At 72.7% G+C, this 55289-nt stretch carries 55 protein-coding genes, 4 tRNA genes and 2 pseudogenes (1 of these 61 running past the window's edge); 18 read left to right on the plus strand and 43 right to left on the minus strand.

Annotated elements, in window-relative coordinates; translation table 11 throughout:
- Positions 1–100 precede the first annotated feature (100 nt).
- From nusG to AB0B97_RS17265, 13 genes are all read right to left on the minus strand, one after another.
- Positions 101–823, minus strand: coding sequence for a transcription termination/antitermination protein NusG (nusG, locus tag AB0B97_RS17205; RefSeq protein ID WP_234583445.1), 723 nt, complete (start codon positions 821–823; stop codon positions 101–103).
- 39 nt (positions 824–862) lie between these two features.
- Positions 863–1255, minus strand: coding sequence for a preprotein translocase subunit SecE (secE, locus tag AB0B97_RS17210; RefSeq protein WP_234583446.1), 393 nt, complete (start codon positions 1253–1255; stop codon positions 863–865).
- A gap of 213 nt (positions 1256–1468) precedes the next feature.
- Positions 1469–1541, minus strand: a tRNA-Trp gene (locus AB0B97_RS17215).
- A gap of 129 nt (positions 1542–1670) precedes the next feature.
- The gene (locus AB0B97_RS17220) at positions 1671–2063 is read right to left on the minus strand and encodes a MaoC family dehydratase (RefSeq protein ID WP_357494506.1); all 393 of its coding nucleotides are present in this window, start codon (positions 2061–2063) and stop codon (positions 1671–1673) included.
- Position 2064: 1 nt separating this feature from the next.
- Positions 2065–2511, minus strand: coding sequence for a MaoC family dehydratase N-terminal domain-containing protein (locus tag AB0B97_RS17225; RefSeq protein ID WP_007465337.1), 447 nt, complete (start codon positions 2509–2511; stop codon positions 2065–2067).
- A gap of 125 nt (positions 2512–2636) precedes the next feature.
- Positions 2637–2804 (minus strand): 50S ribosomal protein L33, encoded by a 168-nt coding sequence (rpmG, locus tag AB0B97_RS17230; protein WP_007073056.1) that lies wholly within the window; start codon positions 2802–2804, stop codon positions 2637–2639.
- Between the two features lie 132 nt (positions 2805–2936).
- Positions 2937–3009: transfer RNA gene (locus tag AB0B97_RS17235), tRNA-Met, on the minus strand.
- A gap of 24 nt (positions 3010–3033) precedes the next feature.
- A tRNA-Thr gene (locus AB0B97_RS17240) sits at positions 3034–3106 on the minus strand.
- 92 nt (positions 3107–3198) lie between these two features.
- On the minus strand, positions 3199–5727 hold the full coding sequence (locus AB0B97_RS17245; RefSeq protein WP_357494508.1) for a bifunctional diguanylate cyclase/phosphodiesterase: 2529 nt from the start codon (positions 5725–5727) through the stop codon (positions 3199–3201).
- A 51-nt stretch (positions 5728–5778) separates the two neighbouring features.
- Positions 5779–5922: a hypothetical protein gene (locus AB0B97_RS17250; protein ID WP_357494510.1), complete on the minus strand. Its 144-nt coding sequence runs from the start codon at positions 5920–5922 to the stop codon at positions 5779–5781.
- Between the two features lie 432 nt (positions 5923–6354).
- The gene (locus AB0B97_RS17255; protein ID WP_357494512.1) at positions 6355–6795 is read right to left on the minus strand and encodes a hypothetical protein; all 441 of its coding nucleotides are present in this window, start codon (positions 6793–6795) and stop codon (positions 6355–6357) included.
- Positions 6792–6947: an excisionase gene (locus AB0B97_RS17260; protein WP_357494514.1), complete on the minus strand. Its 156-nt coding sequence runs from the start codon at positions 6945–6947 to the stop codon at positions 6792–6794. The genes AB0B97_RS17255 and AB0B97_RS17260 overlap by 4 nt, the downstream gene beginning before the upstream one ends.
- Positions 6948–7223 (minus strand): hypothetical protein, encoded by a 276-nt coding sequence (locus AB0B97_RS17265; RefSeq protein ID WP_357494516.1) that lies wholly within the window; start codon positions 7221–7223, stop codon positions 6948–6950.
- Positions 7224–7375: 152 nt separating this feature from the next.
- Here AB0B97_RS17265 and AB0B97_RS17270 point away from each other — a divergent pair, with 152 nt between their 5' ends.
- Positions 7376–7666: a hypothetical protein gene (locus AB0B97_RS17270; RefSeq protein WP_357494518.1), complete on the plus strand. Its 291-nt coding sequence runs from the start codon at positions 7376–7378 to the stop codon at positions 7664–7666.
- A gap of 256 nt (positions 7667–7922) precedes the next feature.
- Here AB0B97_RS17270 and AB0B97_RS17275 read toward each other — a convergent pair.
- Positions 7923–8006, minus strand: a tRNA-Tyr gene (locus AB0B97_RS17275).
- Between the two features lie 147 nt (positions 8007–8153).
- On the opposite strand from AB0B97_RS17275, the gene AB0B97_RS17280 reads away from it, so the two are divergent.
- Positions 8154–8648, plus strand: coding sequence for a YajQ family cyclic di-GMP-binding protein (locus AB0B97_RS17280; RefSeq protein ID WP_234583450.1), 495 nt, complete (start codon positions 8154–8156; stop codon positions 8646–8648).
- A gap of 54 nt (positions 8649–8702) precedes the next feature.
- Here AB0B97_RS17280 and AB0B97_RS17285 read toward each other — a convergent pair whose 3' ends face one another.
- The 3 genes from AB0B97_RS17285 to AB0B97_RS17295 all read right to left on the minus strand — a co-directional run bounded on the left by AB0B97_RS17285 (position 8703) and on the right by AB0B97_RS17295 (position 11019).
- A complete protein-coding gene (locus AB0B97_RS17285) occupies positions 8703–9083 on the minus strand; it encodes a hypothetical protein (RefSeq protein ID WP_357494520.1) in 381 nt (126 codons plus the stop codon).
- A 65-nt stretch (positions 9084–9148) separates the two neighbouring features.
- Complete coding sequence (locus AB0B97_RS17290) at positions 9149–9676, minus strand: dihydrofolate reductase family protein (protein WP_357494522.1); 528 nt, start codon at positions 9674–9676, stop codon at positions 9149–9151.
- An 83-nt stretch (positions 9677–9759) separates the two neighbouring features.
- On the minus strand, positions 9760–11019 hold the full coding sequence (locus AB0B97_RS17295) for an MFS transporter (protein ID WP_357494524.1): 1260 nt from the start codon (positions 11017–11019) through the stop codon (positions 9760–9762).
- A 192-nt stretch (positions 11020–11211) separates the two neighbouring features.
- Between AB0B97_RS17295 and AB0B97_RS17300 the strand changes: the two genes are divergently transcribed.
- Together AB0B97_RS17300 and AB0B97_RS17305 are read left to right on the plus strand one after the other, a co-directional pair.
- A complete protein-coding gene (locus AB0B97_RS17300; protein ID WP_357494526.1) occupies positions 11212–12054 on the plus strand; it encodes a DUF6065 family protein in 843 nt (280 codons plus the stop codon).
- A complete protein-coding gene (locus tag AB0B97_RS17305) occupies positions 12054–13247 on the plus strand; it encodes a hypothetical protein (protein ID WP_357494528.1) in 1194 nt (397 codons plus the stop codon). The genes AB0B97_RS17300 and AB0B97_RS17305 overlap by 1 nt, the downstream gene beginning before the upstream one ends.
- A gap of 61 nt (positions 13248–13308) precedes the next feature.
- On the opposite strand, the gene htpX is transcribed toward AB0B97_RS17305, so the two are convergent.
- The 7 genes from htpX to AB0B97_RS17340 form a co-directional block, all read right to left on the minus strand.
- Positions 13309–14184 carry a zinc metalloprotease HtpX gene (htpX, locus tag AB0B97_RS17310; protein WP_234583469.1) on the minus strand — a complete coding sequence of 292 codons (876 nt, stop codon included), beginning with the start codon at positions 14182–14184 and terminating at the stop codon, positions 13309–13311.
- Positions 14185–14295: 111 nt separating this feature from the next.
- A complete protein-coding gene (locus AB0B97_RS17315; protein WP_357494530.1) occupies positions 14296–15774 on the minus strand; it encodes a proton-conducting transporter membrane subunit in 1479 nt (492 codons plus the stop codon).
- Positions 15775–15814: 40 nt separating this feature from the next.
- Positions 15815–17323: an NADH-quinone oxidoreductase subunit M gene (locus tag AB0B97_RS17320; RefSeq protein WP_357494532.1), complete on the minus strand. Its 1509-nt coding sequence runs from the start codon at positions 17321–17323 to the stop codon at positions 15815–15817.
- Positions 17324–17378: 55 nt separating this feature from the next.
- The gene (locus AB0B97_RS17325) at positions 17379–19313 is read right to left on the minus strand and encodes an NADH-quinone oxidoreductase subunit L (RefSeq protein WP_357494534.1); all 1935 of its coding nucleotides are present in this window, start codon (positions 19311–19313) and stop codon (positions 17379–17381) included.
- Entirely contained in the window at positions 19310–19663 is a 354-nt protein-coding gene (nuoK, locus tag AB0B97_RS17330) for an NADH-quinone oxidoreductase subunit NuoK (RefSeq protein WP_234583473.1), read from the minus strand. The genes AB0B97_RS17325 and nuoK overlap by 4 nt, the downstream gene beginning before the upstream one ends.
- Complete coding sequence (locus AB0B97_RS17335) at positions 19660–20211, minus strand: NADH-quinone oxidoreductase subunit J (protein WP_357494536.1); 552 nt, start codon at positions 20209–20211, stop codon at positions 19660–19662. Before AB0B97_RS17335 ends, nuoK begins: the two co-directional genes overlap by 4 nt.
- A gap of 58 nt (positions 20212–20269) precedes the next feature.
- Positions 20270–20881 carry an NADH-quinone oxidoreductase subunit I gene (locus tag AB0B97_RS17340; RefSeq protein WP_357494538.1) on the minus strand — a complete coding sequence of 204 codons (612 nt, stop codon included), beginning with the start codon at positions 20879–20881 and terminating at the stop codon, positions 20270–20272.
- Between the two features lie 94 nt (positions 20882–20975).
- Between AB0B97_RS17340 and AB0B97_RS17345 the strand changes: the two genes are divergently transcribed.
- Complete coding sequence (locus AB0B97_RS17345; RefSeq protein WP_357494540.1) at positions 20976–21551, plus strand: Uma2 family endonuclease; 576 nt, start codon at positions 20976–20978, stop codon at positions 21549–21551.
- Here AB0B97_RS17345 and AB0B97_RS17350 read toward each other — a convergent pair.
- On the minus strand, positions 21532–21960 hold the full coding sequence (locus AB0B97_RS17350) for an ester cyclase (RefSeq protein WP_357494542.1): 429 nt from the start codon (positions 21958–21960) through the stop codon (positions 21532–21534). The genes AB0B97_RS17345 and AB0B97_RS17350 overlap by 20 nt on opposite strands.
- Before the next feature lie 116 nt (positions 21961–22076).
- On the opposite strand from AB0B97_RS17350, the gene AB0B97_RS17355 reads away from it, so the two are divergent.
- A complete protein-coding gene (locus AB0B97_RS17355) occupies positions 22077–23096 on the plus strand; it encodes a glutathione S-transferase C-terminal domain-containing protein (protein ID WP_234583476.1) in 1020 nt (339 codons plus the stop codon).
- Positions 23097–23304: 208 nt separating this feature from the next.
- Here AB0B97_RS17355 and AB0B97_RS17360 read toward each other — a convergent pair whose 3' ends face one another.
- On the minus strand, positions 23305–24267 hold the full coding sequence (locus AB0B97_RS17360) for a complex I subunit 1 family protein (RefSeq protein ID WP_357494545.1): 963 nt from the start codon (positions 24265–24267) through the stop codon (positions 23305–23307).
- A 389-nt stretch (positions 24268–24656) separates the two neighbouring features.
- Positions 24657–25223: pseudogene (locus AB0B97_RS17365) on the minus strand (NADH-quinone oxidoreductase subunit C); the annotation flags it as partial.
- A gap of 116 nt (positions 25224–25339) precedes the next feature.
- On the opposite strand from AB0B97_RS17365, the gene AB0B97_RS17370 reads away from it, so the two are divergent.
- Entirely contained in the window at positions 25340–26386 is a 1047-nt protein-coding gene (locus AB0B97_RS17370; RefSeq protein WP_357494546.1) for a glucose 1-dehydrogenase, read from the plus strand.
- Positions 26387–26391: 5 nt separating this feature from the next.
- On the opposite strand, the gene AB0B97_RS17375 is transcribed toward AB0B97_RS17370, so the two are convergent.
- Positions 26392–27708 (minus strand): DUF2252 domain-containing protein, encoded by a 1317-nt coding sequence (locus AB0B97_RS17375; RefSeq protein WP_357494548.1) that lies wholly within the window; start codon positions 27706–27708, stop codon positions 26392–26394.
- A 35-nt stretch (positions 27709–27743) separates the two neighbouring features.
- The gene (locus tag AB0B97_RS17380) at positions 27744–28325 is read right to left on the minus strand and encodes an NADH-quinone oxidoreductase subunit B family protein (RefSeq protein WP_357494550.1); all 582 of its coding nucleotides are present in this window, start codon (positions 28323–28325) and stop codon (positions 27744–27746) included.
- A gap of 177 nt (positions 28326–28502) precedes the next feature.
- Here AB0B97_RS17380 and AB0B97_RS17385 point away from each other — a divergent pair, with 177 nt between their 5' ends.
- From AB0B97_RS17385 to AB0B97_RS17400, 4 genes are all read left to right on the plus strand, one after another.
- Positions 28503–29039, plus strand: a complete 537-nt coding sequence (locus AB0B97_RS17385) for a SigE family RNA polymerase sigma factor (RefSeq protein ID WP_357494552.1) — start codon at positions 28503–28505, stop codon at positions 29037–29039.
- Complete coding sequence (locus AB0B97_RS17390) at positions 29032–30237, plus strand: hypothetical protein (protein WP_357494555.1); 1206 nt, start codon at positions 29032–29034, stop codon at positions 30235–30237. The genes AB0B97_RS17385 and AB0B97_RS17390 overlap by 8 nt, the downstream gene beginning before the upstream one ends.
- Before the next feature lie 179 nt (positions 30238–30416).
- A complete protein-coding gene (locus tag AB0B97_RS17395; RefSeq protein WP_234590253.1) occupies positions 30417–30980 on the plus strand; it encodes a SigE family RNA polymerase sigma factor in 564 nt (187 codons plus the stop codon).
- Positions 30973–32181, plus strand: coding sequence for a hypothetical protein (locus AB0B97_RS17400; RefSeq protein ID WP_357494557.1), 1209 nt, complete (start codon positions 30973–30975; stop codon positions 32179–32181). The genes AB0B97_RS17395 and AB0B97_RS17400 overlap by 8 nt, the downstream gene beginning before the upstream one ends.
- 45 nt (positions 32182–32226) lie before the next feature.
- On the opposite strand, the gene AB0B97_RS17405 is transcribed toward AB0B97_RS17400, so the two are convergent.
- From AB0B97_RS17405 to AB0B97_RS17415, 3 genes are read right to left on the minus strand one after another with little or no spacing between them, the layout of a single operon-like run.
- Positions 32227–33741, minus strand: coding sequence for an aminotransferase class V-fold PLP-dependent enzyme (locus AB0B97_RS17405; RefSeq protein ID WP_357494559.1), 1515 nt, complete (start codon positions 33739–33741; stop codon positions 32227–32229).
- A 21-nt stretch (positions 33742–33762) separates the two neighbouring features.
- Entirely contained in the window at positions 33763–35208 is a 1446-nt protein-coding gene (locus tag AB0B97_RS17410; RefSeq protein WP_357494561.1) for an MFS transporter, read from the minus strand.
- A gap of 32 nt (positions 35209–35240) precedes the next feature.
- Positions 35241–35555 (minus strand): MGMT family protein, encoded by a 315-nt coding sequence (locus AB0B97_RS17415; RefSeq protein WP_357494563.1) that lies wholly within the window; start codon positions 35553–35555, stop codon positions 35241–35243.
- Positions 35556–35568: 13 nt separating this feature from the next.
- Here AB0B97_RS17415 and proB point away from each other — a divergent pair, with 13 nt between their 5' ends.
- Positions 35569–36726, plus strand: a complete 1158-nt coding sequence (proB, locus tag AB0B97_RS17420; protein ID WP_357494565.1) for a glutamate 5-kinase — start codon at positions 35569–35571, stop codon at positions 36724–36726.
- Positions 36727–36833: 107 nt separating this feature from the next.
- Complete coding sequence (locus AB0B97_RS17425; protein ID WP_357494567.1) at positions 36834–38075, plus strand: glutamate-5-semialdehyde dehydrogenase; 1242 nt, start codon at positions 36834–36836, stop codon at positions 38073–38075.
- Positions 38076–38098: 23 nt separating this feature from the next.
- On the opposite strand, the gene AB0B97_RS17430 is transcribed toward AB0B97_RS17425, so the two are convergent.
- The 6 genes and pseudogenes from AB0B97_RS17430 to AB0B97_RS17455 form a co-directional block, all read right to left on the minus strand.
- Positions 38099–39004 (minus strand): prenyltransferase/squalene oxidase repeat-containing protein, encoded by a 906-nt coding sequence (locus tag AB0B97_RS17430; RefSeq protein WP_357494958.1) that lies wholly within the window; start codon positions 39002–39004, stop codon positions 38099–38101.
- Positions 39005–39139: 135 nt separating this feature from the next.
- Positions 39140–40388: pseudogene (gene moeZ, locus AB0B97_RS17435) on the minus strand (adenylyltransferase/sulfurtransferase MoeZ).
- 53 nt (positions 40389–40441) lie between these two features.
- Positions 40442–41182, minus strand: a complete 741-nt coding sequence (locus AB0B97_RS17440; RefSeq protein WP_357494569.1) for a DUF3152 domain-containing protein — start codon at positions 41180–41182, stop codon at positions 40442–40444.
- A gap of 172 nt (positions 41183–41354) precedes the next feature.
- The gene (locus AB0B97_RS17445; protein WP_357494571.1) at positions 41355–42206 is read right to left on the minus strand and encodes a DUF3152 domain-containing protein; all 852 of its coding nucleotides are present in this window, start codon (positions 42204–42206) and stop codon (positions 41355–41357) included.
- Between the two features lie 5 nt (positions 42207–42211).
- Positions 42212–43186 (minus strand): alpha/beta hydrolase, encoded by a 975-nt coding sequence (locus tag AB0B97_RS17450; RefSeq protein ID WP_357494573.1) that lies wholly within the window; start codon positions 43184–43186, stop codon positions 42212–42214.
- A gap of 23 nt (positions 43187–43209) precedes the next feature.
- Positions 43210–45492 carry a hypothetical protein gene (locus AB0B97_RS17455; RefSeq protein WP_357494960.1) on the minus strand — a complete coding sequence of 761 codons (2283 nt, stop codon included), beginning with the start codon at positions 45490–45492 and terminating at the stop codon, positions 43210–43212.
- 1527 nt (positions 45493–47019) lie between these two features.
- On the opposite strand from AB0B97_RS17455, the gene AB0B97_RS17460 reads away from it, so the two are divergent.
- Positions 47020–47658, plus strand: coding sequence for a TetR/AcrR family transcriptional regulator (locus tag AB0B97_RS17460; RefSeq protein ID WP_039909051.1), 639 nt, complete (start codon positions 47020–47022; stop codon positions 47656–47658).
- A gap of 62 nt (positions 47659–47720) precedes the next feature.
- A complete protein-coding gene (locus AB0B97_RS17465) occupies positions 47721–47948 on the plus strand; it encodes a DUF3107 domain-containing protein (protein ID WP_030329796.1) in 228 nt (75 codons plus the stop codon).
- Between the two features lie 76 nt (positions 47949–48024).
- Here the strand turns inward: AB0B97_RS17465 and AB0B97_RS17470 are convergent, their stop codons facing one another.
- A complete protein-coding gene (locus AB0B97_RS17470; protein WP_357494575.1) occupies positions 48025–48675 on the minus strand; it encodes a ferritin-like fold-containing protein in 651 nt (216 codons plus the stop codon).
- A gap of 317 nt (positions 48676–48992) precedes the next feature.
- Between AB0B97_RS17470 and AB0B97_RS17475 the strand changes: the two genes are divergently transcribed.
- Both AB0B97_RS17475 and AB0B97_RS17480 read left to right on the plus strand, forming a co-directional pair.
- Positions 48993–50681: a DEAD/DEAH box helicase gene (locus AB0B97_RS17475; RefSeq protein ID WP_357494577.1), complete on the plus strand. Its 1689-nt coding sequence runs from the start codon at positions 48993–48995 to the stop codon at positions 50679–50681.
- A gap of 90 nt (positions 50682–50771) precedes the next feature.
- Entirely contained in the window at positions 50772–51926 is a 1155-nt protein-coding gene (locus AB0B97_RS17480; protein WP_357494579.1) for an SAM-dependent methyltransferase, read from the plus strand.
- 137 nt (positions 51927–52063) lie between these two features.
- Here AB0B97_RS17480 and AB0B97_RS17485 read toward each other — a convergent pair whose 3' ends face one another.
- Complete coding sequence (locus tag AB0B97_RS17485) at positions 52064–52504, minus strand: hypothetical protein (protein ID WP_234591561.1); 441 nt, start codon at positions 52502–52504, stop codon at positions 52064–52066.
- Between the two features lie 240 nt (positions 52505–52744).
- On the opposite strand from AB0B97_RS17485, the gene AB0B97_RS17490 reads away from it, so the two are divergent.
- Positions 52745–53161, plus strand: coding sequence for a helix-turn-helix domain-containing protein (locus AB0B97_RS17490; protein WP_357494581.1), 417 nt, complete (start codon positions 52745–52747; stop codon positions 53159–53161).
- A gap of 141 nt (positions 53162–53302) precedes the next feature.
- Here the strand turns inward: AB0B97_RS17490 and AB0B97_RS17495 are convergent, their stop codons facing one another.
- The 3 genes from AB0B97_RS17495 to AB0B97_RS17505 all read right to left on the minus strand — a co-directional run.
- A complete protein-coding gene (locus tag AB0B97_RS17495) occupies positions 53303–54235 on the minus strand; it encodes a hypothetical protein (protein WP_357494583.1) in 933 nt (310 codons plus the stop codon).
- On the minus strand, positions 54228–54458 hold the full coding sequence (locus AB0B97_RS17500; RefSeq protein WP_234591564.1) for a heavy metal-associated domain-containing protein: 231 nt from the start codon (positions 54456–54458) through the stop codon (positions 54228–54230). The genes AB0B97_RS17495 and AB0B97_RS17500 overlap by 8 nt, the downstream gene beginning before the upstream one ends.
- A 133-nt stretch (positions 54459–54591) precedes the next feature.
- Positions 54592–55289, minus strand: partial view of a DEAD/DEAH box helicase gene (locus AB0B97_RS17505; protein ID WP_357494585.1) — the 3' end only. It continues 1432 nt past the right edge of the window; the window shows 698 of its 2130 coding nt (coding positions 1433–2130); its start codon lies off the right edge, out of view; it ends in the stop codon at positions 54592–54594.

Genomic DNA, 55289 nt, shown 5'->3' on the forward strand with positions numbered 1-55289 from the left:
TTATTGAGTCCCCCCGCCCCCCCCCCGCGCGGCGGGGGTGGGCGGGGGGGGGGCGTCCCCCCGCGGGGGGGGGGGGCCCGGCCCCCCCCCCCACGACCGGTCAGATCTTGGCGACCTGGTTGAAGTTGAGCTCCACCGGGGTCTCCCGACCGAAGATCGACACCAGCACCTTGAGCTTCTGCTGGTCGGCGTTGATCTCGCTGATCGTGGCCGGCAGCGACGCGAACGCGCCGTCGGTGACGGTGACCGAGTCGCCGACCTCGAAGTCGAGGACCTTGATCTCCGGCTTGGCCTTCTTCTGCTCGGTCTCGACCGCCGGCGCCAGCCACTTCAGCACCTCGTCGAGCGAGAGCGGCGCCGGCCGGTCGGCCCGGTCGGTCGCGCCCACGAAGCCGGTCACACCCGGGGTGTTGCGGACACACGAGTAGGACTCGGCGGTCAGCTCCATCCGGACGAGGATGTAGCCCGGGAAGACCTTGGCCTGAATCTGCGAACGCTTACCGTTCTTGACCTCGACCTCTTCCCGGGTCGGCACCTCGACCTGGTAGATGAAGTCCTCCATGTCGAGGCTCGTGATCCGGGTCTCGAGGTTGGTCTTCACCTTGTTCTCGTAACCGGCGTACGAGTGCACCACGTACCAGTCACCCGGGGCGTAGCGCAGCTTCTGCCGCAGCTCGGCGACCGGGTCGTACTCCTCGTCCGGCGCAGGCTCGGTGGTGGGGAACTCCGGCTCGCTGGCGGCCTCAACCGACTCGTCACCAGCCGCCGTCGCGACCGTGGACTGCTCGTCCACCGGTCCGGCGGTCTCGTCGTACTCAGGCACGCTCGCTCACTTCCGTCACTATCGGCTGGAGACAGCCGGTCAGTCCGAGTTGCCGAAGACGAACAACACGACCTTGGCGAAGCCGTAGTCCAGCACGCCCACGATCGTCAGCATCACCGCGACGAACGTGACCACCACGGCGGTGTACGTCAGCAACTCCTTGCGGGTCGGCCAGATGACCTTACGCAGTTCGGCAACGACCTCGCGGAAAAACCGGGCGATGCGGCCGAACACGCCCACCCGACCGGTTTCCGACCTCGTGGTCGGCCGGCTGTCCGCCGATTCCGCCCGGGCGCGGGACCGCGTCGCGGTGCCTCCCCGGGAAACCGGCTCGTCCGCGCCGGAGGCGTCGTCGTCGGCTACGTCGTCGACGATCTCGTCGTCGAGACGATCGTCGCCGGCGTCCTCGCCGCGCCGCTTGTTGTCGGCCACTTCGCCCTCCGTCGCGGAATCTCGGGTCGCACGCCGGGCGGCGTACGCGGCGCTGGTCACGCCGGCCGGGCCAAACCGTCCCGCGACGGGCCGCGGCCGGTGGATCAACCGGGGGCCCCGAATGCCTCGGAACCACCCCGCCGATGCCACCACCACGGGCCGGACGCCGCCTTGTCGGCGGCGCGACCCACGGGAACGGTCAGGCCTGAGGCGCAGGGGTGACAGGACTTGAACCTGCAGCCTGCGGTTTTGGAGACCGCTGCTCTGCCAATTGAGCTACACCCCTGTGCGGCAACACTCGCCCCACGCGGTCACAGACGACCGTGCAGGGGTCACTTGCCCCACGGCGGACCAGTGTACGGGTAGGCACCCGACTTTCCCAACCGGTCTCCCCGCCACGCGTGGCGGACCCGGTTCAGCGTGCAATCCGGATGGTCGCCCGGGCCTGCGAGAGCACCTTGTCCCCCAGACAGGTCGCGGTCACATCGAGCCGGGTGAGGCCGTCCTCGGTCACCTCACGGACCCGCGCGGTCACCTCGATCTCGGTCCCCTGGTCGTCGTCGGGGACCGCCACCGGCCGGGTGAACCGAACCCCGTACTCGACCACCGCGTCGGGCGCCCCGGCCCACTCGGCGACCGCCCGGCCGACCAGGGCCATCGTGAACATGCCGTGCGCGATCACCCCGGGCAGCCCCACCTTCGTGGCGACCCGGTCGCTCCAGTGGATGGGGTTGAAGTCACCCGAGGCGCCGGCGTAGCGGACCAGGTCCGCCCGGGTCACCCGGAACGTCTTGGCTGGCAGTTCCATCTCAGCCCTCCCCGCGGATGACGTACCGGGCCCAGACGGCGACCACCGGTTCCCCGGCGACAGTGCTCACGTCGGTGCGGGTGGTCAGGAAGCCGTGCCCGCCCCGGTTGCTGACGTCCTCGATGGTGTTGGTGCAGACCAGCTCGTCGCCCGCGACCACCGGCCGGGTGTACGCGAACCGCTGGTCGCCGTGCACCAGCCGGCTGTAGTCCACACCCAGGGCCGGGTCCTCGATGATCTGACGGCTCGCCGCCATGGTGACGATCACCGGGAAGGTCGGCGGGGCGACCACGTCCGGGTGGCCCAGCGCCTGCGCCGCCACCGGGTCGTGGTGGGCCGCGTCGGTGGCGCCGATGGCCGTGGCGAACTCACGGATCTTTTCTCGGCCCACCTGGTAGGGGGCGGTCGGCGGATACGTCCGGCCGACGAAGGAAGGGTCCAGAGACATGCCGCGAACCTACACGGAAAGCACAATCGCCGATCTGGTCGGCAGGCGGCGGCTGAGCCGCGCCGTACCGGTCAGATCGGCGATTGGAAAGGCCTCGTCAACGGCCGGCGTGTGCCGGCCGGAGATCAGCGGGTCTCGCGGTGAACCGTGTGCCGGCCGTCGCGCGGGCAGAACTTCTTCAGCTCGATGCGGTCGGGGTCGTTCCGGCGGTTCTTGCGCGTGATGTAGTTGCGCTCCTTGCACTCCACACACGCCAAAGTGATCTTCGGCCGGACATCGGTAGCCTTCGCCACGGCGGAGTGCCTTCCTCGCTAACGGAAACAACTACGACGCGTCAGCCTAGACGCTGACTGCGCGGACATGCAAAGTGGGCGCCAGCGGCGCCCATCTCAACGACCACCGGGAACGAGCCCGGAAGACGAGAGTAGCGGTGGCCGGACTTGAACCGGCGACACAGCGATTATGAGCCGCTTGCTCTGCCATCTGAGCTACACCGCCGCGGTGGGTCCAGCTGAACCCTCGAGCCCCCTTACGGAATCGAACCGTAGACCTTCTCCTTACCATGGAGACGCTCTGCCGACTGAGCTAAGGGGGCCTGCGCGATCTCCCCGTGGGGCGCGCAGAAGTAGAATACACGGCACCGGTCGGCAGGTGAAATCGGATCCCCAGCGCCCGTGAATGCCCAGCTCAGGGCACCACGCGCAGGCGTGGAAGCTCCCCGCCGGAGATCGTCTCCGGGTCCGCCTGAGCACCGAACCAGGCGGCCAGTCGCTCGTACGGCAGCGGTCGACTGAACAGGAAGCCCTGGCCGATCTCGCACCCGATGTCCTGAAGGAGCTCCAGGGTCAGCTCGCTCTCCACACCCTCGGCGACCACCGCCAGGCCGAACTGCTGGGAGAGCGTCACCACCGCGTTCACGATCGCCAGGTCCCCGGGGTCGGTCGCCATGCCCTGCACGAAGGACCGGTCCACCTTCACCTCGTGCACCGGCAGCCGGCGCAGGTGGGCGAGCGAGGAGTCACCGGTGCCGAAGTCGTCCACCGACAGCCGGACGCCGAGATCGCGAAGCCTGCGCAGCGTCGGGATCGGCCGGTCCGTGCCGTCCAGGACCCCCGACTCGGTGATCTCCAGGGTGAGGCGCTGCGCCGGCACCCCGTACTCGGTCAGCAGCTCGTGCACCCGGTCCGGGAAGTGCTGGTCGGTGAGCGTGCGGGCGGCGAGGTTCACCGCGATGGGCAGCGGCTGGTTGGCCTCGGCCCAGTCCCGGCTGCGCCGCAGACCCTCGCGGAGCACCACCTCGGTGAGCCGACTCAACTGGCCGGTGTGCGCGGCAACCGCCACGAAGTCCTCGGGAGCTACGGTGCCGTGCGTCGGGTGCTCCCACCGGGCCAGGCACTCGACGCCGACCAGACGTCGGTCCCGCAGGGTCACCTTGGGCTGGAAGTAGACCTCCAGCTCGTTCTGGTCCAACGCCTGACGCAGGTCACCGGCGAGACCCAGCCGGCGCAACGACCGGGATTCCAGGCCCGGGTTGAACAACTGCACGCTGCCCGGCATCGACTTGGCGGCGTTCGCCGCCAGATCGACACGGAGCAGCAGGGTCGCGGCATCGCTGCCATGATCCGGGTGTACGGCGACCCCGACGGCCGTGTTCACGTCGAGGGTGAGCGCGTCGAAGACCATCTCGTCGCGGATCTGGTCGCGCAGTTGACCGGCCAGCTCCAGTGCCGCGTCGGCGTTCTCCAGACGCAGGGTCACCAGGAACTCGTCCCCACCGACGCGACCCACCAGGGCCGACGACGGGGCACTGGCCCGCAACCGGTTGGCGACCTCGACGAGGACCTTGTCCCCCGCCGCGTGGCCGAGGGACTCGTTGACCTGGCGCAGCCCGTCCACGTCGAAGAGCAGCAGTGCCACCACCTCGCCGGGCAGGCGGATCTTGAACGACTCGTCCAGCGCCCCGATGATCCGCCGCCGGTTGGGCAGACGCGTCAGGGTGTCGTGGTACGCGTCGTGCCGCAGCCGGTCGACCAGGCGGGAATTCTCCAGGGCGACCGCGGCCTGCGCACCCACCGTCTCGAAGAGGGGTATGTCGTTACGGACGAAGTAGTTGCTGTCGCCGAGACGATTGGCGACCTCCAGCGTGCCGATCACCGCCTGACCCGAACGGAGCGGGATCACGATCGCATCCTTGACCCGCTCCGCCGACAGGTCGGCACGAAGCTCGGCGTCGGTCGTCACGCCACGGCCGACAGCGACGGTACGGCCCTTGTCCCGGGCCCGTTGCCGCAGAGCCGCCGGGGTCCTGGCGACATCGAGCAGACCCGGCTGGTCGTTACGGGCCGTCAAGAGCACCTCTGGGTGGCGCCCCTGCTCGGGAAGCCAGAGCGTGGCGTACTCGGCCTGCATCAGCGCTCGTACGCGGCCGAGGAGCGCGTCCACCAGAGTGCCGTCCTGGCCGCTCCCGGCCACCGCCCGGCTCAACTCGTACATATCGGTGAGAGTGCGGTGCTGCCGGAAGAACTGCGCGTACGAGCGGTAGACGAGGGCCAACGCGGCGACCAGCGCGGCCAACAGCAGAAGGGACCACCACGTCGTCTCGATCAGGATCAGGACGACGATTCCGCTGGCGATGTTGATGGCCGCCGCCAGCAGGGCCGGCGGATACGTGCGGAATGCCTCGCGGCCGGCCTGCCACCCCTGCAACAGGCTGTGCACGCCGGCCACCGAGATGATGCTCACCAGGTTGACCATGCTGGCGGCCGCGAAGAGCGACAGCCAGGCACCCGGGCCCACTCCCTGCACCGGCGGAAGCGCCTGGAGGACGAGGACGGCCAGCGAGGATCCCGCGGCGGCCCGGGCCACGTTGAACCAGAACTTGGTGGCGCCGAAGCGGTGCCGGAGGTGAGTGATGACGGCAGCGAGGGTGTAGATGGTGACGACCGTGAGCGGCCGCACCAGATAGAAGGCGAGAACCAGCGGGATCTCGGTGAGGGTCACGCCGACGGACTGGCGCCGAACCGTGAAGTTCAGGACCGGCAGCCCGGCGGCCACCATCGCGAGCAGGAGAGCCGACGCCAACGGCCAGTCCCCGAAGGGCTCCGGGGCGACCAGCCCAACGATCGTCGAACAGACGACGGCAAGGAACGCCATCGGCCCGGTGATCAACCAGGCGTGCTCCGTCGAGCGGAACCCAGCGCGGCCTCGACCCGCCATGCCCCACCCCCTCACGAGCCCCGCCGGATCACATCATCGGGTTTCGCTTGGTCAGCGGAAGGCGGGCATGTTCCAGATGACGTCCATGGTCTGCGCGTTCCCGTTGCCGAGAACGTCGCCGACGAAGACGCCACCAGCGATAGCGGCGAGGACAAAAAATGAGCCAAGCAGCCGGCCCAGCGTTCGACCAGACATGGTTGCTCCTGTCGGGGAAGCGTCACAGGGATGGTGGAGGTTCCACGATCGTGCCACACGCTCAGTACCCAGAAAAGCGGTGCGGGCCCGCCCCGCCCAGGCGGTGACAACATCGCACCGTTCGGGCACTCAGCCTCGATACGACGCGCCAGATCAGGACCTCTCCCTGCGCTATCGGCAGTTCGCCCAGCGCCTGATGCGACCTTCAGCACAATTCGCCCGGAGGCACACGAGGACCCCAGGCAACGGCGCAGGTCACTCGCCGTGACTGTCCATGACGGACCGCCATCATCAACCCTCGCCGGCGCGGACATCGACCACCATACCCGGTCTCGATACCTACACAAGGGCCGCACAGACGCAAGGCCGCGCGTACACGAGGACGCGACAGGAACGTCGACGAGCCGGGGGCAGCCCCTGGGTCGCCCGCCGTCAGTCAATGTCGCTGCCGCCGGGACGGCACGTCGGGGCCCGGCCCCAGGCCCACGGCCGCCCAGGCGGGACGTCAGGGCTTTCAAAGAGGTACGGCAGCACAGGAAGGGAGCAGGACGTGGCGCCAGATCGCCACAACCGTTTCGGTGACGCGGCAGCCGCCCGGGGCCACTTCATCTCGACGTACGCGCGGCTGTGCGCGTACCAGGTGGTGGGGTTCTTGGTTCTGGCCTCGGAGACCGGGCGGCCGGTGGCCGGGTCGAAGGGCTCCCCCGCGTTCGCCGCCTGGACCAGCTCGGCGCGGAACGAATGCGCCAGGGCCTTGGTAAGGAACATGTCCTCGAAGCGTTGACCGCTCACCGCCCAGCGGACCCGCCACGGCCGGGCCTTCCGGTCAGCGCGCTTAGCGATCTCCCAGATCTGGACCTCGTAGCTCTTCATGCAGCGTCCTGCTCCAGGTCGACGAGCCACCGACCGAGCGCCGACCGCCGGACCCGCAGCTGCCCGTTCGGGAGCTTGATCACCCGTGGTCCCTTGCCGATCTGCCGCCAGTAGAACCAGGTCGAGCGCGGTACGCGCAACTCGGCGAGCACTTACGACACGGTCAACAACTCCTCGTTCACTGCGTCCTCCCCGTCGTGCTGTGCACTGTGCTGAGTTGCCGGGAGATCTGGAGGCTCCCGCGCGGCCCTGTCCATCGCGGCGAGCAGTTCGGACCGCCAGCGGGCGCGTTCGCGGATCGACCGCATGAGCCGGAGGGCCATCGGTCCGACGTCCGGGTCATCGGGGCGGGCCAACTCCCAGGCGTGCCGGACTCGTTCGGCGATGTCGCCCGGGCAGGGGCGGCGGGCGACCGTCGTACCGGTCATGCGGCACCTCCGGCCGAGACGCCCAGGTCCGGACCTGGGATGCTCTGCCGGTGGTGTGGAGAGCCTGGGCCTACCAATTCACGGAGGTTCCCTGGCCGAAGATTGCGGTTCGGTTCCACGACGTCGCCGAGCGGCATTCTGACTTCCAACACATGGCCGCGATCGTGGACAGCATCCTTGCCTGCGACGGAGCCTCGCGGCTGGCTGGCCTCACCTCCATGCATGACCTGGTGGTCGCAGCCCGCCCGGTACCAGAGGACACGCCGGTCGAGGTAGTCATCGTGCGGTCGCCGTCGTCCGGACTGGTGGGCCCCGGCGCCGTGCTTATCGAGCACCAGAGCACGTCCGGACGAGACGACGTGATCGCTCGCCCCAGCGAGGAAGCGGTACCGCTGTTCTGGCGATTCATGATCGAAAAGTTCGGCGTTGCGCCGACGCGGTGAGACAGCCTGCCGTCGTCGAATGATCCCGAGGACCCGGGCCGACCGGGGCCCCTTCCCGCTCGCGACAACTGCGGCTTTCTCGTCAGCCGGCGAACACCAGAACGCATCGTCGCCGCCGCAGAAGAGCCGTCAGCGGCAAGATCGACCTGCCCACCATCTGCCCGCCCACAATCAGTCGTCAACGGCCGGACCCGGCTAGATCAACGACAACGGCCCCCGATCAGCATCTCTGCTGGTCAGGGGCCGTGTCTGCACCTGGTGGCGGGTAGAGGATTCGAACCTCTGTAGCTTTCGCGACGGATTTACAGTCCGCTCCCATTGGCCGCTCGGGCAACCCGCCAGGGCACCCCACCGCGTCGCAACGCGGCGGCGGAAGCAAGGATAGCGGCTCACCCCGGGACCGACGCAACCGGGTACGGTCAGAGGGTCGTGCCGCTGGTCGGCGGCCGACGGCACGCCCAGACCGCCCGACAGCAGGAGCAGAAGCATGCCAGCGAACCCGTCATTCGACATCGTGAGCAAGGTCGACCGCCAGGAGGTCGACAACGCCCTTCGCCAGGCGGAGAAGGAGCTCTCGACGCGGTTCGACTTCCGCGGCACGGGCGCGGAGATCTCCTGGTCGGGCGAGGAGGCGATTGGCCTCCAGGCAGAGACCGAGGAGCGCGTCCTCGCCGCGCTGGACGTCTTCAAGGAGAAGCTGGTCAAGCGGAACATCTCGCTGAAGTCGCTGGACGCCGGCGAGGCACGCCCGTCCGGCAAGGTGTTCAAGATCGACTGCAAGGTGATCCAGGGCATCGAGACGGACAAGGCCAAGGCGATCAGCAAGAAAATCCGCGACGAGGGCCCCAAGGGCGTTCAGGCGCAGATCCAGGGCGATCAACTGCGCGTCACCGGCAAGAAGCGGGACGACCTCCAGGCGGTCATCTCGCTGCTCAAGGGCGAGGACTTCGGCGTCGCTCTCCAGTTCACCAACTACCGGTAAGGCGAAGCGGCCGGGCGGGCCACGTTCCGTCGGCCTGCCCTGCACCCTCGCTGATCAGGCTGAGCCGGCGGTGAGTCCCTCGGCGACGAGAGCCTGGACACCACGGAGCACGGCCGCCTCCTGCTCGTGCCCCACGCTGGCGGCGACAGCGGCCCAGTGCGCGGCGCACTCGGCGGCCAGCGCCCAGTCTCCGCGGGACAGGTGGGCGACGATCTCCTCGTCGTCCGGCGGCCAGTCGCCGGAGCCGGCGACGTCGGGCACCCAGTGGGCGATCTGGTCCCATCCTGCTCTGCGGATCCCGCTCGCCGCTGAGACGATCTGGCGAGGATCACCGTTCTCGGCCGCGACGCTGATCTCGCTGTCGAGCGCTCCGTCCAGGTGGCGCCACTGACGCGTGGTCATGCGCAGGCTGACCACCTTCTCCGGCTGGTCCATCCAGCCATCATCGTCGAACTCGGTCCGCGGCGGGCTCCCCGCTCACCGCTGCGGCGGCAGCCACGTCAGCGGACGACGGTGTACCAGTGCGCGGTCTCGCCCGGGATCGGCGTCAACCGCACCCGCTCGCCGCCCGGGTCGTCGAACATGTGCACCCCGTCGCCGAGCAGCACCGGTGCGAAGAAGAGCAGGATCTCGTCGAGCAGGCCGGCCCGGAGGCACTGCTTGGCGACGTCCGCGCCGAGGACGTTGACGTACTTGTCGCCGGCGGCCTCCTTGGCCAGGGCGACGGCGCTGTGCAGGTCGCCGACGAACGTGATGTCTGCGGGTGGGTCGGCGGGCGGTTGGTGGGTCAGCACGACCACCGGTCCGTGGTACCGGCCGCCGAACGCGCCCTCGCTGTCGGTGCCACGGTTCGGGTCGTCGCCGCCGAAGGTGCGGTTGCCGGCCAGGATGGCGCCGACGTTGGCCAGGACGCGGTCCGCGGTCGGGTTGTCGATCGTGAGGTGCTCGGTCAGCCAGGACATGTCGCCGCCGGGGCCGGCGATGTAGCCGTCGAGCGACGCGGTCGCGGAGTAGAGCAGCTTGGCCATTGTTCCCCCTGTCGAAGGTCGGTCTGGGACACATCCGACCCTGGCAGAAGGCACCGACAACCGCCGGAACCGCAGGAGAGGGGTCAGACCGGGACGGGGTCTTCGGCGCGTACCGCCGAGGCTTCTGCCCGGGCGATGGGCCCGGCGGGCAGCGCGGCGACCGCGGCCCCGACGGCCACTGCCACCCCGGCGAAGACGAAGGCCCACGGCACGCCCCCGGCGTAGTCGACGATCAGGCCGGCCACCGCGCCGCCGGCGGCGCTCGCCCCCACGGCAACCGTGACGACCCAGGTGTACGCCTCGTTCAGCATGCCGGCCGGGGCGATCCGGCCGACCAGCGTGTTCTCCAGAGTCAGTGCCGGCGCGATGGTGGCCCCACCGACGACCAGGGCCACGCCCAGCGCGAGCGGCGTGGGCATCACCGCGAACACCACGAAGGTGCCGGCCAGCGCGGCGAGCAGCAGGGCGAACTGGCGGGTCATGTTCGGCGCCGGCCGACGGACGCCGAACCAGAAGCCGCCGATCGCGCTGCCGACCCCCCAGACCGCCAGCAGCAGCCCGGCCAGACTTTCCGGGTCGTCGGTGGTGGCGTTGCCGGCGTAAGCCGGAACGATCACACCGGCGGCGCCGAAGGCGATGCCCAGCCCGGCCACGCAGACCAGCAGGGCCGGAAAGCCGCCGACCCGCAGCGGACCGAGCCCACGGGCGTGGTGTTCGCGCGGGTGCGGACGCCACCCGCGCATCACGCGACCGAGGGCGACGGCGGTGGTGCCCACCAGGGTGACGACCGCTGCCCCGATCAGCGCGGCGGCCGCGTCGGCGACCAGCACGAAGCCGGCAACGAGCAGCGGGCCGAGCACGAACACGATCTCGAACAGGGAGGTCTCCGCGGCCAGGGCGGTGTTGCGCAGGGCGTACCGGCCGGAGGCGGGGCTGGTCAGCTCGTTCCAGGCGCCGCGGATGGCGGCGGTGAGCGGCGGGTACGTCGCACCGGCGACGCCCGCCGTCAGGTAGATGGCGGCAAGGGCGTCGTCGCCCAGGCGGCTGGCCAGCAGCAGACCGATGAGCGCCAGCGGGTGGGCCACGGCGGTGACGAGCAGCACGGGGCTCGGGCCGACCCGGTCGGCGATCCGCCCGGCCACCGGGCTGAGCGCGGCGCCGGCGACGGCGTAGATGCCGCCGGCGACGGCGGCCAGCGCGTACCGGCCGGTCATCTGCTCGACCACCAGCAGCAGCGCCAGTGGCGTCATACCGATGCCGAGTCGCCCGATGATGCCGGTGACCAGCAGGATCGGCGCACCGGGGATCCGCCAGACACCCAGGTACTGGCGCAGTGCGGCCACGGGGGTACACCTCCGCTGGGACAGGTAACGGGTAGAAGCCCTGTCGACCCTAACTCCCGAGCTCAGGCCCTGGATGGTCGATCCGCTCACACCAGCGCGGAGGTCGGGACTGACCGAGCGGTCACAAAGGGGGTAGGTTGCTGATCGAATTGGGTCCATACGCCGGCACCGCACGATGAGGCAGGAGGTCCGATGTCGGGGACTACCACCGCACCTCTGCGAGTCGAGATCTATTCCCTGTATGGCGACGCCAGACCCAGTGAAGCCGCCTCGCCCAGCCTGCGCGGCTCCCTGCCCGCCCGGGCCGTCCAACAGTGCCCGCCGGTCGCCGCCGCCTCGGGACTCGGCTGGTACGTCTACCCGCCAGCCGACTTCGCGCTGCGTTGGGACGGGCAGGACACCGAGTGGACCCTGCTGACGGAGAACGAGCCGGCCCAGTGGCGTTCGCTCGCCGGCGGTTACGACGGGAAGCTACCCGACGCGGCCGACCAGTTGCAGGCGGCGCCGGAGCAGTTCCGCGGCGACCTGGACATCTTCGACAGGTATGGCGCCAGCATCCCGTTCCTCGACGCCGACCCGCGCGCCGCCAACACAGTGGAGCTGGTCACCGGCGTGGTCGCGCGTACCTCCCCGGGCTGGTGCCTCATGGCCCGGAGCGCGCCGAACTGGCCCGCCCAGCGCGGCCTCCAGCTGTACGAGGGCGTAGTGGAGACCGACTGGTACACCTCGTTGCTGCCCACCATCCTGCGACTCACCGAGGCGGGGCAGGTGGTGCGCTTCTACCGGAACATCCCTCTCATGTGCCTGCAACCTGTGCACCGTTCGACGCTGGAGGCCTTCCGCAACGCCGAACTCGTCACGGGGGAAGGGCTGCCGGCGTGGCCGGAGGACGTCTGGTCGGACTTCGTGGCGCTGCGCCGCCGCCGCCAGGACCCGGAGATCCGCAGCAGCTACCGCCGGGAACAGTCCCGCCGGGTCCGGGAGAACGCCAACTATCAGCCGATCGGGGTAACGGAAGCGGACCAGCCAACCTGATGCCCACAACCGACGAGCAGCTCACGCCGCCCCCCGGTTACCGGGCACTGTTCCGGCATCCGGTCGCCTCGCGACTGGTCATCGCCCGGGGCATCTCGGAGCTGGGGGACTTCATAGGCTTGGCCGCACTGCTGCTGCTCGCCTACGACCAGACGAACTCCGTCCTCGGGCCAGCCGCGGTCTACGCCGCCCGCACCCTGCCCGCCCTGCTGGTCGCCACTGTCTTCAGCGGCTGGCTGGACGTTCCGGCCCGGCGTACCCTCCTGGTCTGGCTGTCAGTCGCCGGCGCGGCGCTGATCGCCGTGCCCGCGGTGGTCCCCCAGCCGGTCCCGGCAATCGTGGCGGCCGGCCTGCTCGGTGCCGTACGGGCCGCGTACGCGAGTGTCAACGTGGCCGTCGCCGCCGAGGCGGTGGACGCTCCGCTGCGGCTGCCGTTGTTCGGCCTCAGCGCCTTCGCCAACCAGTCGGGCCAGGTGGTCGGCCTGCTCGCGGGCGCAAGCCTGACCGTGGCCCTCGGATCCCGGGTGGCGCTCCTGGTCGACCTCGCCTCGTTCCTGATCGCCGCGGTAGTCCTGGCCGGACTGCCGAAGCGCCCCCACCGGGTACGCGGCAGGCGTCCACCGGCGACGGCGGGCATCCGGATCATCGCCGGCCATCCCGTGCTGCGGGGCGTCGCCCTGCTCACCCTGGCCACGGTGCTGTCCGGCGCGCTGCCGGAGACCCTCGCTCCCGACCTGGCCGCCGGGGCGTGGCGTCCCGCAGTGCTGGCGGCGTCGGCGCTGGGCGGGGCGGTCTTCGTCCTGGTGGTGGGCCGGTCCGGCTGGCTGGGTCGGCTGGCCGGCCAGGTGGCGGTCGCCGCGATGCTGGCCGGCGCGCTGCTGCTGACCGGTGTGCTGGTAGCCGTCGACGCGCCGCTGTGGGCGCTGACCGTGGGCAACGCGTTGATCGGCGCGGGCGGCGGCTGGTTGATCGGGGCGCAGGCCACGTTCGCCCGGATGGCCCCTCCGGAACGGATGGGGCAGGTCGAGGCGACGATCGTCGCGGCGAACATCGTCACCTCGGGGATCGGCATCTTCCTGCTGGGGAGCGTGGCCGCCGTGCTCTCGCCCGCCGCGTCGTACCTCACCGCGGGCGTGGTCCTGCTCGCCGTCGTGCTGCTGACCCGTCCGGACCGGCTGCCCGCACCGGAGTGACCCGGAGACGACTCCACCCGCGTCCGTGCGGGGACGCGGGTGGAGTACGGCGTGCGGCGGGTCAGCGCTGGAACTGCACGGGCCCCGAGTTGGCGGCCATCCGCTCCAGGCGGGCGACCCGGTCCTCCATCTTGGGGTGGGTGGAGAAGAGGGCGGCCACCGCGCCACCGGCGAACGGGTTGGCGATCATCAGGTGGGCGGTGCTGGTGAGCGTGCCCTGGGCGGGCAGCGGGCGTCGCCGGGCCACCGCGTCGATCTTGCGCAGGGCGCTGGCCAGGGCCAGCGGGTCCCGGCTCAGCTCGGCGCCCGACTGGTCGGCCTGGAACTCACGGCTGCGGCTGATCGCCAGCTGGATCACGGTGGCCGCGATCGGGCCGAGGATCAGGGTCAGCAGCAGGACGGCCGGGTTGGGCGAGTCCTCGTCGTCCCCACCGCCCAGCGGGATGAACCAGGCGATGTTGGCCAGGAAGGTGATGATGCCGGCCAGACCGGCGGCCACGCTGGAGATCAGGATGTCCCGGTTGTAGACGTGGGACAGCTCGTGCCCGATCACACCCCGAAGCTCCCGGTAATCCAGGATCTCGGTGATGCCCTGGGTCACGCAGACCGCCGCGTGCTGCGGGTTACGCCCGGTGGCGAACGCGTTGGGCTGGGCGGTCGGGCTGACGTACAGGCGCGGCATGGGCTGCCGGGCCTCGGTCGCCAGTTCGCGCACCATCCGGTAGAGCTCGGGGAACTGCGCCTCGCTGACCGGTTGCGCCCGCATCGAGCGCAGCGCGAGCTTGTCGGAGTAGAAGTAGGAAATGCCGTTCATGACCAGTGAGATGAGGACGGCGATGACCAGACCGCCACTGCCGCCGAACCAGTAGCCCACCGCGAGGATCAGGGCGGTGAGCAGACCGAGCAGCGCGGCGGTCTTCAGACGGTTGTGGTGCACGATCTCTCCTTCGGTGCACGGATCGCCGGGATCCGCTGACCGGTTCAACAACCCGGTACCCGTCAACCATCCGTCTCAACGCTGAGAATTGACTGAGACTGGAGTCGCAGGTCAGCGGGCGGCGAGATCCAGAACCAACTGCGGGGCGAAGCCGAGCACCACGGCGGCCACCGTGGCCACCGCCAGCACCACCGCCACCACACCCCCAAGCGGCACGGCCGGCGCCGCGCCACCCGACGTCGCCGTCGGCGCCCACAGAGCGGCCGTGACCCGCAGGTAGTACGCCAGGCCGATCACCGCGTTCAGCGCCACCACCAGCGCCAGCCAGGCCGCGCCGCCGTCCAGCAGCGACCGGACCACTGTCACCTTCGCGAACAGCCCGGCCAGGCCCGGCGGCAACCCGGCCAGACCCACCAGCGCGAGACCGAGCGCCGCGCCCCGCCACGGGTGCCGCCGGGCCGCCCCGCGCAGGTCGTCAAGCGTGCCGCCGTCCGCACCCACCGGGCGGAGCGCGGTCACCCCGGCGAACGCGGCCAACTCCAACACCACGAAGAAGACGGTGTACGCCACGGCGGCGGCGTACGCGGCGGACCGCGCCTCGCCCGTGCGGCCGGCGGCCAGCGCCAACGCGCCCAGCGGGGCCAGGATGTAACCGGCCTGCGCCACCGAGGACCAGGCGAGCAGCCGGACGGTACGCCGCTGACGCAGCGCCACGAGGTTGCCGACGGTCATCGTGAGCACGGCCAGCAGGGCGAGCACCGGGCCGGTCTGGTCGGCCGGCAGCGCCCGCTGCACCACGGCCAGCAACGCGACGAGGCCACCCAGCTTCGACGCCGTCGACAGGTACGCGGCCACCGGCAGCGGGGCGCCGTCGTAGGTGGCCGGCGCCCAGGCGTGGAACGGCACCGCCGCCACCTTGAAGGCCAGCCCGAGCAGCAGCAGCGCCCCGGCCGCGGTGGTCAGCGGCAGGTCGCGCAGCTCCGCCCGCTCGGCCAGCAGAGCACCGAGCCGATCCAGGTGCAGCGAACCGGTCACCGCGTACAGCAGCGCCGCGCCGAGCAGGGTGACAGTGGTGGCCACCACGCTCACGACGAAGAACGTCACCGCAGCCTCGGCGCTGGCCAGGCTGCCCCGGCGCAGGCCGACCAGCACGTACAGCGGCAGGGTCAGCGTCTCCAGGGCCACGATCAGGGTGATCAGATCGCCGGCCGCGCCGAGCACCACACCGCCGGTCATCGAGCAGGCGAGCAGGAAGGCGTACTCCCCCACCGGCGACCGCCCGGCCCGCAGCGCCGGCACCGACAGCCCGAGCACACCCAGGGTGAGCAGCGCCACCACGGCGGCGACCACTGCCGCCCGCCCGCCGAAGACCCAGGAGCAGTCGCCGCCGACGCAGAAGGTGCGCCGCTCGCCGCCCGCCCCGACCACCGCGGCGCCGACCGCGGTGCCGAGCGCGCCGAGCGCGGCCACCGCGACAGTGGCCCGAGGTCGCGCCACCACAAGATCAATGATCAGCACGAGTACGGCGGTGCCGGCCGCCAGGTACGCCGGCAGCAACGCCACGCTGTCCACGCTCTGCACGGCGCTCATCAGGCCCTGCCTTCGTTCGCGTCCACCCGCTGCGCCGCGCTCATCGGGAGACCACCCCGATCAGGGCGTCGACGGGCGCCTCGGCGACGCCGAGGACCAGCGCCGGAACCAGGCCGATGGCCAGCGCGAGCAGCACCAGCGGCGCCCACGCGGTCAACTCCGCGCCGGCCAGACCCGCCCCGACCCGACCCACCGCGGGGCTCGGCCGGCCGTGGGTGACCTGGCGCAACAACCGCAGGAAGTACGCCGCCGTGAGCGCGCCACCGACCGCTGCCAGCACCCCGAGGGTGATCCACAGCGGACCGCCCACCTGGAGCGCCGCGACCACCGCGAACGCCTCCCCCCAGAAGCCGGCCAGCCCGGGCAGGCCGAGCGACGCGATCGCCGCGAACGCCAGCAGGCCCGCCAGCCGGGGCGCGGTCTCCCGCAGCCCGGACAGCTCGGCGAGCGCGCCCGTGCCGGTACGGTCCTTCACGGCACCCGCGAGGAAGAACAGCAGGCCGGTGATCACACCGTGCGCGACGTTGCCGATCAGCGCCGCCTGGATGCCGGTGGCGGTCAGCGTGGCGACGCCCAGCAGGACGAAACCCATGTGCCCCACGCTGGAGTACGCGATGAGCCGCTTCACGTCGGACTGGGCGAGGCAGACCAGCGAACCGATCAGGATCGCGGCGACCGCCAGCACCCCGAGCACCGGCGCGGCCCAGCGGGCGCCCTCGGGCGCCACCCCCACCGCCACCCGGATCAGCCCGTACGTGCCCATCTTGAGCAGCACACCCGCCAGCACGACGCTGCCCACCGTCGGGGCCTGCGTGTGCGCGTCGGGCAGCCAGGAGTGCAGCGGCCAGAGTGGGCTCTTCACCGCGAACGCGAGCGCGAGCAACGTGAACGCCGCCAACTGGGTGCCCCGGGACAGCCCGCCCCCACCGGTCAACGCGACCACGTCGGCGGTGCCCGCCGCGGCGACCACGACATACACGCCGACCAGCAGCAGCACCGACCCGAAGAGGGTGTAGAGCGCGAACTTGCGGGCCGCCCGCCGCCGGTCCGCCCCACCCCAGCCGGCGATGATCGCGTACATCGGCAGCAGGACGACCTCGAAGAAGAGGAAGAACAGCACCAGGTCCAGGGCGAGGAACGTGCCGAGGATGCCCACCTCGACCACCAGCAGCAGGGCCACCAACGCCCGGCCGCTGCCGCCGTCCGGCACCCGCCACACCGTGTACGCGCAGCAGAGCAGGGTGAGCAGCGCGGTCAGCACCACCAGCGGCCAGGAGATGCCGTCGACGCCGAGGTGGAAGCGCAGATCCAGGCCGGGCACCCAGGGCAGGTCCACCTGGTGCCACGGACGCACCGCGGGCGTACCGGCCGACCAGGCGAACCATCCGCGCCCACCGAACACCAGCGGCACGGCGGCCAGCAGAGTCAGCGCCGCAGCGATCGTCCCGATGATCCGTGCGGCCCGGTCCCGGGGCGTCGCCGCCACGGCGACCGCGCCCACCGCCGGCACCACCAGCACGGCGACAAGCAGAACCTGCCCAAACGTCATCGGATCGCCTCTGTTCGCGGCTGCGGGGCTCGCAAACCCGGCTCACTCCTCGCGCTCACCGGATCGCCTCCAGCATGGCGGCGGCCAGGCCGATCAGAAGAGCGCCGGCCAGGACGCCGGCGGCGGCTCGGGGCAAAGCCGCCCGGTGCAGCGTGGCGAGCCCGGCGCCCAGGCCGGAGGCAGCCCGGCCGCTGCCCTCGACGGCGCCGTCGACCACCACCTCGTCGCCGCTGCGCGCGAGGCGGGCCAGCGCCCGGACGGGGCGTACGACAAGGGTGTGCTGGACGTCGTCGAGCCGGAACGCGCGGGCGAAGACCGGCCGCAGCGGACCCAGCGCGGTCGCGGGATCGGCGGCCCGGTCGCGCTGCCAGCGCACCCACACCAACCCCGCGCCGACCGCCAGCAGAGCCAGCGGCAGCAGCAGCGCCGGCCCGACGTGGACGAGGCCGTCCTCCGCACCGGCGACCGGCACGGTGGCGAACCGCAGCCGATCGGCGAACGCGCCCACGAACCCGGCCAGGCCGAGCAGCGCGGCCGGCACGGCCAACAGCAGCACCGGCCACCGCAGCACCGCCGGCGGATCGTGCGGCGTGACCAGCGGCAGCCGGGGCTCGCCGAAGAAGGCCCGCAGCAGCAGCCGGCCCGCGTACCAGGCGGTGATCGCCACACCGAGCAACCCGGCCAGCCAGACCAGCCAACCCACCCACGACGGCGCCGGCCCGGTGCCCTCCAGCGCGGCCGACTCGGCGACCGTCAACACGCCGTCCTTGCTCCAGAAGCCGGCCAGCGGCGGCACACCGGCGAGGGCCCCGAGGCCGATCACGGTGCACCAGAACGTCACAGGCATGCTGCGCCGCAGACCACCCATCTCCGACATCAGCGTGGTGCCCACGGCGTGGATCACCGCGCCGGCGGCGAGGAACAGCAACGCCTTGAACGCGGCGTGGGTGAGCAGGTGGAACAGCGCCGCCGACGGTGAGCCGACGGCCAGCGCGCCGGTCATGTAGCCGAGCTGGGACACGGTCGACCAGGCCAGCACCCGCTTGATGTCGTCCTGGGCGGTGGCGGCGAGCGCCCCGAGCAGCAGGGTGATCGCGCCGAGCACCCCGAGCACCGTCAACGTGACCGGAGCCGCCGTGAACAGCGGGTAGAGGCGGGTCACCGCGTACACCCCGGCGGCCACCATCGTCGCGGCGTGGATCAGCGCGGAGATCGGCGTCGGGCCGGCCATCGCGTCCGGCAGCCAGGTGTGCAGCGGGAACTGCGCGCTCTTGCCGGCCACCCCGGCCAGCAGCAACAGGCCGGCGGCGGTCAGGGTCGCGCCGGAGTGGTCGTGCGCGAGCACGTCGGCGATCCGGAAGCTGCCCGTCGACACGCCGAGCAGCGCGATGCCGAGCAGGAAGCCGACGTCACCCACCCGGGTCACCAGGAACGCCTTCATCGCGGCGGCCGGTGCGCCCGCGAGCCGGCGGTCGTGGGCGATGAGCAGGTACGAGCAGAGGCCCATCACCTCCCAGCCGACCAGCAGCATGATCAGGTCGCCGGAGACCACCACGAGCAGCATCGCGCCGGTGAAGAGGCTGATCTGGGCGGCGTACGGCGGGTAGCGGTGGTCGACGTCGACGTCGTCGTGGGGGCCGCGCCGCAGATAGCCGATCGAGTAGACCTGCACGGCCAGGGCTACCGCGGCGACCGCGACGGCGACCAGCGCGGCCGCGCCGTCCAGGCGTACGCCGAGGGTCACCCGCAGCCCGCCGATGTCGACCCAGGTCGTCGACGTCTGTGTCGGACCGTCGACCGTCACCAGCAGGGCGACGGCCAACGCCAGCGCGCCGGCGGCGCCGGCCACCCCGATCGTCACGGCCGCCGTGCGGGCCCGGTCACCGCCGGCCGCACCGCCCGGGTGACGCGGGGCCGGCGGCAGCAGCAGACCGAGCAGGCCGGCAACCAGCGGTACGGCGGGCAGCGCCGCCCCGAGCAGCCCGGTCACCGAGCCGCCTCCGCGCTCTGGCCGACGGGCCGCGCGGGCACCGGCGGCTCGGTCAACGCCACGTCATCCACCGCCACCGTGGCCCGCAGGCGGTAGAGCTGCAGGACTATCGCCAGCCCCACCCCGATCTCCGCGGCGGCGAGCACGATGACGAACAGCGCGAAGACCTGACCGGAGTGCGGCAGCACCGCGCGGACCGTGGTGTCCGCCGTGACCAGGATGAGGTTCACCGCGTTGAGCATCAACTCGACAGCCATCAGCACCAGCACGGCGTTGCGTCGGCGCAGCACGCCGTACACGCCGAGGCCGAACAGCAGCGCCGCGGTGACGTACGGGATGACGGGCCTCACCGACGCCCCCCGGAGGTCAGGCTCCCCGCGGACGCCTCGGCGTCGTCGCCGCGCCGGCCGATGTCCGGACGGGACAGCACCACCGCGCCCACCAGGGCGGACAGCAAGAGTACGGAGAGCACCTCGAACGGCAGCACCCAGGAGGTGAAGATCTGCTCGCCCAGCCGCTCGGCCGTGCCCGCGTCGGGCATCGTGACGGTGCTCCAGCGGTAGGCGTCGACCAGCAGGACGCTCAACCCCAGGCCGGCACCGCCACCGATCAGCGCGGCGGGCCAGCCGGGCCGGTCCAGATCGTCGGAGGCTCCGATCGGGGCCCGCGTCAACATCACCGCGAACAACAGCAGCACCACCACCGCGCCCACATAGATCAGCACCTGCACCCAGGCGACCAGCTCGGCGCCGAGCACCAGATAGTCGCCGGCCAACGCGCCCAGGCAGACCACCAGGTAGAGCCCTGCCCGGACCAGCTGCTTCGTGGTCACCACCAGCACGCCGGCGCCCACCGCGACCGCGCCCAGGGCGAGCAGCAGCAGATCCGCGCCGGTCACCGGGCCGCCCTTTCGCCGGGTCGGGCCGTCACCACGTGTCCCGTCACGATCTGTCCCCTCACGACGCGGGACCCGGGTCGGCGTCGGGGCGTACCGCGGGTGGGATCGAACGCGCGGCCTTGCGCGCCGCCGCGGTCTCCTCCTTGGCCGGCTCGCCGTTCGGGTCGTGCGCCGGCGGCGGTGGAACCGTGGCCATCCACTGACCAAGGTGGTCCTTGTCGTGCAGCAGGTCCTTGATGTCGTACTCGGCGTACTCGAACTCGGGAGACCAGTAGAGCGCGTCGAACGGGCAGACCTCGATGCAGATGCCGCAGTACATGCAGAGCGAGAAGTCGATGTCGAACTTGTCGAGCACGTTTCGCTGGCGGGGGCGGGCCGCGCCGGGCACCGCCACCTCCTCCTTGTGGGAGTCGATGTAGATGCACCAGTCCGGGCACTCGCGGGCGCACAGCATGCAGACCGTGCAGTTCTCCTCCGACAGCGCGATCACTCCGCGCGAGCGCGGCGGCAGCTCGGGGGCGACGTCCGGGTACTGCTGCGTGGTCGAGCGGCTGGTCATCGTCTTGAGGGTGACCGCCAGCCCCTTGACCAGGCCCGCGCCGGGCAGGCCGCGCTCGATGGCGCCGCCCGTCGGATCGCCGTGCTCGCTGGAGTCGGTCATGTGGACCATCCTGCCCTGTGGCCCCGGCGCGCGCGACCACCACCCACAGGTCCACGGCGCTACGGTGGTCGCGGGGAGAACGACGCACCTGGAAGGACCCGCCATGACCGCCGCGCTGCAGAGCGACTACCCGCCCGAGAGCGGATGGACGACTGACGATCTGGATGCGCTGCCCGAGGACGGCCGCCGCCGGGAACTGCTCGATGGAGTGCTGCTGATGTCCCCCTCCCCCACCCGTACCCACCAGAGCACCGCTGGCCGGCTGATGGCCGCGCTCGACGAGGACTGCCCCGACGGCTACGACGTCACCCAGGCGGTCGAGGTGCGGATCAACCGCACCCGATCGTTCATCCCCGACGTGCTGATCACCACGGCCGCCGCGGCGGCGCGCGAGCCGTCGAGGTACGAGCCGCACGAGGTGGTCGTCGCCATCGAGATCGTCACGCCGAGCACCCGTTCCATCGACCGGGTGTTGAAGCCGGCGCTGTACGCCCAGGCCGGCATCCCGTTCTACTGGCGGATCGAGACGGAGGGCGGCGTGTTGGAGGTCGTCACCTACCGGATCGACGCGGTGAACGAGGTCTACACCGAGACGGGGCGGTGGACGAAGTTCGTCGACACCGGCGAGCCCTTCCCGATCAACCTGCCGATCAGCCGGATCACGCCCCGGGTCCGTTGACGACTGTCGGCGGGAGCATCTCGACCCCGAGCTGCTGGAGCAGCTGGAACAGCTCGTTGCAGCTCCACACCTCCACGATCCGGCCCTCCGTGTCGAAGCGCAGGAACGTGGCGCCGGAGTAGCTGACCACCTGACCGGTCGGCGGCACCGGCCCGAACTGCCCGGCGTGGGTGCCGGCCGCCCGCCAGTGCACGGCCACCCGCTCGCCGGCTGCGACCACGTCGACGATCTTGTAGCGCAGGTCCGGGAAGGCCGCCCGCCGCTCGCGGTGCCAGGCCAGCGTCGCCTCCGGACCGGTCCCACCCAGGCCGGGGCACTCCTCGGCGATCAACTCGTGGGCCGACTCCTCCCGGCGGGCGTTCCACACGTCGGCGATGAAGCGCCGGGCCGCCGCCTCCACATCCGTCATGCCGGCAGGGTATCCGGACGGGCCGGCCCCGAGCCGGGCCAGGTTGAGTCGCACCGCACGGCCGGACCGAAGATCCGCGAGGATGAGACGGAGGCGGCAAGAGACCGGAGGATGACGTGGGCGAGGAAACAGGCGGGAAGTACGTCGAGCCGGGTGGCGAGTTCACCCGGGACCAGCGGTACATCGCCACCCGGATCACCGCGGACGGGCGGGACGGCTACCCGGTCGAGCCGGGCCGGTACCGGCTGGCGGTCAGCCGAGCCTGCCCGTGGGCCAACCGCCTGATCATCGTGCGACGGCTGCTCGGCCTGGAGGACGCCATCTCGATGGCGGTGGCCGGCCCGACCCACGACGCCCGGAGCTGGACCTTCGACCTCGACCCGGGTGGGCGGGACCCGGTGCTCGGCATCGAGCGCCTCCAGGAGGCGTTCTTCAAACGCTTCCCCGACTACGACCGCGGCATCACCGTGCCGGCGATGATCGACGTGCCGACCGGGCAGGTGGTGACCAACGACTACGCGCAGATGAGCCTGGACCTGTCCACCCAGTGGACCGCGTACCACCGCGACGGCGCCCCCCAGCTCTATCCCGAGCACCTGCGGGAGCAGATCGACGAGGTCAACGACGTGGTGTTCCGCGACGTCAACAACGGCGTCTACCGGTGCGGCTTCGCGGGCAGCCAGGAGGCGTACGACAAGGCGTACCACCGGCTGTTCGACCGGCTGGACTGGTTGACCGAGCGGCTGACCGACCAGCGGTACCTGGTCGGTGACACCATCACCGAGGCCGACGTGCGGCTGTTCACCACGCTGGTCCGCTTCGACCCGGTCTATCACGGTCACTTCAAGTGCAACCGGCAGAAGCTGAGCGAGATGCCGGTGCTGTGGGCGTACGCCCGGGACCTGTTCCAGACCCCCGGGTTCGGCGACACCATCGACTTCGACCACATCAAGCGGCACTACTACGAGGTGCACCGGGACATCAACCCGACCGGAATCGTGCCGCTCGGCCCCGACCTGTCCAACTGGGTCACCCCGCACGGCCGTGAAGCGCTCGGCGGCCGCCCCTTCGGCGACGGCACCCCACCCCCACCCCCGGCCGAGCCGGTCGACCCGGCGCACACCCCGCTGCGCTGACCCCCTCCCGCGCCGGCCGCAGTCCCGCGCGGGCGGCCGGCCTCGTCGATCATGGACTTGTGGTGCCCGATTGGGGAATAGACAGGCGTTTTGTCACCCACCACAACTCCATGATCGACGCGGCGGGGCGGGCAGCCGGGCGCGGCGGGCGGCGGGGCGCGGCGGCAGGCGGCCGGACGCGGCGGGGCGCGGGCGGGGCGCGGCGGGGTTAGAGGGCTACGCGGACTGCTGCGGTGAGGACCAGTTGGGCCAGGGAGGCGGGGACCAGGACCAGCCAGCAGAGGCGTTGGAGCTGGTCCTCGCGCAGCCGGGGGTACGACACCCGCAGCCAGATGATCACGAAGGCGACGGCGAAGATCTTGAGCAGGGTCCACAGCCAGCCCAGGTGCTCGTCGGCGAACGGGCCCTGCCAGCCACCGAGGAACAGCACAGTGGTCAGCGCGGCGATCACCACGATGCCGACGTACTCGGCGAGCAGGAAGAACGCGAACCGCAGCCCCGTGTACTCGGTCATGTAGCCGAAGACCAGCTCCGAGTCGGCCACCGGCATGTCGAACGGCGGCCGACGGATCTCGGCCAGCCCGGCCACGAAGAAGATGATCATCGCGGGTGCCTGCCAGAGCAACCACCACGGCTGCCACGCCTCCACGATGCCGGACAGGCTGAGCGTGCCGGCCGCCATCGCCACCGAGGCGGCGGCCAGCACCAGCGGCAGCTCGTAGCCGAGCAGCTGGGCGGCCCCGCGCAGCCCGCCGAGCAGGCTGTACTTGTTGGCCGACGCCCACGCCGACATGAGCACCGCCACCACCCCGACGCCGACCACGGCCAGCACGAAGAACAGGCCGATGTCCAGCGGTTGCCCGACCAGGTCGTTCGGGCCGAGCGGAATGACCAGCAGCACCAGCAGGTACGGCACCAGGGCCACCGCCGGCGCCAGCCGGAACACCGCCCGGTCCGCCTCGCGCGGGGTGATGTCCTCCTTCTGCACGAACTTGACGCCGTCCGCCACGAGTTGCGCCCAACCGTGGAAGCCACCCGCGTACATCGGGCCGAGGCGGCCCTGCATGTGCGCCATCACCTTGTGCTCAGCCTGGCCGACGAGCAGCGGCAGGGTGAGGAACGCGACGATCACGCCGCCCACCCGGAGCACCAGCTCCACCCAGAGCGGCATCAGGCCGTACCCCCGTCGTGGTCGGTCCGGTCGTCGCGGCCCGGCGGGTCCGCGACCGCCTCACCACGGGCGGCGGCCGGGTCGCCACCGGGCTCCCCGCCCGCGTCGGGGCCGGGCCGGTCGCGGGCGACGCCAGCTGCGGCCGGGCCTGCGCCGGAAGCGGGCTTCTCGGCCGGTGCCGGGCCGCCGGCGGTGGCGGCAGCCGGGCCTGCGCCGGGCGCGGGCTTGTCCGCAGGTGCCGGGTCGTCGGCGGGGCCGGCAGCCCGGGGAGTACGCGCCGGACGGGCCCCCGGTGCCGGCCGTGCGGGTCGCTCGCCGGCTGGTCTGGCGGGGGTGCCGCCGCGGGGACCCTCCCCCACGCCACCCGCGCCGGCGGGAGTCGGGGTCGTGCCCCACTCGCCGGGTGCTGGCACGCCCGGCGGACGGATCGGTCGGCGGCCACCGCCGGCCTCCGACTCGCCCGGCTCCTTCGCGCCCGGCCAGGGCTTCGCCACCCGGGAGGCGAGCACGAACTCCTTGCGCAGCGGGTGACCCTCGAACTCGGGGGGCAGCAGCAGCGGTCGCAGCTCCCCGTGGCCGACGAAGTCGATGCCGAACATTTCGTGGGTCTCCCGCTCGTGCCAGGCGGCACCCGGGTAGACGTCGACCACCGAGGCCACCGAGGGCGCGTCGCGGGGCACCCGGGTGCGCAGCAGCACGCCGTGCCGCAACCGCGTCGACCAGAGGTGCGCCACCACGTCGAAGCCCTCGGCCAACTCGTCGACGGCGGAGAGCCAGTCGAAGAAATCGCAGGCCAGCTCGCTGTCATCGCGGGCGGCGCGGACGGCGGCCGACCAACTCGCCGGGGGTACATCGACGGTGGCCCGGGCGAACCGCTGCCCGCCGGAGACCGACGGGGTCGCCTCGACCGGCGCGAGCAGCGCGACCAGCCGAGCGCCGACCTCTTCCTCAGTCATGCCGCTGATCCTAGGGCGTCGGCCCGGCGTCGACCCGGCCCGCGGTCCACGACCGACCGCCGGTGATCTGCCCGCTTTACCGGGCGGCGGGCCCGTCGGCGGGGAAAGATGAGGGCGTGCGCGCTGTCACTGTGAACCCCGGGGTCGCCAACTCGCTGAGCCTCGTCGAGGATCAGCCGGAACCGGCGCCGCAGGAGGGCGCGGTCCTGGTCGAGGCGCTTGCTGTGGGAATCTGCGGCACCGACCACGAGATCATCGCCGGGGAGTACGGCGAGGCGCCGCCGGGGGCGGACCGCCTGATCATCGGGCACGAGTCGCTGGGCCGGGTGATCGAGGATGCGAGCGGCACCCTGCAAGCGGGCGACCTGGTGGCCGGCATCGTCCGGCATCCCGACCCGGTGCCCTGCCCCAACTGCGCGGTGGGCGAGTGGGACATGTGCCGCAACGGTCTGTACACCGAGCACGGCATCAAGGCGCTGCCCGGGTTCGCCCGGGACCGCTGGCGGATCGAGCCCCAGTTCGCGGTCCGCCTCGACCCGGTGCTGGCCCAGGTCGGCGTGCTGTTGGAGCCGACAAGCGTGGTGGCCAAGGCATGGGACCACATCGAGCGGATCGGCCACCGGGCCGAGTGGCAGCCACAGACCGTCCTGGTGACCGGCGCCGGGCCGATCGGGCTGCTGGCCGCGCTGCTCGGCACCCAACGCGGGCTCACCGTCCACGTGCTGGACCGGGCCACCGACGGACCCAAGCCGGAGCTGGTCGCCGGGCTCGGCGCCACCTACCACGCGGTGCCGGTCAACGACCTGCCCTTCGAGCCGGACGTGGTGATCGAGTGCACCGGCGCACCCACTGTCGTCCTCGACGTCATGTGCAAGGCGGCGCCGACCGGCATCGTCTGCCTGGCCGGGGTGTCCAGCGGCGGCCGGAGCATCGACTTCGACGCCGGGGCGCTCAACCGGGCGCTGGTGCTGGAGAACAACGTGGTGTTCGGCTCGGTGAACGCCAACCGGCGGCACTGGACCATGGCCGCGCAGGCACTCGCCCGCGCCGACCAGGTCTGGCTCTCCTCGCTGATCACCCGACGGGTCCCGGTGAACAGGTACGCCGACGCGTACACCCCCGGCCCGGACGACATCAAGGTCGTCCTGGAGTTCGCGTCCTGAAGGCCCTAGATCCCTGGTAGCCGCCCGTTGCGGAACAGGTCCACGAAGAGCTGGTGATCCTGGCGGGCGCGCACCCCGTACGCGTGCGCGAAGTCCACCAGGTGGGTGACGAAGCCCGTCGCGTCGGTGTCCACGGCGGCGACGATCGCCTCCTCGGTGGAGTAGTCCACCAGGTCGTGACTGGACTCGTCGTCGGCGACCGAGTGCATCCGGGCCACCGCCCGGCCAAGGTCGGCCAGCACCCCGGTCAGCTCGTCCGGCTCGTTGACGTCGGACCAGTCCAGGTCGGCCGCGTACGGGGAGACCTCGGCGACGAGCTGCCCGGCACCGTCCAGCTCGGTGAAGCCCAGCCACGGGTCGGCGTGCGCCTGCAACGCCCGCTGCGACTCGGCGGTCCGGTGGCCCTGGTGCTGGAAGTAGCCGGCCACCGACTCGTCGGTCGAGTAGCGGGCCACAGCCGGGACCTGCGCCTGCTTCATGTAGATCACGACGTCGTTCTCCAGCGCCTGCGTGTGCCCCTCCAGGAGCAGGTTGTACGACGGCAGGCCGGCCGAACCGATGCCCACCCCCTTGCGCAGCACCACGTCCTTGATCCGCGTCGCCACCGGGCGCAGCCGCGCCGAGGCGGCGGGCAGGGTGCCCAGGTACTCCTCGAAGGCGGCGAGAACCCGCTCCCGGGTCTTCCCGTCGACCTCGAAGACCCCGTCTCCGATGGAGAACCGCCGCTCGTAGTTGTCGACTGTGGTCTGCTCGGCGAGCAGGTCGACCCGCGTGTTGAGGCGGGCCTGCTGGAGCACCCGACGCAGCACGCCGTCGGCGTTCTCCAGGGTGATCGAGCCGATCGCGTCGTCCCCGCCGGCGGCGATCGCCCGCAGCTCGGTCAGGTAGGAGCGGGCGAAGCCGGCCACCAGCTCACCGATCACGGTGTCGGAGAGGGCCTTGCTGTAGCCGAGCAGCGCGACGCTGGCCGCGAACCGGCGCAGGTCCCAGGTGAACGGCCCGACGTACGCCTCGTCGAAGTCGTTGACGTTGAACACCAACTGCCCGGAGGCGTTCATGTAGGTGCCGAAGTTCTCCGCGTGCAGGTCGCCGTGGATCCACACCCGGCCGGTCCGCTCGTCGAGGAAGCTGTCGTCGGCGAAGTCACCGCGCTGGTCGGCGTAGAACAACGCGGCGCTGCCCCGGTAGAAGGCGAACGGCGACGCGGCCATCTTGCGGAACTTACGGCGGAAGGCGGCCGGGTCGATCGCCATCGACGCGCCGAACTCCTCGGTGAGCACGTCGACGATGTGGGCGGACCGCCGGTCTACGGAATTGCTCATGATGCGCAGGCTAGCCGGGCCCGGCCAGCCCGCCGTCAGTTCGTGGCAGGTGGGCGTACCGGTGGGGCGGTGAGGGAGTCGACCGAGCGCGGGGCGGCGGCTTCGCGGGGCGGGGCGTCCAGCGGTGCGGCGAGCAGATCCCGCTGCGGCACGCCGCCGATGCCGGACTGCTCGGCGGCGATCTTCTCCTGTAGGCGCAGGATGCCGTGCAGGAGCGCCTCCGGGCGGGGCGGGCAGCCGGGCACGTAGACGTCGACCGGAATGAGCTGGTCGACGCCCTTGGTCACCGAGTACGAGTCCCAGTAGGGGCCGCCGCAGTTGGAGCAGGCGCCGAACGAGATGACGTACTTCGGCTCGGGCATCTGGTCGTAGAGCCGTTTGATGGCCGGGGCCATCTTGTCGGTCACGGTGCCGGAGACCACCATGAGGTCGGCCTGCCGGGGGCCGTGGGCGAACGGGATCACGCCCAGCCGAATGAAGTCGTGCCGACCCATGCTGGTGGCGATGAACTCGATCGCGCAGCAGGCCAGGCCGAAGTTGAACACCCAGAGCGAGTAGCGGCGCCCCCAGTTCAGCACGAACCGGATCGGCTCACCGAGCACTGCCGGTAGCTGCACGGACGTCCCCTCTCCTCATCCCACAGTGAATCACAGCCGCGTGTCACGGACCGGACAGGCAACCCGACCGGTTCGACCGCAACCGGTGGGCGCAGCCGATTGTGTGACCGGTGCTGGCGAACACGCCGCCTGCGCCCGCCACGGGGAGGACGAGTGCTTGTGACGAGAGAAGTACGGGTGGGCGGACCGCCTCCCGAACCGCCGGGAAGCCCCGTCCCCGCGACTGCCGAACTGGTCTTCGACGACTTCTACCACGCTCACTTCCGATCGCTTGTGGTGCAGCTCACGGCGTACACCGGTGATCGTGGGCAGGCGCAGGACCTGGTTCAGGAGGCTTTCTGTCGGGCGTACACCCACTGGAGCCGACTCGCCCGGTACGACGATCCGCTGGCCTGGGTGCGCCGGGTCGCCTGGAACCTCGGCCACAACCGCTGGAGGCGGTTGCGGACCGCGCAGGCCTGGCTGCTGCGGCAGCGCGAGACACACGTCGCCGAGCCAAGCCCCGACCGGGTCGCCCTCGACACCGCGCTGGCCAAGCTGCCACCGAAGCAGCGACGGGCTGTCGTGCTGCACTACCTCGCCGACCTGACGGTCGCCGAGATCGCCGCCCAGGAACGGGTCGCCGAGGGGACCGTCAAGTCCTGGCTGCACCGGGGCCGGGCGGCCCTCGCGACGCACCTACGCGACACCACCGAGGGGGTGCGAGATGTCTGAGCAGGAGATCCTCGGCCTCGCCGAAGAGTTCGCCACCTATCGCCGTACCGCGCTGGCGGAGGTCGAGGTACCCGGGCCCGCCGCCGTGCGGCGGACGGCTCGGGGACGCGGCCGTCGCCGGCTGGCCGCCACCACCGCGACGGTGCTCGCGCTGTTCGGCGGGGCCGCCGTTGGGTACGCGGCGATGAGTGGCCCGGACCGCGAGCCGGGCCCGGTCGACCCCACGCCGACCATCTCCGCGTCGCCCACCCCGAGCGGCACGGCGAGCCAGACCCCCAGCCCGTCCGCCACGAGTGGCAGCCCGCTCCCCACCGCCCCGAGCGCGAAGATCAGCCGTGCTCAACTGCTCGGCGCGGCGGTGACCCTGCCCGCGTGGCGAGCCGGGCGGGGATGCCCCACGTCGGGCATCCGGCTCAGCGGTGACGACCGTGAGGGCGCCAACTGGCTGCTGGCGTTCGACCAGGGGGACGTCGACGGGGACGGCGCGGTGGAGGCGGTGGCGCTGGTGCAGTGCGTGCTCGGCAGCGGCGGGCCCATGCAGGTGGTCGCCTTCGACCGCGACCAGCAGGGCAGGATCGTCACACTGGGCCGGGTGGTCGCCACGAGCATCGACAAGCCACAGTGGTTGTTCGCCCTCGACGTGGTGGACGACGGCACCGTGCGGGTGCAGGTCGGCGACATCGCACCCGGTGGTGGCTGGCCCGGTGAATGGTCACAGCGACAGTGGCGGGGCTACCGCCTCGAGGGCGGGTCGTTCGCGCAGATCTCCGGGCCGACGAGCTTCGGGCCGAACCCGCACGACGTCAACCTCGTCGTCAGCGCCACGAACCTCGTGCTGGCCGACGCGCCGGACGGCTCCCGTACCGGCACGATCACCGTGCGCATCCGCAACGGGGCCGGCGGACCTGCGGCCTACGTGGCGCTGCGGCTCGGCCTGCCGGCGGCGGTCCGCCCGGACGGGGACGGCTGGGCGGCCTGCCGCAACGACCCGGAGAAGACCCGGGAGCCCTTGACCTGCGACCTGAACCAGCTCGGGGCCGGCAAGGAGGTCCGCCTCACGCTGGGCTTCCGGGTCGCCGCCGGCACCACTGTCGGCACAGGGAAGGCCGACGTGGACGCACGCCCGATGGATGCGAGCTTCGACTTCGTGCAGGAGGTCTACGACCCGGACAACACTGCGGTGATCACCTACCGCTGACCCGGTCCGACCGGGATGGGACACGGCCGCGCTCACCGAGCGCGGCCGTGTCGGCATGCGACAGTCGCGTCGCTCGTGCCGACTGTCGGATTAGCGGCCCCGCGGGGCGCAACCAGATCGACAGCGGTGGAGTGTTACCGGCGCCAGGGCACCGGCCCCGGCGCCAACGGGGAGGGGCAGTGACAGCAACGATGGGAGCCCGCGCCAACGAACCACCGGCGGCGTTGACGGCCGCAGGGGTGAACGCGGTCGTGATCAGCTTCGACGACTTCTACCACGCGCACTTCCGCAGCGTGACTGCCCAACTCTGCGCGTACACGGGGGATCTGGGCCACGCTCAGGATCTCGCCCAGGAGGCGTTCTGCCGGGCGCTGGCGCGCTGGGACCGTCTGGTCCGGTACGACGATCCGGTGGCCTGGGTTCGCCGGGTCGCCTGGAACCTGGCCCGCAGCCGTTGGCGTCGGCTGCGCACGGCCCGCAATCACCTTCTGCGGCAGCGGCGCACCGAGGCCGAGGTGGACGGCCCGACACCGGACCGGGTGGCTATCGACGCGGCGCTCGCACAACTGCCCGCCAACCACAGGCGGGCCGTCATCCTGCACTACCTGGCCGACCTGTCGGTCAACCAGATCGCTCTTCAGGAAGGGGTGGCGGAGGGAACCGTCAAGTCCTGGCTGCACCGCGGCCGGACCGCCCTTGCCGGACTGCTCGACGAGAACACCGAGGGGGTGTCCAATGTCTGATCTCGAACCGCGGCTGCGCGAGCGGTTCACCGCGTACCGCGTCGATGTCACCACCCGGGCCGTCGGCCCCGGTCCCGACCAGGCCCGACGCACCCTGCGGCGGCGTCGGCGGACGAGGGCCGTGGCCGTCGCCGCGGCGGCGGTCGTCCTGGTGCTGGCGCCGGTCGTCGCCAACGCCGCGCTGAAGGGCGACCGGACGCCGCCGGTCCCGGCCCAGTCCGTCGACCCGACGTTGCCGCCGACGACGGCACCGCCGCCGCCCACACCGTCGGTCAGCCAGTCGCCGACTTCCACGCCCACTGCCGACCCGGAGGCCCCGGACGGCCGGATCAGCCGGAGCCAGCTGCTCGCCGCCCGCCTGGACCTGCCGGCGTGGCCGCCGGCCCTGCCGTCGACCTGCACCACGTCGAACGTGCGGCTGGCGACCAGCGCGAACAAGAACTTCGTTCCGCTGCTGAGCGACCTGGAGGTGGGCCACGCCGACCTGGACGGGGACGGCGCCGAGGAGACGGTCGCCGTCGTCTCCTGCCGGTACGGCGAGGCGTCGGCGAAGCAGGTGGTCGCCTTCGACAGGGACGACAGTGGGCGGATCGTGACGCTCGGGAGAGTCGTGCGGACCACCGATGGTGTCGAGGACATTCGCGGCCTGGAGGTCACCGCGGCAGGCGCGGTCCAGGTGCGGGTGGCCGACCTGCAACCGTGTTGCGACACCCCGAGCTACTGGCCGCAGGAACAGCTGCGCACCTACCGGTTCAAGGGGGGCCGGTTCACCCAGACCGACGGTCCCACCAAGTTCGGCAAGGATCCGCGGCTCACCGACCTGCGGTTGTCAATGACCCACACGCTTGTCGACGCGCCGGGTGGCCGCAAGCTGACCACGGTCTTCACAGTGAAGAACGCGGGGCCTGTCGATGCGGCACAGGTCGAGCTGCGCGGCTTCAACCTGGGTGAGCCGACGGGTGGCGACTGGTCCAGGTGCGACCCGAAGGTGGCGGCAGCTAACGACAACAACTCGTGCCTGCTGCCGGGGGTGCCGGCCGGTGAGTCGCGGCGCTACACCTTCGTGCACCTGGTGCCCGACCGTTCGGGCGCCGACGCGATGACGCGCGCCTTCCATGTCACGCACTTCGACGCCCAGGACCGACAGTGGCGCGATCTCGCCGACAAGGACAACCAGGTGCAACTCCCCGGCGCGCTCTGAGCCGGACGTCGGTGCCCCACCCCGCTCGGGGTGAGGCACCGGCGTTCAGTCGTCCGAACCCCAGGTGGGGCGTTGCAGCAGACCGACGAACTCGACCAGGAGCCGTTCGCGCAACGCAGGCGGGGCGGCGTCGAGCAGCGTGTTCACCAGCGCCATTCGATCCGGCAGGGGCCCCGACGCGCCGGTGTCGGGCCCGCCACCCAGCCCCAGCCCGCCGGCCAGGCCGGCGACCACCTCCGGCGTCAGGGCCTCGGGGGTGAGGGCACCGACCAGGGACGCCAACTCGGCGGGCAGCCGCACCGGGCCGACAGCCTGGGCCGCCGCCACAGCGGCGGCGAGATCCGGCCCGAACTCGGCCACCCGGGGCGCGACCGAGGCGGTCACCGTGAGGTGCACGCTTGCCGGCAGACCGGCGTACGACAGCTGGGGCTGGGTGTGCCAGCCGCGCGCGGTCAGCTCGTCCACCAGGACGAACAGGTCGGGGCCATCCTCGGTGGCGGTGAAGCAGACGACTGTCGACTCCGGCTCGGCCAGCAGCCGCAGACTGTCGACGGCGCGGACCGCGTCGGCCAGGCCGGCGACCGCGTCCCGGGTCACGGCGGCCAACCGCAGGTAGCCGGCGTCGCCGAGGTGCCGCAGGGTGGCGTACGCGGCGGCGATCGGCCCGCCCGACCGGGTGGACGCGATCACCGGGTTGATCATCGTGTAGCCGGGCCAGTCGGCGTACGCGAAGTACTGCGGCGCACGGAGAGCGGCGTCGCGGTGCAGCAGCACCGACACGCCCTTCGGCGCGTACGCGTACTTGTGCAGGTCCACCGAGATGGAGGTGACCCCGGGCACCGTGAAGTCGAACGCCGGCACCGGTTCGCCGAGGCGACGCAGGTACGGCAGGGTCCAGCCGCCGAAGCAGGCGTCGACGTGACAGCGCACCCCGGCGTCGGCGGCCACGGCGGCGATCTCGGCCACCGGGTCCACCACCCCGTGCGCGTACGACGGCGCCGAGCAGGCGACCAGCACCGTCTCCGGCCCGATCGCGGCGGCCATCGCGGCCGGCTCGGGGCGCAGAGTGTCAAGCGAGACCGGCACCACGTCCAGCGCCACCCGCAGATAGTGCGCCGCCTTGGCGAACGCGGCGTGGGCGCTCGCCGGCACCACGATCCGGGGTGCGGCGATCTCCGGATGTGCGTCGCGGGCCGCCTTGACGGCGAGGATCAGCGACTCGGTGCCGCCGCTGGTGACGCTGCCGACCACGTCCGGCGCGGTCGTGCCCGGCCCACCGCCGAGGACCCGGCCGGCAGCGCCCACGAGCGCGTTCTCCATGGCCAGCAGGGACGGGAACGCGGTCGGGTCGAGCCCGTTGACATGCGCGCTCTCCCGGTGCGCGGCGGCGGCCAGCTCGTCGAGCCCCGGCACCGCCGGGTCGTACACGTACGCGAACAGCCGACCCCCGTGCGTAGGCCGATCAGCGGCGCGCAGCCGTCGAACCTCCGCCAGCGCGACATCCGCGGCCACCCCGTCGGACGACAGCGCCCCGCCCGAGACCCTGCTCTCGTCGATCATGAAATCGTGGTGCCTTTCTTGTCATCGTTCACCGCTTTCGTCCCCCACCACAACTCCATGATCGACGCGTCCGTGCGGCGTGACCGCGGCGAGGACCGTCGCGGTCAGGTTGTAGCGGCGCAGCAGGAGGAGGGGCGGGGCTATCAGTAGGGCTGGCAGGACTGTGAAGCCGAGCAGAACACCGAGCCTCGCGGTGTCGGACTGGGTCGCCGCCGTACCGGTGTCCGAGGAGACGTAGCCGGAGAGCTGGAGCACCAGCCCGTACACCCCGGGGCCGAGGGCCAGGCCGAGGGTCTCCCCGGCGGTCCACAGGCCGGTGAAGACGCCAGCCTGCCGACGGCCGGTGCGCGCCGTGTCGTACGCGATGCAGTCCGGGAGCATGGCCAGCGCGAACACCTGCTGCCCGGCGTACCCGACGCCGAGGACCGCGACCACCAGGTAGACGACGACCGGGGGCAGCAGCGGGGCGGCGACCAGGGCGAGCGCCCCGGCGGCGAGGATCAGCCCGGCGGCGACCAGGGCGGCCCGCTTGCCCAACCGGGCGCCGACGCGGGACCAGAGCGGCATCACCAGCAGCGCCGGTCCGACGAAGCAGGCGAAGAGGAGTGTCGGTCCGGTCTGCTCGTCGCGCAGGATCTGCCCGGCGAAGTAGTTGACGCCGGCGAGGATGGTCGCCACGCCGGCGGACTGCACCACGAAGCAGACCAGCAACGCCCGGAACGGTCGGTTGGCGGCGGCCACGGCGAGCTGGGCGCGCAGTGTCGGCTCGCTGGCGCCGACCACACCACCTGGCGCGGACCGGGTGCCGAGGAACGCGCCGAGAGCGCCGACGACGATGAGCGACGCCACGAACAGGCCCATCCAGCGGTGCCCGGGCACGCCGTCGCCGCCGGCCCGCACGACCAGCGGTGCCACCGCGCCGGAGACCAGGATGGTCAGCGCCAGCACGGCGATCCGCCAGGTCATCAGCCGCGTGCGCTCGGCGTAGTCGTCGGTCATCTCGGCGGGCATCGCCACGTACGGCACCTGGAAGAAGGCGAACGCGGTCGCCGTGGCGAGGAACGCGAGTGCCACGTACGCCGCGGCGGCCGGCCCGTTGCCGAACGGCGCGGCGAAGATGGCCGCGAAGAGCACGGCGAGCGCGAGACCGGCGACGAGCAGGTACGGCCGGCGTGCGCCCCAGCGCGAGCGGGTGCGGTCGGAGATCCGCCCGGCGACCGGGTTGACCAGCACGTCCCACGCCTTGGGCAGCAGGACCAGCAGGGCGGCGAGCCCGGCGGCCACGCCGAGCGTGTCGGTCAGGTACGGCAGCAGCAGCAGACCGGGCACCGTGCCGAACGCGCCGGTGGCCAGCGAGCCGAGCGCGTATCCGGCGTGCACCGGGCGGGGCAGCGGACCCGCGACGGAAGGGCCGGCGGCGAACTGGCCGACAGCGGGCGGGCCGGCGACACCCGGCGGCTGGCTCATGGGGCCGAATGTTACTCACGTTATGGCGCGCGTCACATCCCCTCCTCCGGCGACCAGCCCGCCGCCGTGATGTCCACGCCCTCGCCGCGCAACGGCGCCCCCTCGGCCCGCAGCCGGGCCCGCGCCTCCCGCTCGTGCCCCGGCGGCAGCCGCCCGGACGAGGTCACCACCCGGTGCCAGGGCACCGAGCTGCCGTGCCGGGCCATGATGGAGCCCACCAGGCGCGCGGAGGCACGACCCGAGCGCTCGGCCAGGGCGTCGGCGACCGCCCCGTACGACATCACCCGACCCTCCGGGATCCGCTCCACGAGGTCCAGCACCGCCTCGACGTACTCGTCAGGAGTCACAATCGGCCACCATATGGGAACGCCGCCGGGCGACGCGGGCGTGACCACGCAGAATGGGCGGGTGCGCGACGCAGTCACGGCCGCCCGACGGGTCGTCGTCAAGATCGGATCCTCCTCGTTGACCACCGCCACCGGCGGCCTGGCCGACGAGCGGGTCGACGCGCTGGTCGACACCCTGGGCCGACTCGCCGCCGAGGGACGCGAGGTCGTGCTGGTCTCCTCGGGCGCGATCGCCGCCGGCCTCGCCCCGCTCGGGTTGATCCGACGTCCGCGCGACCTGGCCACCCAGCAGGCCGCCGCCAGCGTCGGCCAGGGCCTCCTGATCGGCCGGTACGCGGCCAGCTTCGCCCGGCACGGCCGCACCGTCGGGCAGGTGCTGCTCACCGTCGACGACGTGACCCGGCGGGCGCACTACCGCAACGCGTACCGCACGCTGCGCAAACTGCTCGACCTGCACGCGGTGCCGATCGTCAACGAGAACGACACGGTGGCCACCGAGGAGATCCGGTTCGGCGACAACGACCGGCTGGCCGCCCTGGTGGCCGCCCTCGTCCACGCCGACCTGCTGGTGCTCCTCTCCGACGTGGACGCGCTCTGGACTGGCGACCCGGCCCGCCCGCAGTCGACCCGCATCCCGGAGGTCCGCAGCGACGAGGACCTCGCCGGGATCACCATCGGCGGCGCCGGCCGGTCCGGGGTCGGCACCGGCGGCATGGTGACGAAGGTCGAGGCGGCCCGGATCGCCACCGGCTTCGGCATCCCCGTGGTGCTCACCGCCGCCGACCTGGCCGCACCGGCGCTGGCCGGCGAGCCCGTCGGCACGCTGTTCCACCCGCAGCGGCAGCGCCCGACGGCCCGGCTGTTCTGGCTGGCCCACGCCACCTCGCCCCGAGGGCGGCTGCACCTGGACCCGGGCGCGGTGGCCGCCGTCGTCGGGCGACGCAAGTCGCTGCTGCCCGCCGGCATCACCGCCGTGGACGGCACATTCACCGCTGGCGACCCCGTGGACCTGGTCGACACCGCAGGCGCACCTGTCGCCCGTGGCCTGGTCAACTACGACGCGGTGGAGCTGCCCGGGCTGCTCGGCCGCTCCACCTCCGAACTCGCCGCGGCGCTCGGCCCGGCGTACGAACGGGAGGTCGTCCACCGCGACGACCTCGTGCTGCTGTAAGCCAACCGCCCAGCTGAGGAGTAGTCGATGAGTGAGCGCCAGCGAATGAATCATCAGCTCAGGGCGTCGGTGCCGCAGGACGGCACGGAGCGAAGCGGAGTGCCCGCATGAGCGTCGTCGAGCAGGCGCGACGGGCGCGGGACGCCGCCGCCGACCTGGCCGTGGCCACCCGTACGGTCAAGGACGCCGCGCTGGTCGCGATGGCGGACGCGCTGGTGGCGCGTACACCGGAGATCCTGACCGCGAACGAGACGGACCTGGCGGCCGGCCGCGAAGCCGGGCTGAGCGCGGCCGTGCTGGACCGGCTCGCCCTCGACGCAAGCCGGGTGGCCGGCATCGCCGACGCGCTGCGCCAGATGGCCGCGCTGCCCGACCCGGTCGGCGAGGTGGTCCGCGGTTTGACCCTGCCCAACGGCCTGGAGCTACGCCAGATCCGGGTGCCGTTCGGGGTGGTCGGCATCATCTACGAGGCACGCCCGAACGTGACAGTGGACGCCGCCGGGATCTGCCTCAAGTCCGGCAACGCGGCGCTGCTGCGCGGGTCGTCCTCGGCCGCGCACTCCAACGCCGCGCTTGTCGCGGTGCTGCGCGACGCGATCGCCGGGGCCGGCCTGCCGGCCGACGCGGTGCAACTGCTCGACGCCAGCTCCCGCGACTCGGTCAAGGAGCTGATGCGCGCCCGGGGGCTCGTCGACGTGCTCATCCCGCGCGGCGGCGCGTCGCTGATCCGCACCGTGGTCGAGGAGTCGACAGTGCCGGTGATCGAGACCGGGGTGGGCAACTGCCACGTCTACGTCGACGCCGCCGCGGACGTGGCGAAGGCCGTAGCGGTGACGCTGAACGCCAAGACGCAGCGCCTGTCCACCTGCAACACCGCCGAGTCGCTGCTGGTGCACGCCGACGTGGCCGACGCGTTCCTGCCGCCGATGCTGGCCGCGTTCGCCGAGGCGGGGGTGACCGTGCACGGCTCCCCCGAGGTGGCCGCGCACTCGGCCGCAGTGGTCCCGGCGACCGAGGAGGACTTCGCCACCGAATACCTGTCGGCCGACATCTCGGTCGCCGTGGTCGAGTCGCTGGACGCTGCGGTCGCGCACATCCGCCGCTTCGGCACCGGGCACACCGAGGCGATCCTCACCGACTCGGCGAGCGCCGCCCGCGACTTCGTCGCCCGGGTCGACGCGGCGGCGGTCATGGTGAACGCCTCGACCCGGTTCACCGACGGGGGCGAGTTCGGGTTCGGCGCGGAGATCGGCATCTCGACGCAGAAGCTGCACGCAAGGGGTCCGATGGGTCTGCCCGAGCTGACCAGCACCAAGTACGTCGTCACCGGGGACGGGCACCTGCGCTAGGGCCTGTTTCAGCCAGGGCCGTGTCAGCCCGGCTGCGCGGTGGCTCCGGCCGCCGCGGGCCGGGCGGCCCGGATCGCGGACAGCGTCGCGTGCACGTCGAACTGGTGACCGTCGTCGCTCTCCCAGCCACCGTCGCTGCGCTGGGTCTCGGCGAGCCGCCGCAGGGCCCGCACCATGATCCAGTCGCGCAGGTCGATGCCGACCCGGCGCAGCGTAGCCCCCAACCAGGCCACGTCGCCCGGCGACATCGTGGGCATCCGTTCGGCGAGCACCACCTGGATCCGCGCCGACTCCTGGAACATCTCCTGGCGGTGCAGCACGGCGGCACTCAGCCAGCCGGCGGCGAGGAACGACGGCCAACTCCCGTCCGGGCGCAACCGCGCGACGATCGACTGGGCCGCCGCCTGCACCACCCCGGCGTACGCCCCGCCGACCCGGTGATCGAGCGGACCCGAGGCGCGGGCGTCCAGGCCGGCGACGGTCAGCCAGAAGCCGGCGTTGGCGGTGAGGAAGAGTTTGGCCTCCGGATCGCCGGGGCGGGCCCACTCGGGGGCCGAGCCGGTCAGCGACAGGTCCTCGTCCCAGCCGCCGTCCGCCTGCTGCCGGGACGCCAACCAGTCCAGCGCCCGGCGGGCGGCGGGACGGCCGAGCGCGCCCAGGTCGTCCAGCTCGGCGAGCCGGAAACAGGTGGCGTCGACCGAGGCGACCTCGCCACCCCAGCTCGCCGGCCAGCCGCCATCGGGCGACTGACCGACCTCGGCCACCTCCAACAGCTCCGGCGGCACCTGCGTGCCGTTGCGCAGCCAGGAGAGGCGGGCGCGTTCCACCGCGTCCCCATGCGCCACGACGAACCCGATCGCGGCTTCCAAGTCGACCACGGCGGAGACGCTACCTGCGCAGACACGATCCCGCCTCGGGGAATCGGCCAGCTGGAAATGGCTGCGTCGCTCCGGTCGCAGCGCCACACGGAGCCACTTGCGTCGATTTACCGTCGGCGGCGGCGTACGCCGCCACAGCGGGCCGGCGCCGGGGCGGCGCTGTGTGGCGTCGCCCCGGCGGGCCGGTCAGTACGCGGGCAGTGACGGGTCGATCTGCTTGATCCACGACAGCACGCCGCCCTGCACGTGGACGGCGTCGCGGAACCCGGCCGCCTTGAGCGCGGCGAGCGCCTCCGCCGAGCGGACGCCCGACTTGCAGTGCAGGACGATCTGCTTGTCCTGCGGGAGCTTCGCCAGCGCCTCGCCGGAGATGATGTCGCCCTTGGGGATCAGGGTCGCCCCGGGGATCCGCACGATCTCGTACTCGGCCGGCTCCCGTACGTCGACGAGGAAGATGTCCTTGCCGGCGTCCTGCCACTCCTTGAGCTCCAGGGCGGTGATGGTCGAGTCGAGCGTCGCCTCCTGGGCCTCCTCGGAGACCGCGCCGCAGAAGTCCTCGTAGTCTTCCAGCAGGTCGGTGACGGTCGGGTTCTCGCCGCAGAGCACGCAGTTCGGGTCCTTCCGGACCTTGATCTTGCGATACTCCATCTCCAGGGCGTCGTAGACCATCAGGCGGCCGACCAGCGGCTCACCGATGCCGGTGAGCAGCTTGATGGCCTCGTTCACCTGGATCGAGCCGATCGACGCGCAGAGCACGCCGAGCACGCCTCCCTCGGCGCAGGACGGGACCATGCCGGGCGGCGGCGGCTCCGGGTAGAGGCACCGGTAGCAGGGGCCGTGCTCGGCCCAGAACACCGACGCCTGGCCGTCGAAGCGGTAGATCGAGCCCCAGACGTACGGCTTGCCGAGCAGCACCGCCGCATCGTTGACCATGTACCGGGTGGCGAAGTTGTCGGTGCCGTCGACGATCAGGTCGTACTGGGCGAAGATCTCGCGGACGTTCTCGCGGTCCAACGCGGTGTTGTGGATCTCCACGGTGACCAGCGGGTTGATCTCGCGGATCGACGCGGCGGCGGACTCGGCCTTGGATCGGCCGACGTCGGACACGCCGTGGATGACCTGGCGCTGGAGGTTGGACTCGTCGACGGTGTCGAAGTCGATGATGCCGAGGGTGCCGACCCCCGCCGCGGCGAGGTACAGCAGGGCGGGCGACCCGAGGCCACCGGCGCCGACACAGAGCACCCGGGCGTTCTTCAGCCGCTTCTGCCCGGCCACCCCGACGTCCGGGATGATCAGGTGGCGCGAGTAGCGGCGGATCTCGTCAACTGTCAGCTCGGCGGCGGGCTCGACGAGCGGGGGCAACGACACGGTGGACTCCCCGGGATCGGCGGTGTGAACCGCGCCATTGTTGCTCGCCCGGGCCGCACTCGGCCATGAGGGAGGACACGTGGCCCGCGATGCGGGAGGGGAATAACTCGCGCCGGTCGGTCAGGGGACCATGTCGCCGGCGTAGCGACGGCCGTCGAGGTAGGGCCAGGCGTTGGCCACGCAGCCCTTCAGCCCGTACGTCTGCTGCTGCATCACCGGAGCGGGCTCCCCCGGACCGGGGCATGCCTCGTGCTCCTCGCCGAACTCGTGGCCGACCTCGTGGTTGATGACGTACGTGCGGTACGTCTCCAGCGGGGCCCCGTAGTCGGGCACCGCCTCCTGCCAGCGGGCCAGGTTGATGATGACCTGACCGGGCAGCCGGCACGAGGTGTAGCGCTCGGTGGTCAACCCGCCCTCGGCGCACATCCGCTCGGACGTGACCGGGGTGGCGAGATAGATCGTGAAGTCGGCCTGGTCGACGTCGGCCACCCGCTGCACCCGCAGCTCGCGGGAGGCGATCCAGCTGCGCGGGTCGGCCAGCACCTCGTCCACCCGCGTGGCGAACGCGTCGGCGTCCTGGCCGCTGCCCCGTTCGACAACCACCCGGTAGCGGCGCAGCGGTCCGTCCGTACCGTGTACTGACGTCCCCCCGTCGGCGACGGTGAACCGTCCCGCGCCGACCGACGGGTAGGCGCTGGGCACCGGGTGGACCTCCCCGCCGCCCAGCCCCATCCCCTGGGTCGGGGCGGGCGGTACGTCGGCCGGCGGCTCGTCGCCCCGCGTCGCGGTCACACCGACGGCGGTGGCGGTGGCGGCCACGAGCAGGCCGAGCAGCAGGCTGCGGCGTCGGCGGCGGCGCATGCGCACGAGCGTGGGACGCGCGTCCTCGTACGCGGACCGGTCAGGCGGCTCGGGCGGGCCGTAAGGGGACGACGGCGTCATGGCGTCCAGCCTGCCAGATTATTCGGGCAATTCTCCGCTTTTGGCTTCTATTGCCGCAATAGGTCTTCTGGGGGGTGGCGGACCGGATGGGTCAGAGAGCCGGGCCGGCGTAACGCCGACCGTCGACGTACGGCCACGGGTTGACCCGGCACCCGTTGAGAAAGAGCGTCTGCTGCATCATCACCGGCGCCGGACGCCCCGCGCCCGGGCAACGCTCGTGCCGGTGCCCGAGCTGGTGACCCACCTCGTGGTTGACCACGTACGTCCGGTAGACCGCCAACGGCACGCCCGCCGACACGAAGTGCGGCACCGACAACCGCCACCGATCCAGGTTGATGATCACCTGGCCGGGCGCGCGGCAGGAGGTGTACGGCCGCCCGCCGATCCGGATGTCCACGCCACCCTCGGAACACATCCGGCCCGCCGTTCGGGCGGTCGCCAGGTAGACGGTGAAGTCCCGGGGAGCGGTCCCCGGCACCTGCTGCAACCGCAGCCGGCCGCTGTCGACCCAGCTGCCCGGCCCGGCGAGCGCCACCTCGACGGCCTGAGCGAACGCGGCGATGTCCTCGTTGCTGCCCGACTCGACAGCCACCCGGTAGCGGCGCAGCTCGCCCGAGCGGCCCAGCACCGGGCCGGTGCGGTCGTCGTGGCCGAACCGGCCGGTGCCCGCGGTCGGCACCGCGCCGGGCATCCGCAGGACGGGCGACGGGCTCGGCGACGGACTCGGCGACGCAGCGGTTGCGGTTGCGGTCGGCGACGGATAGGCCGACGGCGGCAACGGCCCGGCCACCAGCGGCGGCCCGATCTCGTCGGCGGTCAGCCGATCCGGTGGCACGCCCGGACCCTCGGCGATCACGGTCAACGCCGCGCCGACCGCCAGCACCAACGCCACCAACTGGGCGATCAGTGCGAGGCGACGGCGGCGACGAGCGGACCTGAACATCCCGGTCAGCCTGCCAGATCGGACGGCCGGGCGGCGTCCTCCGTTTCGGCGAGCAGGCCGACCACCGCCCGGGCGACCAGCCGGGGAACCTCCAGCTGCGCCACGTGACCGACGCCGTCGAGCATCAGCAGGCGGCTGTCCGGAATGACCCGGGCGGTCTGGGGTGCGACGCGAACGTCGACCAGCCTGTCCTGCCGGCCGCCCACCACAAGCGTCGGCGCGCGCACCGCCCCGGCGAGCCGCCACAGCGAGCCCGCCCCCGGCAGGTACGCCCGCAGGAAGGACGAGACCAGCCCCCGGAACGTCCGGACGTACGCGGCCGCATAGTGCGCCGCCTCGTACCGCACCCGGATCTCCTCCAACGCCTCGGCCCGGCGCTGATCGCAGATCCGGCTGAGGTCGGCGACGCACGCCTGGAGCACCTGCTCGGCCATCACCTCGGGCGCGAGCTGGGTGAGATGCCGGGCGACCAGGCGCTCACCGCCGGGAATGGCCAGCACCGGCAACATCCGGCCCTGCAACGACCGCCGGAAGTCCAGAAACGGCAACGCCGGAGAGATCAGGGTGAGGGTGCGCACCAGGTCCGGCCGAAGCCCCGCCACCTGGACCGAGACCGCGCCGCCCAGCGAGTTGCCGAACAGGTGCACCGGCCCCCGACCGGAGTGCTCGATCCACCGGATGACCAGGTCGGCGAAAGCCGAAATCGTGTACCGCCGGCCCGGCTCGCTGCGGCCGAACCCGGGCAGGTCGATGGCCTGGCCGTCCAGCCGGTCGGCGAGCAGCCCGGCCAGGTCGGTCCAGTTCTGCGACGAGCCGCCCAGCCCGTGCACGTACAACGCCGGTTCCGCGTCGACGGTCGTCGCCGGAGTGTCCCGCACATAGGTGGCGACGCCGTCGAGGCGGACCTCCCGGCCCGGCCACGGCGGCGGTACACCCACCTCGGGGAGGAGATGGTCCGGCCAGAGGGAGGCGCGCTTCATCCTCCCAGTCTGCCTCGGACCACTCAGGACAGCAGCGCCTCCAGCCGACGGTTGACCGCCGCCAGCGTCGCCCGGACCACCGCCTGGCGCGGATCGCCGGCCACCAGCGCCGAACCGGCGAGCTGCTCGACCCAGCCCTCGCAGACCAGCAGCACCACCACCGTGGCCACCTCGCAGTTGCCGAACGGCACCACCGCCGCGTGCTCGACGAAGCAGCGGCCACGCTCGGCGTTCTCGGCCCCGCGCAGCAACTCGTCCACGGCGGCGGCCGCGGCCACCGCGCAGAGACGCAGCACGTAACCGTCCACCGCCGGCCCGGTCGCGTACCCGGCCGCGCTGTCGTCGCCGGCCAGCAGCCGCACCTCCACGTTGGCGTCCAGACCGAAGGTGCTGACCTGCACGTGGTCGATCACCACGCGTGGCCCCGGCACGCCGCCGGTGTCCAGAGGCCGGGAAGGCGCCGACTCCGTCGTGGTCACCTGACCGCCGGAGTACGACGTACCGACCGTCGCCGGGCTGCCGGTGGCTCCGCCGGTCGGCGCGGCCGAGACCGATCCGGGTTCCTCGACTGTGGCGCGGCCCCGGTGCGGGGCGCCCGCCCGCCGTCGACGCGCGGCGTCCGGCCCGGCCCACTGCTCCGGGCCCGTCGGCGTGGCCTCGGCCCGACCACCCGAGGACCGAGCGACCGAGGACGACTCGGCGGTACGCGGTTCCGCGCCGGTGTCGCGCGGCTCGGCGGGCCGTGCCTCGACAGATCGCGGTTCGACGGGACGCGGCTCGGCAGTTCGTCGCTCGGTGGCGCGCGGCTCGGCCGGTCGTGGCTCGGCTGCGCGACGGCGGACCGGCGGGGCTGGCGTGGTGGGCAGGCCGGGCACGTTCTGCGGGGCGGCGGCCAGCCCCATCCGTTCCTGGAGGAGCCGGGCCACCTGTCGACTCACCTCGGCCGGATCGGCACCGTCGGCCAGGTCCAGTCGCAGGCTGTGCGCGCCGGCCGGCGTACGACGCAGGGCGGCGTCCCGAACGCCGGCCACCTCCCGCACCGCGTCCAGGATGGCGTTGACGTCGAACCCCTCGGGACGTTCCCGCAACGGAGCGGGCTCGTCGTCGCGGCGCAGGTGGGTGGCGATGCGAGCGAGTTCGGGGGTTTCGGCGGGTGGCTCCACGGCTGGCGGCTCCGGCACAACGGGCACGTCCGGTTCCGCGGGGACGCGCTGCGGCAGCACCGCCGACGTGTCGGGCCGTCGCCCGCCGTCGGCGGGCTCGACCGGCGACGCCGGGTCGGGGGCGGATCGGCGAGCCGCGTAGGGAGGGGCGGACGCGGGTGACGGCCGGTCGTGACGCCCGGGGCCGCCGGTGGCGGAGGCCGGACCGGCACCGGCCGAGGGCGGGAGGCCGGCGAGGGAAGGACCGGTTGCCGGCGGGGCGGCAGCGGCCGGCTCGGCGGGCGACGGCTCGGGCGGCTCGGGGGTCGCCGGTCGGAGTCGGAACGGCGCGGTCGGCCGGACCGGGCCAGTCGACTCGCCCGCGTCGCTCGCCCGGGGAGCGACCGCCGGCCGGGTGGCCGGCCAGGAGGGACGCTCGGCCGGAGCTGCGGGGATGCGTCCCTCGGACCAGTCGGGTCGCTCGGCCGCCACGGGTGTCGGCGATCCACCGGCCCAGGAGGGCCGCTCGGTCACCGGACGGACCGGTGCCGCAGGTGGCGGCGCGTCGGTCACCGTCGGCGGCGGGCCGGCGGGCGCCGGCGGCGGATCGGCCGGCACTGGCGGATCGACGGGTGCCGGGCCCGCCCAGGACGGGCGCGTGCTCGCCGGTGCGCCGACGGGCGTCGGATCGCCGGCCCAGGACGGGCGCGACGGCGGGACGCTTGTCGGCGTCGGGTCCGGGCCGCCGGCCCAGGAGGGGCGGGGCGGCGGCGGTGGGAGCGGCGATGCGGGGCCGGCCCAGGACGGGCGCGACGGCGGGGCACTGGCCGGCGTCGGGTCCGAACCGCCGGCCCAGGAGGCGTGGTCAGCGGCCGGCGGACCACTCGTCGGCTCGGCACGGGCGGCGGCACCGCCCGACGCGGACCCCCCGGCCCACGATGGACGCTCGACGGCCGGCGGGCCACTCGTGGGGGCGGACCCCCCAGCCCAGGAGGGACGGTCAACGGCCGGCGGACCACTGGTCGGCTCGCTACGGACGGCGTCGCCCGATGCGGACCCCCCGGCCCACGACGGACGCTCGACGGCCGGCGGCCCACTCGTGGGAGCGGGGCCACCGGACCAGGACGGGCGGTCGACGGCGGGCGACGCGGTGCGCGGGGGCACGGGAGGGCCGCTGGTCGGGGTGGGGTCGGTGCCGGCCGCGCGAGGCGACGGGTCGGCCGCCGCGCTGACCGGGGCCGGCGCGGCCCAGGACGGACGGTCGGCGGGAAGCCCGCTGGTCGGCTCGGGCGCCGGCCCACCGGCCCAGGAGGGCCGCTCGGTCGGCTCGGGCCGGGAGACGGCCGGCGGCACGGTGATCGGAATCGGGGCCGGCCGCTCACCCGCCCAGGACGGGCGCGTGGGCGTGCCGGGGTCGGCGTCCGCCTCGGCCCGGGGCGCGTCCCGGGTGACGTCGTACGCGCGGGGCGGCTCGGCCGGCCCCGGCTCGTATGGCCGGGTCGGCTCCGCGCGCACCGGCTCGTACGGCTGGTGGGGCTCGGCGACCCAGCCCGGCGCGGACTCGTCCCGCGCCGGTCGGCCGGCCGACTCGCCGTCCTGGCGGGACCAGGGCGGTGCCCACCCACTGCCCCAGCTCGGGCGGTTCCAGCTGGGCCCGGACCAGTCCGGCTCGATGGAGGGCGACTCACCCGCCCGGTGCGTGTCCCCGCTGGGGCGCTCCGGTTCCGCGTCGTCGCCGCGCCCGGAGGCACGCCCCGACTCGGCCGACGCCTCGGCCGGGGGCGGGGCCTGCCAACCACGCGGAACGGCAGGTTGATCGTCGACGGCGGGCCGTTCGCCGGTGGGCGCGCGCAGACCGGGCGGCACCTCGAAACCCGAGGCGGCCGTGCCGACGGGCGGCACCTGGATGGAGGCCGGCGCCGTGCTGGGCAGACCGGGGTCGGCCCAGCGGACGCCGCGCGGCGCGGCAGGGTCGGTGGTGGAGTGCCGGGCCGGGCCGGTGTCGGCCTCTGCCGTTCCCTGCTCCCCGACCGGCGCGGGACGCTGGGCGGGCACCACCAGCCGGCCTCCGCCCACGTCGGGCCGGTCGTCGGCGGCCCGCCCGGGCGGCGCGCTCACCGGTGTCTGGCGGCCCGATGGGGCCCCGCCGCCGAGGTGCGCGACGCCGTTGATCTCCGCATCGCCGTGGCGGGCGCCGTTGGTCTCGCTGTCGCCGCTGCTGTCGCTGTCGATCTCGGCCTCGTCGTGGTGGACACCGTTGGTGTGGTGACCGTTGACCCGGGCGGGGCGCTCGGGGTCACCGGTCAGCCCGGGCAGAGGCGCCGGCAGGTCGCCGTGCCTCGTGGAGGAGGCACGCCAACCGGACGCGGGGGGCCGCTGCCACGGTGGTGCCTGCTCCCCGGCCGCCTCGCGCTCGGCAGACGGGGACCACCCGCCCGTCGAGGGCGCCCACCCGCTGCCGGAGCGGCCCGGGTCGTCGTGCTGACCCGTTCCGTCACCGTGCTCTCCCGGGGTGGCGGCTCCGGGTTGCCCTGTTTCACTCACCGCGCGCTCCTTGGTCGCCCTCGCTGAGGCTACCGTGTGGGGAGAGTGGCGATAAGTTACAGCGGCGGGCCATTTCCACGACGCGGTCGAGGGCCGCCCCGGTCTGGGGGGAAAATGCCGGCCCGTACGGAGAACTCGGAGGATCCCATGACCGCTGTGGGGAACGGCGCACAAACCGCTGGCAGGCCCACCCGCCTGCCCCGCTCCGCGCGCCGTAAGCAGCTGCTCGCGGCGGCGCAGGAGGTATTCGTCGCCCAGGGCTACCACGCCGCGGCGATGGACGACATCGCCGAGCGGGCCGGGGTTTCCAAGCCGGTGCTCTACCAACACTTCCCGGGAAAGATGGACCTCTACCTGGCCCTGTTGGACACGCACTGTGACGCCATCGTCGCTCAGGTGCACGAGGCGATGCGCGGCACCAGCGACAACAAGGAGCGGGTCAGCGCGTCGGTGCGCGCGTACTTCGACTTCGTTGATCACGAGAGCGAGGCGTTCCGCCTCGTCTTCGAATCGGACCTGCGCAACGACCCGGCGGTGCGGCAGCGGGTGGAGCGGGTCGAGCAGGGCTGCATCGCGGCGATCACCGACACCATCATCTCCGACACCGGCGTGAGCCGGTCGCACGCCGAGCTGCTCGCCTCCGGGCTGGTCGGCGCGGCGGAGACCGCCGCGCAGTTCTGGCTGGCCGGTGGCCGGCAGGTGCCGAAGGCGGAGGCCGAGGCTCTGGTGGCGGCGTTGTCCTGGCGGGGCATCGCGAGCTTCCCGCTGCAAGGTGAGTCAGCCTGACCGTCGACCCCGTGATCGGATAGCCTTCGCAGGGCGGTTATCGCCCCAGTTGAGGAGGCACAGTGGAGGTCAAGATCGGCGTGCAGTACGCGCCGCGCGAGCTGGTTCTGGACAGCGCGCAGTCGCCGGCCGAGATCGAGCAGATCGTGACCGACGCCTTCGCCGGCAACGGCGGCACGCTCTCCCTGACCGACGAGAAGGGCCGGCGGGTCATCGTTCCGGTCGAGAAGGTCGCCTACGTCGAGATCGCCGAGGCGTCCCCGCGAGCGGTCGGTTTCACCGTTCGCTGACCGGTCCGGCCGTCGCGGCAGGTCGGCGTTTGCAGGCCACCTGCCGCGGGCCGGTGCCGCACCCGACGGGTGACGGTCAGTTGTTCAGTCCGGCGACCGCCATCCGCGCGGTGTGGGCGGCGGTGAGCCTGGAGAACAATCCCGGCACGTCGACCCGGTCGCCCCGCGCGATCAGCGCGGTGAGTGCGGCCCGTTCGGCGGCGACGTGGCCGGCCTGCGACAACGCCTCGCCGACCAGCCGCCGGGCCCACATGGAGAGCCGACCGGCAACCCGGGGATCGGCGGCGACGGCCACCCGGATCTCGGCGACGGCGAACTCCGCGTACCGGGAGTCGTGCAGCACGTCCAGCACCAGCGCCCGGTCGGGCTCGTCCAGCGCGTCGGCGATCTCCCGGAGGAAGTCGTCGGTGATCGCGTCCCCCACGTACGCCTTGGTGACCACCTCCGCCCAGTCCCGCGGCTCGGTGGAGTCGTGGTACGCCTGCAACGGCCGCACGTACGGCGTCATCGCCTCCTCCGGCGGCACACCCAGCGCGGTGAGCCGGTCGGCGAGCCGGCGGTAGTTGCCGATCTCGGCCGCGGCCATCTGGCTCAGCGCGGCGCGTCGATGCAGGTCGGGGGCGAGTCGCGCGTCGCCGGCCATGCGTTCGAAGGCGAGCAGCTCACCGAAGGCGACCAGGCCCAGCAGGTCGGCGACGGCGGGACCGGGGGTGGTCGGCGCGGACACGAGCGCAGGCTACCGTGCGGGGCCGGCGCCGGGTGGCCCGTGCGGGGCACGAACGAGCACCCGAGCAAGTGTGGTGCAGGTCACATTCGACCGCCCCGCGTGGCGGCTGGCCGACCGGGAATCGGGACGTGAGCTTGCCTGTTCAGGTAGCATAGAGCAGTTGCCGTGGGCGCCGATCTGATCGAAGCTCAGCCCGCGGCGCGCGTGCGGCCCGGTCCGGCTCGGCATTCTGCCGCCGACCGTGTGGCCCGCGTCATACCGAACGCGCCCTGAGGACGAGACGGGGCGCACCCACGAGAGGGCACCCCCACATCCACATGAGCGAGCTGACTCAAGATCTGATGGACGGCCAGGAACTGGCCCCCACCGCCCCGGTCCGACCCGAGGCTCCCACCTTCGCGGCCCTCGGTGCCCGCGAGGAAACCGTCGAGGCGCTGGCCGCCGCCGGCATCACCCGCGCGTTCGCCATCCAGGAGTACGCGATCCCGATCGCGCTGCGCGGCGTCGACCTGATCGGCCAGGCACCCACCGGCACCGGCAAGACCCTCGGCTTCGGCGTACCGCTGCTGGAGCGGGTCTTCGCACCGAGCGAGGGCAGCGACGGCGTCCCCCAGGCGCTGGTCGTCGTCCCCACCCGTGAGCTGGGCATCCAGGTCGCCAAGGATCTGGCCGCCGCCGGCCGGACGCGCGGCGTCCGGGTGCTGCCGATCTACGGTGGCGTGGCGTACGAGCCGCAGATCGACGCGCTGCGCAAGGGCGTCGAGATCCTGGTCGGCACCCCGGGCCGACTGATGGACCTGCAGAAGCAGAAGCACCTCCGCCTGGACCGGGTGCACGCGCTCGTCCTCGACGAGGCAGACCGGATGCTCGACCTGGGCTTCCTCGACGACGTCGAGAAGATCCTGGCGATGCTTCCGGAGGACCGGCAGACGATGCTGTTCTCGGCGACCATGCCGGACCCGATCGTCACCCTGTCCCGGCGGTTCCTGCGCCAGCCGATGACGATCCACGCCGGGCACACCGCCGAGACCGGGCCGTCGCCGCAGACCCAGCAGCTGGTCTACCGCACCCACTCGATGAACAAGGTCGAGGTGGTGGCGCGCATCCTCCAGGCCGAGGGGCGCGGGCTGACCATGATCTTCACCCGCACCAAGCGGGCCGCCGACCGGGTCGCCGAGGATCTCGACTTCCGCGGGTTCGCCGTCGCCGCGGTGCACGGTGACCTCGGCCAGGGCGCCCGTGAGCGGGCGCTGCGGGCGTTCCGCGCCGGCAAGATCGACATCCTGGTCGCCACCGACGTGGCGGCCCGTGGACTCGACGTCACAGGCGTCACCCACGTGATCAACTACGACTGCCCGGAAGACCAGGACACCTACACCCACCGCATCGGCCGTACCGGCCGGGCCGGGGCGACCGGCGTCGCGGTGACCTTCGTCGACTGGGACGACATGCCCCGCTGGCGGATCATCGACAAGACCCTCGGTCTGGAGATGCCCGAGCCGCCGGAGACGTACCACACGTCGCCGCACCTCTACACCGACCTGCACATCTCCACCGAGGTCAGCGGCACTCTGCCCACTGCCGAGCGCACCCGGGCCGGGCTGTCCGCCGAGATCGAAGAGGACCTGGGTGGGACGACCCGCTCCCGCCGGGGCGACAGCGGCGGCCGGGGCCCGCGACGCGGTGAGAGCCGCGGCGACGGCCGGGGTGAGCGCCGTGGCCGCGGCGACGGCCGCCGGGACCGCACCGACGCCGGCACGCCGGCTGCCGAGGCACCCACTGACACCGCCGGCGACGAAGCCGGCCGCACCCCGCGTCGCCGGCGTCGCCGCCGCGCCGGCGAGACGGTTGCGGGCGAGCCGACCGCGGTGATCTCGGCCGAGGCGGCACCGGCAGAGCCGGCCGCCGCCGCCGTCGAGGGCGAGGCATCGAAGCCGCGCCGCCGCCGGCGCCGCCGTGGTGGCGGTTCCGGCGCGGGTACGCCGGCCGAGGCGACCGCGGACTGACGCAGCGAGATTCACCCGACATCCCCCGGCACCGCCTCAGCGCGGTACGGGGGATGTCGCCTTCCCACCCCACCTGCCGAAGATGGAACGATGCCGGAACCACTGGATGCCGCCCTGACCGAGGTTCGTGCACTGCTGCTCGACCCCGCGCTGACCCGTGCGGTGGCCGCCGGGCGCCGTCGGGGACACCGACCCACTGTCGTGCGGGCCGAACTGCGTCCGGTGACGCTCAAGGCCGGCCCGCGGTTGCAGATCGCCACGTCCGACGGCGCGCGCCCGCACACCCGCAACGTCGCCCCCGGTCCCGAGGCCGCCGTAGCGGTCGACGAACTCCTGGCCGAGCCCTTCGGCAACTGGCACGTGGAGACGGCCGACGCGACCCTCCAACTGCGGGTGACCAAGTCCGGTGAGGCGCAGGTGCACCGGGCCGCGGCGACGCGACCGGCGGCGACGCCGAGTGGCAACGACCGGGCCAAGGAGTACCTGCTCGATCCGGGCGATGAGATCTTCGCGGAGATCGGCGGCTCGGCGGCCAAGCGCCGCCAGGTCGACGCGTTCCTGCGCGCCCTGGCCGCGACCCTGCCCGCCGATCTGACCGGCCCGCTGCGGGTGGTCGATCTGGGCTGTGGCAACGCCTACCTGACCTTCGCCGCGTACCGCTACCTCGCCAACCGTGGTCTCGACGTCGAGCTGATCGGCGTGGACGTCCGGGAGGACCAGCGACGGCGTAACACCGAGCTGGCGCAACGACTGGGCTGGGCCGACAAGGTCAGCTTCGTCGCGGGCACGATCGCCGAGGCCGTTGTCGACCCCGCCCCGGATCTGGTGCTGGCGCTGCACGCCTGCGACACCGCCACCGACGAGGCGCTGGCCCGCGCGGTGCGCTGGGAGGCCCGCTGGGTGCTCGCCGCGCCGTGCTGTCACCACGACCTGGCCAAGCAGCTACGCGCCCAGCCGACCCCCGCACCGTACGAGCTGCTGACCCGGCAGGGCATCCTGCGCGAACGCTTCGCCGACGTGCTCACCGATGCGCTGCGCGCGGGGCTGTTGCGGGTGCACGGGTACCGGGCCGAGGTGGTCGAGTTCGTCGACTCCCAGCACACGCCCCGCAACCTGCTGATCCGAGCCCGTCGTAGCGGCAGCGGCGACCCCCGAGCGGCGGAATACCGCGAACTCGTCGACCAGTGGCGGGTCACACCCCGGCTGGAGACCCTGCTCGCCGCCGACGAACCGCCCGCCGTCTAGGGGACCCGACGCCTGGCCGGCGGTACGCCGACACAGTCACCGCCGCGCCGGCGCCTGCGGTCGCCGCCGGTCCGGTCTCAGCGTCGGCGACCGCCGTTGCCGCGATCTCAGCGTCGGCGGTCGCCGTTGACCCGGTCTCAGCGTCGGCGGTCGCCGTTGCCGCGATCTCGCCCGCCGGAGCGGTCGAAGACCGACACCCGGTCCCCGCTGTGGCGCAGGGCCGAGCGGTCGTCCTCACCGGCGCTGCTCGGGAAGGGCACCACCTTTCCCGAACTCTCGGCGTTGCCGGCGGCCGTGAACGCGTTCCAGGAGATGTCGACGAGCAGCTTCTTCGTCTCGGCGTGCCGGATGGCGGCGTTGCGTTGCAGCGCCATCCGGGCACCCAGCACCACCGCGGCCAGCGTGGTGGTGATCGCGCCGGTGGCGGCCAGCACGTCGAGACCGGTCGCCGCGTTGGTGCGGAGCACCAGGACCAGCAGCCAGATCCAGAACCCGGCGGCGAAGACGCCGGCCTTGGCGACGAAGAAGAGGCTCACCGCACCGGGCTGGTACGGCAGCGGACGGCTCGATTCGGCCATGGTGCTCCTCGGCGGTGGTCCGGGCGATCGGCGGCACGCGCGCATGCGCCGTGCCGGGACGGGCACCGAGCTTAGTGGAAGAGCGACGATGATCGCTGGGTGCCGGCACGAATACTGCCCGACGCGGAGTCTCATCGGTGGGACAGTTTGTGCGGTCAGTCAGTGGTTTCCGGTCCCGGGCGTACTACGCTCGGAAGGCGCATCTTCCCAGTGCTCGGCCGGGAGGGAAAGACATACCGGATGGGTTCCGCAGACGTGTCACCGCAGATGGCGTTCGCCCGCTTCGTCCGGCGTGCCATCGACGACGCTCGCGACGAGCGCGGATGGACAGTGACCGATCTTGCCTCGCACACGGGCGTGGGCCGTTCCACCGTGTTCCGTTGGCTCGCCGGTGACTGGCAGGATTACCCCGAGTTGGCCAAGGTGCGCGGCTTCTGCGCCGCACTGGATCTGCCGGTGGCTGCCGCGTTCCGCGCGCTCGGGCTGCCGGACGCGGGGTCGGCGCCGCGGCGCCGCAGCGATGACGGCCCGGTCGAGGCCGACGTCCGGGCCATCCTCGATCGCCTGGCCGATCCCACCGTCCCAGCCGAGGAGAAGCACCACATCCGCGACCTCCTCCGCTACCTGGCCCGCCGCCCAACCCGCCGAGCCGGCTAACCCCAACCCCAACCCCAACCACGGGTTGATCATGAAGTTATTGCCGCGACACGCCCGCGCGAGTGGCAATAACTTCATGATCAACCCGGGTGGGCGGGCCGGGTGGGGGCCGGGGGGCGCGGGCCGGGGCGCGGGCCGGGGTCAGGGGACCGTTACGGTGAACTCGGCGGTGTGGACCTTGTCGGCTACCTGGAAGTCGAGGTAGAGGCGGTAGCGGCCCGGGCCCGGGGTGGTCAGCCAGAACTTCACCTGGCCGTCGGCCAGCTCCGGTTCGGGGTGCACGTGCAGGTAGCCCAGGTCGCCCTCGCGCAGCGCCACCAGGTGACCGTACGCCCCGAGGTAGCGCTCCAGCACCGCGTCGCCGTCCACACCGTCGATCCGGAAGGTCAGCGGCACCGTGACACCGACCTGCGGGCTGCCCTGGTAGACGACGGTGAACCCGTCCACAGTCGTCGAGGTCGCCGGGGCGGGCAGCGGACGCGGCTCGTACGTGCCCGGCACGACCAGGTCCACGCCGAGGGTCAGCGCGCTCTGGCCGCCGTTGTCGGCAACCACGGTGAAGTCGGCATACGCCCGCCAGACGCCGGGCTGCGCGAGGGTCACCGGCACCGTCCAGGTGCCGTCCGCCGCCATGGTCGGGTGCAGGTGCTGGTAGCCCGTCAGGTCCCGACGGACCACGATGAGGTGCATCGGCTTGTCGTGCACGACGGCGAAGCGGGTGACCGGGCGGCGTTGCACGTCGCGCACCTGAAAGCGCAGCTGCCCGGGGCGGCCGGCCGGAAACTCGGTGGCCAGCGGGACGAGCGTGTATCCGGCCGAGCTGACCGACAGACCGCCGGGCTCGGCGGCCGCGCCCTGGTCGGCGCCGGTCATGGACCCGTGGTCGTGGGCCCCGGTGCCCGGCGGGTGGGTGTGGTCGGCGGTCAGCGCCGCGGGGCTGCCGCCGCCGGTGGTGGCGGTGCCGTTCATGCGACCGAGGCCGAACCCGAGCAGCACGGCGAGCACCAGCCCGCCGACCACGAGCGCCAGCCGGACCGTGCTCCGGTCCGGCGCGGCGGGGGCCTGCTCAGGCACCGCCAGCGTCCAGCACGTAACCGGCCTCGTCGACGGCCGCCCGCACCGACTCGTCGGGCAGCGGGCTGTCGCTGGTCACCGTGGCGGTGCCGGAGGCCAGGTCGACCTGGACCTGCCGCACACCGGGCAGCGCCGACAGCTCGTCGGTGACCGCACGCACGCAGTGCTCGCAGGTCATGCCGGTGACGGCGTACGCGCGGGTCACGTGCTGCTGATCGGTCATGCCGCCACCGTACCGCCGCGCCCGGCCAGCCCTGGCCGACGCCGGGGCGGCGTGGCGACCGTCGCAATCCGCGCGGCCCGGGAACTTTCCGCCCCGCAGCCGTCCACGGACCTCCGCGATCGCGAACGGCGGCTCAGCCGGCCACGGCCAGAGCGAGCGGGAGCACGTCGGGAGCACCGGCCCGCCGCAGCGCGCGGGTCACCATGGTCATCGTCCAACCGGAGTCGACCAGGTCGTCGACGAGCAGCACCGGCCCCTCCAGCGCGGCCAGGGCGTCGGCCAGGTCGGCCGGCACGGCGAAGGCGTCGTGCAGGGCGCGTACCCGCTGGGCGCTGTTGCCACGCGGCCCGCCGGGGCCGTCCGGACCGGTCGGGGTGACCGCGCCGAGCAGTGGCAGCCGGCCCACGGCGGCGATCCGCTCGGCCAGCGAGCCGACCAGCCGGGGCCGCCGGCGGGAGCCCACCGCGACCACGCCCACCGGGCGGCGGGGCCACGGGTCGTCGCCGTGCGCCCACGCCTTGAGCACCTCGACCACAGCGCCGGCGACGTCGTCGGGCACCGGCACGTCGGGCGCCTCCGGGCCGACCAACTCCCGCAGCCGGCCACCCCAGCCCAGGTCGGAGAGGCGCCCGACGGCACGGCCGGGCAGCGCCTGCTCCGCGGGGGCGATCCGGCCCTTGAGCGGTACGCCCACCGCGTCCAGCCCGGTCGGCCAGAGCTTCTTCGGGGCGATCTCCACGCCGGGGCGACCCAGGAAGGTCTGCGCTGCGGCGAGCGCCGCCGTCGACACGTCGGCGGCGAAGAGCGGGTCGGCGCACCTGTCGCACCGGC

Origin of the sequence: Micromonospora sp. NPDC049004 (assembly GCF_040649315.1) — a bacterium.
Taxonomy (GTDB): Bacteria; Actinomycetota; Actinomycetes; order Mycobacteriales; family Micromonosporaceae; genus Micromonospora.

Bases quoted from the DNA above. Each gene is read 5' to 3' on its own strand.
- AB0B97_RS17340 (WP_357494538.1), bottom strand. From the start codon at position 20,881: ATGGTCCACATGACCGACTCCAGCGAGCACGGCGATCCGACGGGCGGC.
- AB0B97_RS17285 (WP_357494520.1), bottom strand. From the start codon at position 9,083: ATGGACCAGCCGGAGAAGGTGGTCAGCCTGCGCATGACCACGCGTCAG.
- AB0B97_RS17250 (WP_357494510.1), bottom strand. From the start codon at position 5,922: ATGTCTGGTCGAACGCTGGGCCGGCTGCTTGGCTCATTTTTTGTCCTC.
- proB (WP_357494565.1), top strand. From the start codon at position 35,569: ATGGGAACGCCGCCGGGCGACGCGGGCGTGACCACGCAGAATGGGCGG.
- AB0B97_RS17450 (WP_357494573.1), bottom strand. From the start codon at position 43,186: ATGAAGCGCGCCTCCCTCTGGCCGGACCATCTCCTCCCCGAGGTGGGT.
- AB0B97_RS17220 (WP_357494506.1), bottom strand. From the start codon at position 2,063: ATGGAACTGCCAGCCAAGACGTTCCGGGTGACCCGGGCGGACCTGGTC.
- AB0B97_RS17440 (WP_357494569.1), bottom strand. From the start codon at position 41,182: ATGCGCCGCCGCCGACGCCGCAGCCTGCTGCTCGGCCTGCTCGTGGCC.
- AB0B97_RS17345 (WP_357494540.1), top strand. From the start codon at position 20,976: ATGACCGCCGCGCTGCAGAGCGACTACCCGCCCGAGAGCGGATGGACG.
- AB0B97_RS17460 (WP_039909051.1), top strand. From the start codon at position 47,020: ATGACCGCTGTGGGGAACGGCGCACAAACCGCTGGCAGGCCCACCCGC.
- AB0B97_RS17485 (WP_234591561.1), bottom strand. From the start codon at position 52,504: ATGGCCGAATCGAGCCGTCCGCTGCCGTACCAGCCCGGTGCGGTGAGC.
- AB0B97_RS17305 (WP_357494528.1), top strand. From the start codon at position 12,054: ATGCCCACAACCGACGAGCAGCTCACGCCGCCCCCCGGTTACCGGGCA.
- AB0B97_RS17270 (WP_357494518.1), top strand. From the start codon at position 7,376: ATGGCCGCGATCGTGGACAGCATCCTTGCCTGCGACGGAGCCTCGCGG.
- AB0B97_RS17290 (WP_357494522.1), bottom strand. From the start codon at position 9,676: ATGGCCAAGCTGCTCTACTCCGCGACCGCGTCGCTCGACGGCTACATC.
- AB0B97_RS17375 (WP_357494548.1), bottom strand. From the start codon at position 27,708: ATGAGCAATTCCGTAGACCGGCGGTCCGCCCACATCGTCGACGTGCTC.
- AB0B97_RS17315 (WP_357494530.1), bottom strand. From the start codon at position 15,774: ATGAGCGCCGTGCAGAGCGTGGACAGCGTGGCGTTGCTGCCGGCGTAC.
- AB0B97_RS17475 (WP_357494577.1), top strand. From the start codon at position 48,993: ATGAGCGAGCTGACTCAAGATCTGATGGACGGCCAGGAACTGGCCCCC.
- AB0B97_RS17480 (WP_357494579.1), top strand. From the start codon at position 50,772: ATGCCGGAACCACTGGATGCCGCCCTGACCGAGGTTCGTGCACTGCTG.
- AB0B97_RS17500 (WP_234591564.1), bottom strand. From the start codon at position 54,458: ATGACCGATCAGCAGCACGTGACCCGCGCGTACGCCGTCACCGGCATG.
- AB0B97_RS17360 (WP_357494545.1), bottom strand. From the start codon at position 24,267: ATGCCGCTCTGGGTGGAGCTGGTGCTCCGGGTGGGCGGCGTGATCGTC.
- AB0B97_RS17265 (WP_357494516.1), bottom strand. From the start codon at position 7,223: ATGACCGGTACGACGGTCGCCCGCCGCCCCTGCCCGGGCGACATCGCC.
- AB0B97_RS17320 (WP_357494532.1), bottom strand. From the start codon at position 17,323: ATGACGTTTGGGCAGGTTCTGCTTGTCGCCGTGCTGGTGGTGCCGGCG.
- AB0B97_RS17225 (WP_007465337.1), bottom strand. From the start codon at position 2,511: ATGTCTCTGGACCCTTCCTTCGTCGGCCGGACGTATCCGCCGACCGCC.
- AB0B97_RS17400 (WP_357494557.1), top strand. From the start codon at position 30,973: ATGTCTGATCTCGAACCGCGGCTGCGCGAGCGGTTCACCGCGTACCGC.
- AB0B97_RS17255 (WP_357494512.1), bottom strand. From the start codon at position 6,795: ATGAAGAGCTACGAGGTCCAGATCTGGGAGATCGCTAAGCGCGCTGAC.
- AB0B97_RS17245 (WP_357494508.1), bottom strand. From the start codon at position 5,727: ATGGCGGGTCGAGGCCGCGCTGGGTTCCGCTCGACGGAGCACGCCTGG.
- AB0B97_RS17445 (WP_357494571.1), bottom strand. From the start codon at position 42,206: ATGTTCAGGTCCGCTCGTCGCCGCCGTCGCCTCGCACTGATCGCCCAG.
- AB0B97_RS17410 (WP_357494561.1), bottom strand. From the start codon at position 35,208: ATGAGCCAGCCGCCGGGTGTCGCCGGCCCGCCCGCTGTCGGCCAGTTC.
- AB0B97_RS17280 (WP_234583450.1), top strand. From the start codon at position 8,154: ATGCCAGCGAACCCGTCATTCGACATCGTGAGCAAGGTCGACCGCCAG.
- AB0B97_RS17390 (WP_357494555.1), top strand. From the start codon at position 29,032: ATGTCTGAGCAGGAGATCCTCGGCCTCGCCGAAGAGTTCGCCACCTAT.
- AB0B97_RS17425 (WP_357494567.1), top strand. From the start codon at position 36,834: ATGAGCGTCGTCGAGCAGGCGCGACGGGCGCGGGACGCCGCCGCCGAC.
- AB0B97_RS17490 (WP_357494581.1), top strand. From the start codon at position 52,745: ATGGGTTCCGCAGACGTGTCACCGCAGATGGCGTTCGCCCGCTTCGTC.
- AB0B97_RS17405 (WP_357494559.1), bottom strand. From the start codon at position 33,741: ATGATCGACGAGAGCAGGGTCTCGGGCGGGGCGCTGTCGTCCGACGGG.
- AB0B97_RS17300 (WP_357494526.1), top strand. From the start codon at position 11,212: ATGTCGGGGACTACCACCGCACCTCTGCGAGTCGAGATCTATTCCCTG.
- AB0B97_RS17350 (WP_357494542.1), bottom strand. From the start codon at position 21,960: ATGACGGATGTGGAGGCGGCGGCCCGGCGCTTCATCGCCGACGTGTGG.